The sequence below is a fragment of the Streptomyces sp. NPDC029014 genome (genome assembly GCF_055564695.1).
In genome coordinates this window covers 1-47,667 of record NZ_JBVHVT010000069.1, presented here as the reverse complement: position 1 = coordinate 47,667, position 47,667 = coordinate 1, and the positions used below count along the sequence as shown (strand labels likewise).

At 71.9% G+C, this 47,667-nt stretch carries 42 protein-coding genes; 29 read left to right on the top strand and 13 right to left on the bottom strand.

What is annotated here, in order from left to right; translation table 11 throughout:
• Positions 1-467: 467 nt before the first annotated feature.
• The 20 genes from thrB (at position 468) to ACZ4VL_RS30185 (ending at position 20,801) form a co-directional block, all read left to right on the top strand.
• The gene (thrB, locus tag ACZ4VL_RS30280; RefSeq protein WP_468206180.1) at positions 468-1,400 is read left to right on the top strand and encodes a homoserine kinase; all 933 of its coding nucleotides are present in this window, start codon (positions 468-470) and stop codon (positions 1,398-1,400) included.
• Between the two features lie 425 nt (positions 1,401-1,825).
• Positions 1,826-3,880: a transcription termination factor Rho gene (gene rho / locus ACZ4VL_RS30275; protein WP_468206178.1), complete on the top strand. Its 2,055-nt coding sequence runs from the start codon at positions 1,826-1,828 to the stop codon at positions 3,878-3,880.
• Between the two features lie 351 nt (positions 3,881-4,231).
• On the top strand, positions 4,232-5,332 hold the full coding sequence (locus ACZ4VL_RS30270; RefSeq protein WP_468206176.1) for an LCP family protein: 1,101 nt from the start codon (positions 4,232-4,234) through the stop codon (positions 5,330-5,332).
• A 176-nt stretch (positions 5,333-5,508) separates the two neighbouring features.
• Complete coding sequence (gene rpmE / locus ACZ4VL_RS30265; protein WP_030153765.1) at positions 5,509-5,727, top strand: 50S ribosomal protein L31; 219 nt, start codon at positions 5,509-5,511, stop codon at positions 5,725-5,727.
• 112 nt (positions 5,728-5,839) lie between these two features.
• Positions 5,840-6,925, top strand: a complete 1,086-nt coding sequence (gene prfA, locus ACZ4VL_RS30260) for a peptide chain release factor 1 (RefSeq protein ID WP_468206174.1) — start codon at positions 5,840-5,842, stop codon at positions 6,923-6,925.
• A 40-nt stretch (positions 6,926-6,965) separates the two neighbouring features.
• Positions 6,966-7,811, top strand: coding sequence for a peptide chain release factor N(5)-glutamine methyltransferase (gene prmC, locus ACZ4VL_RS30255; RefSeq protein ID WP_361088903.1), 846 nt, complete (start codon positions 6,966-6,968; stop codon positions 7,809-7,811).
• A gap of 46 nt (positions 7,812-7,857) precedes the next feature.
• Positions 7,858-8,505, top strand: a complete 648-nt coding sequence (locus ACZ4VL_RS30250) for an L-threonylcarbamoyladenylate synthase (RefSeq protein ID WP_360637101.1) — start codon at positions 7,858-7,860, stop codon at positions 8,503-8,505.
• A complete protein-coding gene (locus ACZ4VL_RS30245; protein WP_361088901.1) occupies positions 8,502-9,137 on the top strand; it encodes an arsenate reductase/protein-tyrosine-phosphatase family protein in 636 nt (211 codons plus the stop codon). Before ACZ4VL_RS30250 ends, ACZ4VL_RS30245 begins: the two co-directional genes overlap by 4 nt.
• 295 nt (positions 9,138-9,432) lie before the next feature.
• The gene (locus tag ACZ4VL_RS30240) at positions 9,433-10,662 is read left to right on the top strand and encodes a serine hydroxymethyltransferase (protein ID WP_361088899.1); all 1,230 of its coding nucleotides are present in this window, start codon (positions 9,433-9,435) and stop codon (positions 10,660-10,662) included.
• Between the two features lie 104 nt (positions 10,663-10,766).
• Entirely contained in the window at positions 10,767-12,101 is a 1,335-nt protein-coding gene (locus ACZ4VL_RS30235) for an MraY family glycosyltransferase (protein WP_468206185.1), read from the top strand.
• A 285-nt stretch (positions 12,102-12,386) separates the two neighbouring features.
• Positions 12,387-12,824, top strand: coding sequence for a hypothetical protein (locus ACZ4VL_RS30230; RefSeq protein WP_361088897.1), 438 nt, complete (start codon positions 12,387-12,389; stop codon positions 12,822-12,824).
• Between the two features lie 210 nt (positions 12,825-13,034).
• Positions 13,035-13,868, top strand: coding sequence for a F0F1 ATP synthase subunit A (gene atpB / locus ACZ4VL_RS30225; protein ID WP_468206183.1), 834 nt, complete (start codon positions 13,035-13,037; stop codon positions 13,866-13,868).
• An 80-nt stretch (positions 13,869-13,948) separates the two neighbouring features.
• Positions 13,949-14,179 (top strand): ATP synthase F0 subunit C, encoded by a 231-nt coding sequence (gene atpE / locus ACZ4VL_RS30220; RefSeq protein WP_125645699.1) that lies wholly within the window; start codon positions 13,949-13,951, stop codon positions 14,177-14,179.
• Between the two features lie 43 nt (positions 14,180-14,222).
• Positions 14,223-14,762 carry a F0F1 ATP synthase subunit B gene (locus ACZ4VL_RS30215; protein WP_361088895.1) on the top strand — a complete coding sequence of 180 codons (540 nt, stop codon included), beginning with the start codon at positions 14,223-14,225 and terminating at the stop codon, positions 14,760-14,762.
• Positions 14,759-15,574, top strand: coding sequence for a F0F1 ATP synthase subunit delta (locus ACZ4VL_RS30210; RefSeq protein WP_468206168.1), 816 nt, complete (start codon positions 14,759-14,761; stop codon positions 15,572-15,574). Before ACZ4VL_RS30215 ends, ACZ4VL_RS30210 begins: the two co-directional genes overlap by 4 nt.
• A 138-nt stretch (positions 15,575-15,712) precedes the next feature.
• The gene (gene atpA, locus ACZ4VL_RS30205) at positions 15,713-17,299 is read left to right on the top strand and encodes a F0F1 ATP synthase subunit alpha (protein ID WP_361088891.1); all 1,587 of its coding nucleotides are present in this window, start codon (positions 15,713-15,715) and stop codon (positions 17,297-17,299) included.
• Between the two features lie 20 nt (positions 17,300-17,319).
• A complete protein-coding gene (locus tag ACZ4VL_RS30200; RefSeq protein WP_468206165.1) occupies positions 17,320-18,237 on the top strand; it encodes a F0F1 ATP synthase subunit gamma in 918 nt (305 codons plus the stop codon).
• Positions 18,238-19,686 (top strand): F0F1 ATP synthase subunit beta, encoded by a 1,449-nt coding sequence (atpD, locus tag ACZ4VL_RS30195; protein ID WP_361088887.1) that lies wholly within the window; start codon positions 18,238-18,240, stop codon positions 19,684-19,686. It begins immediately after the preceding gene.
• Positions 19,687-19,849: 163 nt separating this feature from the next.
• Positions 19,850-20,224, top strand: a complete 375-nt coding sequence (locus ACZ4VL_RS30190; protein WP_468206162.1) for a F0F1 ATP synthase subunit epsilon — start codon at positions 19,850-19,852, stop codon at positions 20,222-20,224.
• Between the two features lie 130 nt (positions 20,225-20,354).
• Positions 20,355-20,801: a DUF2550 domain-containing protein gene (locus ACZ4VL_RS30185; protein ID WP_468206160.1), complete on the top strand. Its 447-nt coding sequence runs from the start codon at positions 20,355-20,357 to the stop codon at positions 20,799-20,801.
• Between the two features lie 237 nt (positions 20,802-21,038).
• Here ACZ4VL_RS30185 and ACZ4VL_RS30180 read toward each other — a convergent pair whose 3' ends face one another.
• The 3 genes from ACZ4VL_RS30180 to ACZ4VL_RS30170 all read right to left on the bottom strand — a co-directional run bounded on the left by ACZ4VL_RS30180 (position 21,039) and on the right by ACZ4VL_RS30170 (position 24,943).
• Positions 21,039-22,934 carry a glycosyl hydrolase family 18 protein gene (locus tag ACZ4VL_RS30180; RefSeq protein WP_468206159.1) on the bottom strand — a complete coding sequence of 632 codons (1,896 nt, stop codon included), beginning with the start codon at positions 22,932-22,934 and terminating at the stop codon, positions 21,039-21,041.
• A gap of 129 nt (positions 22,935-23,063) precedes the next feature.
• Positions 23,064-23,717 (bottom strand): response regulator, encoded by a 654-nt coding sequence (locus ACZ4VL_RS30175; RefSeq protein WP_468206156.1) that lies wholly within the window; start codon positions 23,715-23,717, stop codon positions 23,064-23,066.
• On the bottom strand, positions 23,714-24,943 hold the full coding sequence (locus tag ACZ4VL_RS30170) for a sensor histidine kinase (protein ID WP_468206153.1): 1,230 nt from the start codon (positions 24,941-24,943) through the stop codon (positions 23,714-23,716). The genes ACZ4VL_RS30175 and ACZ4VL_RS30170 overlap by 4 nt, the downstream gene beginning before the upstream one ends.
• A 198-nt stretch (positions 24,944-25,141) precedes the next feature.
• On the opposite strand from ACZ4VL_RS30170, the gene ACZ4VL_RS30165 reads away from it, so the two are divergent.
• Positions 25,142-25,717, top strand: coding sequence for a hypothetical protein (locus ACZ4VL_RS30165; protein WP_468206150.1), 576 nt, complete (start codon positions 25,142-25,144; stop codon positions 25,715-25,717).
• 16 nt (positions 25,718-25,733) lie between these two features.
• Here ACZ4VL_RS30165 and ACZ4VL_RS30160 read toward each other — a convergent pair whose 3' ends face one another.
• Entirely contained in the window at positions 25,734-26,309 is a 576-nt protein-coding gene (locus ACZ4VL_RS30160; protein ID WP_468206148.1) for a cob(I)yrinic acid a,c-diamide adenosyltransferase, read from the bottom strand.
• 196 nt (positions 26,310-26,505) lie between these two features.
• On the opposite strand from ACZ4VL_RS30160, the gene ACZ4VL_RS30155 reads away from it, so the two are divergent.
• The 3 genes from ACZ4VL_RS30155 (at position 26,506) to ACZ4VL_RS30145 (ending at position 30,713) form a co-directional block, all read left to right on the top strand.
• On the top strand, positions 26,506-27,354 hold the full coding sequence (locus ACZ4VL_RS30155) for a 3-hydroxyacyl-CoA dehydrogenase family protein (protein ID WP_468206145.1): 849 nt from the start codon (positions 26,506-26,508) through the stop codon (positions 27,352-27,354).
• 194 nt (positions 27,355-27,548) lie between these two features.
• Positions 27,549-27,872 carry an STAS domain-containing protein gene (locus ACZ4VL_RS30150; protein WP_361088871.1) on the top strand — a complete coding sequence of 108 codons (324 nt, stop codon included), beginning with the start codon at positions 27,549-27,551 and terminating at the stop codon, positions 27,870-27,872.
• A gap of 186 nt (positions 27,873-28,058) precedes the next feature.
• On the top strand, positions 28,059-30,713 hold the full coding sequence (locus ACZ4VL_RS30145; RefSeq protein ID WP_468206143.1) for an ATP-binding protein: 2,655 nt from the start codon (positions 28,059-28,061) through the stop codon (positions 30,711-30,713).
• A 96-nt stretch (positions 30,714-30,809) separates the two neighbouring features.
• Here ACZ4VL_RS30145 and nucS read toward each other — a convergent pair whose 3' ends face one another.
• Positions 30,810-31,481: an endonuclease NucS gene (gene nucS, locus ACZ4VL_RS30140; protein ID WP_361088867.1), complete on the bottom strand. Its 672-nt coding sequence runs from the start codon at positions 31,479-31,481 to the stop codon at positions 30,810-30,812.
• Positions 31,482-31,701: 220 nt separating this feature from the next.
• Here nucS and ACZ4VL_RS30135 point away from each other — a divergent pair, with 220 nt between their 5' ends.
• Entirely contained in the window at positions 31,702-32,094 is a 393-nt protein-coding gene (locus ACZ4VL_RS30135; protein WP_360635747.1) for an SCO5389 family protein, read from the top strand.
• Positions 32,095-32,263: 169 nt separating this feature from the next.
• Here the strand turns inward: ACZ4VL_RS30135 and ACZ4VL_RS30130 are convergent, their stop codons facing one another.
• Positions 32,264-33,283, bottom strand: a complete 1,020-nt coding sequence (locus ACZ4VL_RS30130; RefSeq protein ID WP_468206139.1) for an LLM class flavin-dependent oxidoreductase — start codon at positions 33,281-33,283, stop codon at positions 32,264-32,266.
• A gap of 253 nt (positions 33,284-33,536) precedes the next feature.
• On the opposite strand from ACZ4VL_RS30130, the gene ACZ4VL_RS30125 reads away from it, so the two are divergent.
• Complete coding sequence (locus tag ACZ4VL_RS30125) at positions 33,537-33,884, top strand: ATP/GTP-binding protein (RefSeq protein ID WP_468206137.1); 348 nt, start codon at positions 33,537-33,539, stop codon at positions 33,882-33,884.
• 229 nt (positions 33,885-34,113) lie between these two features.
• On the opposite strand, the gene ACZ4VL_RS30120 is transcribed toward ACZ4VL_RS30125, so the two are convergent.
• The 7 genes from ACZ4VL_RS30120 to mce all read right to left on the bottom strand — a co-directional run bounded on the left by ACZ4VL_RS30120 (position 34,114) and on the right by mce (position 44,886).
• Entirely contained in the window at positions 34,114-34,959 is an 846-nt protein-coding gene (locus ACZ4VL_RS30120; RefSeq protein ID WP_468206135.1) for an ABC transporter permease, read from the bottom strand.
• Entirely contained in the window at positions 34,956-36,083 is a 1,128-nt protein-coding gene (locus tag ACZ4VL_RS30115) for an ABC transporter ATP-binding protein (RefSeq protein ID WP_468206132.1), read from the bottom strand. Before ACZ4VL_RS30115 ends, ACZ4VL_RS30120 begins: the two co-directional genes overlap by 4 nt.
• Before the next feature lie 203 nt (positions 36,084-36,286).
• The gene (locus ACZ4VL_RS30110; protein WP_468206129.1) at positions 36,287-37,063 is read right to left on the bottom strand and encodes an ABC-2 transporter permease; all 777 of its coding nucleotides are present in this window, start codon (positions 37,061-37,063) and stop codon (positions 36,287-36,289) included.
• Position 37,064: 1 nt separating this feature from the next.
• On the bottom strand, positions 37,065-38,090 hold the full coding sequence (locus ACZ4VL_RS30105; protein ID WP_468206126.1) for an ABC transporter ATP-binding protein: 1,026 nt from the start codon (positions 38,088-38,090) through the stop codon (positions 37,065-37,067).
• Positions 38,091-38,262: 172 nt separating this feature from the next.
• Positions 38,263-39,201, bottom strand: coding sequence for a cellulose-binding protein (locus tag ACZ4VL_RS30100; RefSeq protein WP_468206124.1), 939 nt, complete (start codon positions 39,199-39,201; stop codon positions 38,263-38,265).
• Between the two features lie 197 nt (positions 39,202-39,398).
• Positions 39,399-43,928, bottom strand: a complete 4,530-nt coding sequence (scy, locus tag ACZ4VL_RS30095) for a polarized growth protein Scy (RefSeq protein ID WP_468206122.1) — start codon at positions 43,926-43,928, stop codon at positions 39,399-39,401.
• Positions 43,929-44,445: 517 nt separating this feature from the next.
• Positions 44,446-44,886 carry a methylmalonyl-CoA epimerase gene (gene mce / locus ACZ4VL_RS30090; RefSeq protein ID WP_361088849.1) on the bottom strand — a complete coding sequence of 147 codons (441 nt, stop codon included), beginning with the start codon at positions 44,884-44,886 and terminating at the stop codon, positions 44,446-44,448.
• A 137-nt stretch (positions 44,887-45,023) separates the two neighbouring features.
• Between mce and ACZ4VL_RS30085 the strand changes: the two genes are divergently transcribed.
• The 3 genes from ACZ4VL_RS30085 to ACZ4VL_RS30075 all read left to right on the top strand — a co-directional run bounded on the left by ACZ4VL_RS30085 (position 45,024) and on the right by ACZ4VL_RS30075 (position 47,525).
• Positions 45,024-46,226 carry an acetyl-CoA C-acetyltransferase gene (locus ACZ4VL_RS30085; protein WP_468206118.1) on the top strand — a complete coding sequence of 401 codons (1,203 nt, stop codon included), beginning with the start codon at positions 45,024-45,026 and terminating at the stop codon, positions 46,224-46,226.
• 106 nt (positions 46,227-46,332) lie between these two features.
• Positions 46,333-47,292 (top strand): methylmalonyl Co-A mutase-associated GTPase MeaB, encoded by a 960-nt coding sequence (gene meaB, locus ACZ4VL_RS30080; protein ID WP_468206116.1) that lies wholly within the window; start codon positions 46,333-46,335, stop codon positions 47,290-47,292.
• Positions 47,293-47,450: 158 nt separating this feature from the next.
• Positions 47,451-47,525, top strand: a complete 75-nt coding sequence (locus ACZ4VL_RS30075) for a 50S ribosomal protein bL37 (RefSeq protein WP_099895366.1) — start codon at positions 47,451-47,453, stop codon at positions 47,523-47,525.
• The last annotated feature ends 142 nt before the right edge of the window (positions 47,526-47,667 follow it).

Sequence of the window (47,667 nt, the reverse complement as noted above, 5' to 3'; positions counted from 1 at the left end):
CACCACGGCGGGAGGGAAGTGCAACTCTCCCCTCCCCCCCCCCCCCTCCTCTCCCCCCCCCCCCCCCCCCCCCCCCCCCCCCCCCCCCCCCCCCCCCCCCGGGGCAGGCGCTGAGGATCCGTCACGGCGCCGTCGAAGCCCGGTCCGTCCGCGCCGAGTTGCCGGATTCCGGCTCCTTCCGGGGTCTTCCCGGTCGTTCCGGATCCGCTCCGGACGCCCCGCGGAACCCGGCAACTCGGGTCGTACGACGGCAAAACCCAAGGGGATCGGGGGCCCCGGGACGCGACACGCATCGTGCGCCTCCTGTGCGCCCTATGTCGCGGGAGAACCTTCCTTCGATACGCTGTACTGACATCCGCCACCGCGCATATGACCGCGGTGCCGCCCCGAGGGCCTCCGGGTGTCGTACCTTCTCCAGTACATTCGCAGCGAACTTCTCGCACAGTCACAAGGAGTGTCATCGGACGATGGCCGGTCCAGCGTTCCGCGCCGCCGCCGTACGGGTGCGCGTCCCCGCCAGCAGTGCCAACCTCGGCCCGGGCTTCGACGCCCTCGGGCTGGCCCTGGGGCTCTACGACGACGTGGTCGTCCGGGTGGCCGACTCCGGCCTCGACATCGACATCGCGGGTGAGGGCGCCGACACCCTCCCGCGGGACGAGAACCACCTGCTCGTACGCTCCATGCGCACCGCCTTCGACCTGCTGGGCGGACAGCCGCGCGGCCTGGAGGTCGTCTGCGCCAACCGCATCCCGCACGGCCGCGGCCTCGGCTCCTCCTCCGCCGCCATCTGCGCCGGAATCGTCGCCGCCCGCGCCGTCACGATAGGCGGGGAGGCCCGTCTCGACGACGCGGCCCTGCTGGAACTGGCCACCGAGATCGAGGGCCACCCCGACAACGTCGCCGCCTGTCTGCTCGGCGGCTTCACCCTGGCCTGGATGGACGGCGGCAGCGCCAAGGCCATCCGCATGGAGCCCTCCGGTTCCATCGTTCCGGTGGTCTTCGTCCCCTCCAAGCCCGTCCTCACCGAGACCGCGCGCGGCCTGCTGCCGCGCACCGTCCCGCACGTGGACGCGGCCGTCAACGCGGGCCGCGCGGCTCTGCTCGTCGAGGCCCTGACCAGGCGTCCCGAGCTGCTGCTGCCGGCCACCGAAGACCGGCTCCACCAGGAGTACCGGTCCCCGGCGATGCCCGAGAGCGTGGCACTCGTCAACCGACTGCGGGCGGACGGGATCCCCGCGGTCATCTCCGGCGCGGGCCCCACGGTCCTCGCGCTGGTCGAAGGCGTCGCGGCCGACAAGGTCGCGCAGCTCGCGGGCGAGGGATGGGCGGCCAACCGGCTGGCCCTCGACGCCGCGGGCGCGAGCGTACTTCCGCTGGGAACCCAGGGCGGCCGGCCCTGAGGGCTGGCCGGTCATGGGGCGGGCGGCCGGGGCAGGCCGCCCGCGCGGACGGCGCGATTGCCGGTGATTGAGAGGGGGAATATCTGTTGGATCCGGTAGTGTTACTCTCAAGTGCGCAGCCGAAGCCGCCTTGGCTCGGCGCTCAGTGTCCCCATCCGGGACCACCTTTCTTCCGGGAGCCTCCCCGACTGCTTTGATCTCTTCCGGCAGTTTCGAGCACGCTCCGGAATCGGAATCGGCGTGAATTTCCCACGCTTCCAGCACGGGGGCCTCTCGCCGGAACCACTTATGCACGTTTCTCTCCGCCGTACCTCTACCGGCGGACAACCGCCCCGGCACAGTCCACACACCTAGGACTGCTGACGGACAGCACAACCGGTCGCCGAGCCAGACAGGCCGACGTCCGCTCCAGGGAAGGACCCTTCGTGAGCGACACCACCGATCTGATGGGCGCTGCCGACACCTCTGTCGACACCAGCGCTCCCGCCGCGGCCTCCGCGCCCAAGCGCCGCCGCTCCGGCACCGGCCTCGAGGGCATGGTCCTGGCCGAGCTGCAGCAGGTCGCGTCGGGCCTCGGTATCAGGGGCACCGCGCGCATGCGCAAGAGCCAGCTGATCGAGGTCATCAAGGAGGCGCAGGCGGGCGGCAGCACCGCCAAGGCCGCGGCCCCCGCCGCCGACGCCGCCGAGGCCAAGCCGAAGCGCCGCGCCACCAGCAAGGCCCGTACGGGCGAGGCCGCCGCCGAGGCGCCCGCGGAGAAGCCCGCCGCCGCACCGGCGCAGATCGAGATCCCGGGCCAGCCGGCCGGGGGCACCTCCCGCACGAACGAGGCCGAGGAGGCCCCGGCCGGCGAGCGTCGCCGTCGCCGCGCCACCGCCCCCTCCGGCAGCCCGGAGAACGCCGCCGCCGCCACCGTGACCGTCGAGGCCAAGGCCGAGACCGCCACGGCCGCCGCGCCCGCCGAGACCAAGGCCGAGGCCGCCACCGCCGTCTCCGCGCCCGGCCAGGAGGGCGAGGGCCGCAGCCGCCGCGACCGCCGCGAGCGCGGTGACCGCCAGCGCGACCGCCGCGAGCGCGGCACCAAGACCGACGAGCAGGGCCAGGGCGCCCCGGGCCAGGGCCAGGGCGGCGGTCGGGGTGACCGCCAGCAGGGCGGCGGCCGCGGTCAGGGCCAGCAGGGCGGTCAGCAGGGCGGTCAGCAGGGCCGCCAGGACGCCGGGCCGCAGGACGACTTCGACGACGAGGGCGGCCGTCGCGGCCGTCGCGGCCGCTACCGCGACCGCCGGGGCCGTCGCGGCCGCGACGAGTTCGCGCCGGGCGAGCCGCAGGTCGCCGACGACGACGTGCTGATCCCCGTCGCGGGCATCCTCGACATCCTCGACAACTACGCGTTCATCCGGACCTCGGGCTACCTGCCCGGCCCCAACGACGTGTACGTCTCCCTCGCCCAGGTCCGCAAGGCCGGCCTGCGCAAGGGTGACCACGTCACCGGTGCCGTGCGCCAGCCCAAGGACGGCGAGCGCCGCGAGAAGTTCAACGCGCTGGTGCGCCTGGACTCCGTCAACGGCATGGCGCCCGAATCCGGTCGCGGCCGCCCCGAGTTCCAGAAGCTGACCCCGCTCTACCCGCAGGACCGGCTCCGCCTGGAGACCGACCCGGGCGTGCTGACGACGCGCATCATCGACCTGGTGTCGCCGATCGGCAAGGGCCAGCGCGGTCTGATCGTGGCCCCGCCGAAGACCGGCAAGACCATGATCATGCAGGCGATCGCCAACGCGATCACCACCAACAACCCCGAGTGCCACCTGATGGTCGTCCTCGTCGACGAGCGTCCGGAAGAGGTCACCGACATGCAGCGGTCGGTCAAGGGCGAGGTCATCTCCTCGACCTTCGACCGCCCGGCCGAGGACCACACCACCGTCGCCGAGCTGGCCATCGAGCGCGCCAAGCGCCTCGTCGAGCTGGGTCACGACGTGGTCGTCCTGCTGGACTCCATCACCCGTCTGGGCCGCGCGTACAACCTCGCGGCGCCCGCCTCCGGCCGCATCCTGTCCGGTGGTGTCGACTCGACCGCGCTGTACCCGCCGAAGCGCTTCTTCGGTGCCGCGCGCAACATCGAGGACGGCGGCTCGCTGACCATCCTGGCCACCGCGCTCGTCGACACCGGCTCGCGCATGGACGAGGTGATCTTCGAGGAGTTCAAGGGCACCGGCAACATGGAGCTCAAGCTCGACCGGAAGCTCGCCGACAAGCGCATCTTCCCGGCCGTCGACGTCGACCCGTCGGGCACCCGCAAGGAGGAGATCCTCCTCAACAGCGAGGAGCTCTCCATCGTCTGGAAGCTGCGCCGGGTGCTGCACGCGCTCGACTCGCAGCAGGCCATCGAGCTCCTGCTCGACAAGATGAAGCAGACGAAGTCGAACGCCGAGTTCCTGATGCAGATCGCCAAGACGACCCCGTCGGGCAAGAACGACGACTGACCTCCGTCGAGGCAACTCCACCGGGACCGCCCCCACCGCAGCCGCGGCGGGGGCGGTCCCGCGTCGTCCGCCCGTACGGGGCTGCGGGGCCGGTACGGGCACACCCGGGTACGGCCGTGCGCGTACGGCCGTACAGCGCGGCCCCTGCGGCCCCGGAAGCCCCTTCCGACGCTGCCGTCACGCCCGTCCCAGGGGCGCCGGTGCGAGCTTCGCCACACCGGCTGCCCGCGCGCGCCCGCTGCGGCCGGACCGTGGAACCCACGGGGGCGTTCGCCCGTCTGTGTCAGGGGCAGGCGGGGGTAGCCCGGAGCCGGACGGACGGCGGGGCCCGCACCCAGGACTGAGGAGAGCATGAGCGAGGAGAGCAGGGGCGAGGGGCGGCGCGCCGCCGCGGACCGGCGCCGACAGAAACCGGCCAAGCGCAAGGCCCTGGCCGTGGTCGCCTGGAGCGCGGCCGGCGTGGTTCTCCTCGGCGGGGCGGGACTCGGCTGGTTCTACTTCAAGATCAGCGGCAATCTGAAGACCGTCGACATCGACCAGGCGCTCGGCGCGGACCGTCCCCAGAACGTGGACAACGGTTCGATGGACATCCTCGTCCTCGGCTCCGACTCCCGCGCCGGCGCCAACGGCGAGTACGGCCGCGACGACGGCGGCTCGGCCCGCTCCGACACCGCGATGATCGTCCACCTGTACGAGGGCCACAAGAAGGCCACCGTCGTGTCGATCCCGCGCGACACCATGGTCAACCGCCCCTCGTGCGCGACGAGCGACGGCAAGACCGACCGCGGCAGCTCGCGCTCGCAGTTCAACGAGTCGTTCACCATCGGCGGGGCGGCCTGCGCGGTGAAGACCGTCGAGAAGATGTCGGGGATCCGCATGGACCACTACATCGAGGTCGACTTCACGGGCTTCAAGAAGATCATCGACAACCTCGGCGGCGTCGAGGTGACCACCACCAAGCCGATCAAGGACGACGGCAGCCACCTCAACCTCCCGGCCGGCACCAACCGCCTGGGCGGCGAGCAGGCCCTCGGCCTGGTCCGCACCCGCAAGAGCGTCGGCGACGGCAGCGACCTCGGCCGAATACAACTCCAGCAGGCCTTCATCAAGGCCCTGATCAAGCAGGTCAAGGGCATCGGCATCTTCGACAACCCCAAGCGGCTGCTCGACCTCGCCGACACCGGCACCAAGGCGCTCACCACCGACAAGTCGCTCGGCGACGTGAAGTCCCTCATGGGCTTCGCCCAGAGCCTGCAGGGCATCGACTCCCACAACATGCAGATGATCACCCTGCCGGTGACCACGGACCGCTACGACCCGAACCGCGTCGCGCCGCTCACCAAGGAGTCCAAGATGGTCTGGGACGCCCTGCTGGCCGAGCAGCCGGTCCCGGCCGAGGCCACCGCCAACTCCGCCGGCGACAAGAGCCCGGCCGGCGACATCGTCCGCTAGTGCTGTGGCCGGTGGATCCGCCGGCGGAATAGATGCCGGACCCTCCTGGTTGAGGAGGGCGTTCCCGAAATTTTGTCAGGCAGCCCGGTCCTGGCAGACTGGTCTGTCGGCCCCGGTTCACGCACGCGGCAATTCGGCCCCTGCGACCCGGCGCCCTCCCGAATCTAGGAGACACCTTGAAGCGCGATGTTCACCCCGAGTACGTCGAGACCCAGGTCAGCTGCACCTGCGGCGCGTCGTTCACCACCCGTAGCACCCTGACCGAGGGCACCATCCGTGCCGAGGTCTGCTCCGAGTGCCACCCGTTCTACACGGGCAAGCAGAAGATCCTCGACACCGGTGGCCGTGTCGCCCGCTTCGAGGCCCGCTTCGGCAAGGCTGCCGGCTCGAAGTAGCGAGCCCACGGCGCCGGACCCCGGCCGCACCCCGCTCACGCGGGCGCGGCCGGGCCGGCGCCTTTGTCGTCCCGCAGCCCTTTTTTCGTACTTTTCACCCCAGGAGCCCCCGATGTTCGAGGCGGTCGAGGAACTGGTCGGCGAGCACGCCGACCTCGAGAAGAAGCTCGCCGACCCTTCGGTCTTCTCCGATCAGGCCAACGCGCGCAAGCTGAACAAGCGCTACGCGGAGCTGACCCCGATCATCGCCACCTACCGGGCGTGGAAGCAGTCGGCGGACGACATCGAGACGGCGAAGGAGTTCGCCGCCGACGACCCCGACTTCGCTGCCGAGGTCAAGGAGCTGACCGCGCACCGCGAGGAGCTCACGGAGAAGCTCCGTCTGCTGCTCGTCCCGCGCGACCCCAGCGACGACAAGGACGTGCTCCTGGAGATCAAGGCGGGCGCGGGCGGCGACGAGTCCGCCCTGTTCGCCGGCGACCTGCTGCGCATGTACCTGCGCTACGCCGAGCGCGTGGGCTGGAAGACCGAGATCATCGACTCCACCGAGTCCGAGCTCGGCGGCTACAAGGACGTCCAGGTCTCCGTCCGCACCAAGGGCGGCAACGGTGCCACCGAGCCCGGCCAGGGCGTCTGGGCCCGTCTGAAGTACGAGGGCGGCGTGCACCGCGTCCAGCGCGTGCCGGCCACCGAGTCCCAGGGCCGCATCCACACCTCCGCCGCCGGCGTGCTCGTCACCCCGGAGGCCGAGGAGGTCGAGGTCGAGATCAACGCGAACGACCTCCGCATCGACGTGTACCGTTCCTCCGGTCCCGGTGGCCAGTCCGTCAACACCACGGACTCCGCCGTCCGCATCACGCACCTGCCCACCGGCGTGGTCGCGTCCTGCCAGAACGAGAAGAGCCAGCTCCAGAACAAGGAGCAGGCCATGCGCATCCTGCGCTCCCGCCTGCTGGCCGCCGCCCAGGAAGCGGCCGAGCAGGAGGCGGCCGACGCCCGCCGCAGCCAGGTCCGCACCGTCGACCGGTCCGAGAAGATCCGCACGTACAACTTCCCGGAGAACCGGCTCTCGGACCACCGGACCGGTTTCAAGGCGTACAACTTGGACCAGGTGCTCGACGGCGACCTCGACCCGGTCATCCAGTCCTGCGTCGACACGGACTCGGCCGCCAAGCTCGCGGCCGCGAACCCGAACTGACCCCCCTCCCCCCGTACGACAGCAAGCCCGGAGGACCAGCGTGAACTTGCTGCTTGCCGAGGTGGCCCAGGCCACCCAGCGGCTGGCCGCCGCAGGCGTGCCCTCACCGCGCTTCGACGCCGAGGAGCTCGCGGCCTTCGTCCACGGCGTCAAACGGGGGGAACTGCACCACGTCAAGGACGCGGACTTCGACGCCCGCTACTGGGAGGCCGTCGCCCGCCGCGAGGCGCGCGAGCCGCTCCAGCACATCACCGGGCGCGCCTTCTTCCGGTACCTGGAGCTCCAGGTCGGACCCGGGGTGTTCGTGCCCCGGCCCGAGACCGAGTCGGTCGTGGACTGGGCCATACAGGCCGTCCGGGCGATGGACGTCGTCGAGCCGCTGATCGTGGACCTGTGCACCGGGTCCGGGGCCATCGCCCTCGCCATGGCCCAGGAGGTGCCGCGCTCGCGCGTGCACGCCGTGGAGCTGTCGGAGGACGCCCTGGGCTGGGCCCGCAAGAACGCCGAGGGCTCACGGGTCACCGTGCACCACGGCGACGCCCTGGAGGCCCTGCCCGAGCTGGACGGCCAGGTCGACCTGGTGATCTCCAACCCGCCGTACATCCCGCTCACCGAGTGGGAGTACGTCGCCCCCGAGGCCCGCGACCACGACCCGGAGATGGCGCTCTTCTCCGGCGAGGACGGCCTCGACACCATCCGCGGCATCGAGCGGACCGCCCACCGGCTGCTGCGGCCCGGCGGCATCGTCGTCATCGAGCACGCCGACACCCAGGGCGGCCAGGTGCCGTGGATCTTCGCCGAGGAGCGGGGCTGGGCCGACGCCGCCGACCACCCCGACCTCAACAACCGCCCGCGCTTCGCGACCGCCCGCAAGGCGCTGCCGTGAGCGCCCCCCTTCCCGCCACCCACCTGCTGCACGAGGAGGCCCGCTGATGGCCCGGCGATACGACTGCAACGACGCGACGGACCGCGCGACGGGCCTGCGTGAAGCCGCATCCGCCGTGCGCCGCGGCGAGCTGGTCGTGCTGCCCACCGACACCCTGTACGGGATCGGTGCGGACGCCTTCAGCGCGGAGGCCGTCGGCGACCTGCTCGCCGCCAAGGGCAGGGGCCGCAACATGCCCACCCCGGTGCTCATCGGCTCCCCGAACACCCTGCACGGCCTGGTCACGGACTTCTCCGAGCAGGCGTGGGAACTCGTCGACGCCTTCTGGCCGGGCGCGCTGACCCTCGTCGCCAAGCACCAGCCCTCGCTGGCGTGGGACCTGGGCGAGACCCGGGGCACGGTGGCCGTGCGCATGCCGCTGCACCCCGTCGCGATCGAGCTGCTGACCGAGGTCGGCCCGATGGCCGTGTCCTCCGCCAACCTGACCGGCCACCCGGCGCCCGAGGACTGCGACGCGGCGCGCGCGATGCTCGGCGACTCCGTGTCGGTGTACCTGGACGGCGGGCCCACCCCCGGCATCCAGCCGTCCTCGATCGTCGACGTCACCGGGAAGGTCCCCGTCCTGCTGCGCGAGGGGGCGCTGACCGCCGAGCAGCTGCGGGAGGTCGTACCCGACCTCGAGGTGGCCCCGTGAGCCCTCGGGGGCGTGGCATAGCCGACGGCGGGGGCACCTTCCGCATCCTCCACGTCAGCACCGGCAACGTGTGCCGCTCGCCCATCACCGAGCGGCTGACGCGGCATGCGCTGGCGCACCGCCTGGGCGACGTCCCGGCGAGCAGCCTGATCGTGGAGAGCGCCGGCACATGGGGCCACGAGGGCGCCCCGATGGAGGCGAACGCGGCGGCCGTGCTCGCCGACTTCGGTGCGGACGCCACCGGCTTCACCGGGCGCGAGCTCCTCGACGAGCACGTCATACGCGCCGACCTGGTGCTGACCGCCACCCGGGACCACCGGGCGCAGGTCATCTCCATGGGGCACTCGGCCGGGCTGCGGACGTTCACGCTGAAGGAGTTCACCCGCCTGGTACGGGCGATAGACCCGGCGACGCTGCCGCCGCTGGACGACGGCGTCGTCGAGCGCGCGCGAGCGCTGGTCCGCGCCGCGGCGGCGCTGCGCGGCTGGCTGCTGGCCCCCTCGCAGGACGCGGACGAGGTGCACGACCCGTACGGGGCGCCCATCACGTTCTTCCGCTCGATCGGCGACGAGATCAACCAGGCCCTCGACCCCGTCGTCACGGCCCTGACGGGCGTCACGCCCTCGCGCTGATCCCCGCCGGGGTGGCCGGCGGCCGGAGGCCGGCGCAGCGGGCCGAAGCCCGGGAGGCCCCCTCGGGGCCGAGTGGTGCGAGGGGCGCGTGGAGGAGGGGCCGACCAGGCCCTCGACCCCGTCGTCACGGCCCTGACGGGCGTCACGCCCTCGCGCTGATCATCTTCGTCGTAGGCCTGGCGGGGGGCCTGCGGGCCCGTTGACGTCTCCGGGGGACCCCGGGGCGTCCCGCAGCGCGCGACGGCCCCCGCGGGCCTACAGTGGCGGTACCCGGTACCGCCACTGGAGTCGCGCCATGAGCGTCATCACCCCGCCCCCGGACCTGTTGCGGCAGCAGGACCCGCAGATGGCCGACGTGCTCGCCGGGGAGGCGCAGCGGCAGGCCACCACGCTGCAGCTGATCGCCGCCGAGAACTTCACCTCACCCGCCGTCCTCGCGGCCCTCGGCTCGCCGCTGGCCAACAAGTACGCCGAGGGCTACCCGGGCAACCGCTACCACGGCGGCTGCGAGTACGCCGACCTCGCCGAGCGGACCGCCGCCGAGCGGGCCCGGGCCCTGTTCGGGGTCGAACACGCCAACGTCCAGCCGCACTCGGGATCCGCCGCCGTCCTGGCCGCGTACGCCGCGCTGCTGCGGCCGGGGGACACCGTGCTGGCGATGGGCCTCGCGTACGGCGGGCACCTCACGCACGGCTCCCCGGCGAACTTCTCCGGCCGCTGGTTCGACTTCGTCGGCTACGGCGTCGACGCCGAGACCGGCCTGATCGACTACCACCAGGTACAGCAGTTGGCGCGCACGCACCGGCCGAAGGCCGTCGTGTGCGGTTCGATCTCCTACCCGCGCCATCCCGAGTACTCGGTCTTCCGGGAGATCGCCGACGAGGTGGGGGCCTACCTCATCGCGGACGCCGCCCACCCGATCGGGCTCGTCGCCGGCGGGGCGGCGCCCAGCCCCGTCCCGTACGCCGACATCGTGTGCGCCACCACCCACAAGGTGCTGCGCGGCCCCCGCGGCGGGATGGTCCTGTGCGGTGCGGAGTTCGCCGAGCGGATCGACCGGGCGGTGTTCCCGTTCACCCAGGGCGGCGCCCAGATGCACACCATCGCCGCCAAGGCCGTCGCGTTCGGCGAGGCGGCCCGGCCGGCGTTCACCACGTACGCCCACCGGGTGGTGGCCAACGCCCGCGTGCTCGCGGAGGCGCTGACCGCGCACGGGTTCGCCGTGACGACCGGCGGCACGGACACGCACCTGATCACCGCCGACCCGGCGCCCCTCGGCATCGACGGTCCCACCGCCCGCGGCCGGCTCGCCGCGGCGGGGATCGTCCTGGACACCTGCGCCCTGCCGTACGGGGACCAGCGCGGGATCCGCCTGGGCACGGCGGCCGTGACCACCCAGGGCATGCGGGAGCCGGAGATGGCGCGGATCGCGGCGCTGTTCACCGCGGCGCTGCAGGGGGAGGCGGCGAAAACCCGCACGGAAGTGGCCGATCTGGCTCGGTCCTTTCCCCCTTACGGTGGGTAATCGGGGCAAGTGGGGCGTAGTGCAACCGCCGCCGGGGTTCCTTACGTCCTCGCCAACGGGGACATCGCAGCTAATGTGTGGGGCTGAGATGGCCGGCGATACATCTGGGGCAGCCCGTGCGTGAATATCTGCTGACGCTTTGCGTCACGGTGGCGGTGACCTACCTGCTCACCGGGCCCGTGCGGAGGTTCGCGATCGCGGCCGGCGCGATGCCGGAGATCCGCGCCCGCGACGTGCACCGCGAGCCCACCCCGCGGCTCGGCGGCATCGCCATGTTCGGCGGGCTGTGCGCGGGCCTGCTGGTCGCCGACCACCTGCGCAACCTCAACGGCGTCTTCGAGCTGTCGAACGAGCCGCGGGCCCTGCTCTCCGGGGCCGCCCTGATCTGGCTGATCGGCGTGCTCGACGACAAGTTCGAGATCGACGCCCTGATCAAGCTCGGCGCGCAGATGATCGCCGCCGGCGTGATGGTCATGCAGGGCCTGACCATGCTGTGGATCCCCGTCCCGTGGATCGGGACGGTCGCGCTCACCCAGTGGCAGGGCAACCTGCTCACGGTGGCCCTGGTGGTCATCACCATCAACGCGGTGAACTTCGTCGACGGCCTCGACGGCCTGGCCGCGGGCATGGTGTGCATCGCCTCCGCGGCGTTCTTCCTCTACGCGTACCGGATCTGGTTCGGGTACGGGATCGAGGCGGCGGCGCCGGCGACCCTCTTCTCGGCGATCCTGATGGGCATGTGCCTGGGCTTCCTGCCGCACAACATGCACCCCGCGCGGATCTTCATGGGCGACTCCGGTTCGATGCTCATCGGTCTGGTCCTCGCAGCCGGCGCGATCTCGATCACCGGGCAGGTCGACCCGGACACGATGGCCCTGTTCGCCGGCGGTGAGCGCAACGCGACGCACGCGATGCTCCCGGTCTTCATCCCGCTGCTGCTGCCGCTGACGATCATCGCGATCCCGATGGCCGACCTGATCCTGGCCATCGTGCGGCGCACCTGGAAGGGCCAGTCGCCGTTCGCGGCGGACCGCGGGCACCTGCACCACCGGCTGCTGGAACTCGGCCACTCGCACAGCCGCGCCGTGCTGATCATGTACTTCTGGTCCGGCCTGATCGCGTTCGGTGCGGTGGCCTACTCGGTGCACTCGGCCTCGATGTGGATCGTGCTCGTCATCGTGGCCCTGAGCGCCGTCGGCCTGATCCTGCTGCTCCTGCCGCGCTTCAGGCCGCGTACCCCGCGCTGGGCCGAGTTCCTGGTCCCGCCGCGCTACCGGCACGCGGAGCGGGCCGCCGAGGCCGCAGCGCTGGACGCCTCGGGCCGCGAGCCCGAACCCGCCCGGCGGATCGCCGTCGGTGTCTCGGGCGTCAACGGAGCGACCGCCGTGGGCCCCCGTTCGCGCTTCCCCGACCGGCGTAAGGCCGAAACGACGCGCTGACGCCCACGGGGCATGTCGGACATGGGGCGCCATTAGCACACAAGCCGAGGGGTTGTCGCGCACACACGGGCGGGTTCACACTCATGTGTGACAGTCGGCACACCCCCCAGGTAAAGCTCTCATCAAATAGTTTGTGATACCGTTCACTAAACCCGGCGACACAGCCGAAGGACCGTAGTGCGACGGCCCTTTGGCTCGAGGTTCTCTCTCGGACCGGGCCTACGCTCTTCCCGTACGAGTCCCGTACGAGTCCGTGCCCCACCACCACCGCGGAGCCAAAGCGCCATGCTGTCTGATGACGCCCGATCTCTCCTGCACGCCGCAGTGCCCACTGCTGTCGCCGGCGCAGTCGCCGTGACCGTCAGTGCCGTGCTCGCCGGCGGCAAGGGTGCCCTCGGCGCAGCCATCGCCACGGTGGTCGTGATGCTCTTCATGGGCATCGGCTTCGTCGTCCTGCAACGCACGGCGAAATCACTGCCGCAGCTGTTCCAGGCAATGGGGCTGATGCTCTACACGACGCAGATCCTTCTGTTGTTCGTCTTTGTCGCCGTGTTCAAGAACACCACGTTGTTCAACCCGAAGGCCTTCGCCATCACGCTGGTCGCGACCACCCTGGTGTGGATCGCGGCGCAGACGCGTGCTCATATGAAGGCCAAGATCCTCTACGTCGAACCGGACTCGGTGAAGGGCGACAAGCCCGAAAACTCGGGGCCGAAGTCGTGAGGGGTAGGGCCGGGATAAAGGCGCGTTCGAGATCCTGCTATCGTCCGGTGCCAACTGCGGCACTGCGGGCGCGGGCATCCGAGCTGACGCCTGTTCCATCGCGAGGCTCGATGCCTGAACGCCGCCCCATCATCTGTAACACCAGTCCAGTGCCGAACCGCGGCCGTCTGCCGCGCCGACACAACGAGGTTGCCGTACCTATGCGCCACGCTGAAGGAGTCCGCGGTGAGTGACCCGACGCAGGTGCTCGCTTTCGAGACCGACTGTCACATCTTCGACGGATGTGGCTTCCCGGGTCCGGGCCTGCACTCGTTCCTCTTCGAGCCGCTGTGGGGCGACGCCGAGAGCAACCTGTACTTCAACAAGCCGATGCTCCTGGCGCTGCTGGGCTCGATCATCGTCGTCGGCTTCTTCTGGGCTGCGTTCCGCAAGCCGCAGGTCGTCCCGGGCAAGCTCCAGATGGTCGCCGAGGCCGGGTACGACTTCGTCCGCCGCGGCATCGTCTACGAGACGCTCGGTAAGAAGGAGGGCGAGAAGTATGTCCCCTTCATGGTCGCGACGTTCTTCTTCGTCTGGATGATGAACCTCTGGTCGATCATTCCGATCGCCCAGTTCCCGGTGACCTCGATCATCGCCTACCCGGCCGTCCTGGCCCTGGTCATCTACGTCATGTGGATGTCCGTGACCTTCAAGCGCCACGGCTTCGTCGGCGGCTTCAAGAACATCACCGGCTACGACAAGTCCCTCGGTGGCATCCTGCCGCTGGTCATGGTCATCGAGTTCTTCTCGAACGTCCTGGTCCGCCCCTTCACCCACGCGGTCCGACTGTTCGCGAACATGTTCGCCGGCCACACCCTGCTGCTGCTCTTCACGATCGCCAGCTGGTACCTGCTGAACGGCATCGGCATCGCCTACGCGGGCGTGTCCTTCGTGATGGTCATCGTGATGACCGCCTTCGAGCTCTTCATCCAGGCTGTCCAGGCGTACGTCTTCGTCCTCCTGGCCTGCAGCTTCATCCAGGGCGCGCTCGCCGAGCACCACTGAGCACGGTCCGCCCGCTCACACTCCCCCTGTCGTCCGATGGCCAACCCCCATCGGATCCGTGAAAGAGAAGGAATAACGGCATGTCCAACGTGCTCGCTGCCACCGAGATCACCGGCTCCCTCAGCTCCATCGGTTACGGTCTCGCGGCCATCGGCCCGGGCGTCGGCGTCGGCATCATCTTCGGTAACGGCACCCAGGCGCTTGCCCGTCAGCCCGAGGCTGCCGGTCTGATCCGTGCCAACCAGATCCTCGGCTTCGCCTTCTGTGAGGCGCTCGCCCTCATCGGTCTGGTCATGCCGTTCGTCTACTAAGACGAACTCCACGACGTAGACCGATCCGACGAAAGGCACTGATGTGAACCTCCTGGTTCTCGCAGCCGAGCGGGAAAACCCGCTCATCCCGCCGATCCCTGAGCTGGTCATCGGCCTGATCGCCTTCGTCATCGTCTTCGGCTTCCTCGCGAAGAAGCTCCTCCCGAACATCAACAAGGTTCTGGACGAGCGCCGCGAGGCCATCGAGGGCGGTATGGAGAAGGCCGAGGCGGCACAGACCGAGGCTCAGAGCGTGCTGGAGCAGTACAAGGCCCAGCTCGCCGAGGCCCGGCACGAGGCCGCTCGCCTGCGCCAGGACGCGCTGGAGCAGGGCACTGCGCTCAAGGAAGAACTGCGCGCAGAGGGCCAGCGGCAGCGTGAGGAGATCATCGCTGCCGGCCACGCCCAGATCGAGGCCGACCGCAAGGCCGCCTCGCAGGCGCTGCGCCAGGACGTGGGCAAGCTCGCCACCGACCTGGCCGGCAAGCTCGTCGGTGAGTCCCTCGAGGACCACGCCCGGCAGAGCCGCACCATCGACCGGTTCCTCGACGAGCTCGAGGCGAAGGCCGAGGCCGCCCGATGAACGGAGCGAGCCGCGAGGCGCTGCACGCCTCCCGCGAGCGTCTCGACGCGCTGACGGACACGACGTCCGTCGACGCGGCGAAGCTCGCCGGTGAGCTGGCCGCCGTCACCGCGCTGCTCGACCGCGAGGTCTCGCTGCGTCGGGTCCTCACGGACCCGGCGCAGCCGGGCGAGGCCAAGGCCGAGCTGGCCGCGCGGCTGCTGGGCGGGCAGGTGGGCGGGGAGACCCTCGACCTGCTGTCCGGCATGGTGCGCTCCCGCTGGTCGCAGTCCCGCGACCTGGTGGACGCACTGGAGGAGCTGGCGGCCACCGCCGACCTCACCGCCGCGCAGAAGGCCGGCGCGCTCGACGACGTCGAGGACGAGGTGTTCCGCTTCGGCCGGATCCTCGCCTCGAGCACCGAGCTGCGCGCGGCCCTGACCGACCGCAAGGCGACCGCCTCCGCCAAGAGCGAGCTGCTGCGCAGCCTGCTCGGCGGCAAGGCGACCGCCGCCACCGAGCGCCTGGTGACGCGACTGGTCACCCACCCGCGTGGACGTAGCCTGGAAGCGGGACTCGAGTCCCTTTCCAAGCTCGCCGCCGAGCGCCGCAACCGCATGGTCGCCACCGTGACCACCGCGGTTCCGCTCAGCGACGTGCAGAAGCAGCGTCTCGGCGCGGTGCTGGCCAAGCTGTACGGCCGCGAGATGCACCTGAACCTCGACGTGGACCCCGAAGTCCTCGGCGGGATCGTGGTGCAGGTCGGCGACGAGGTCATCGACGGCTCGACCATGAGCCGGCTGACCGAGGCCGCCCGCCGCATGGCCGGCTGACAGCCGCAGCAGTCACCTAAAGAAACACAGCATTCCTAGCGGCCCGGTTGGGCCGTGCAGAACTTGCAGAAGATTCCTGGGGGTCGCCCCCAGACCCCTAAGAAACTTCGGGCCCAACAAGGAGAGCAGGGAACCCAGATGGCGGAGCTCACGATCCGGCCGGAGGAGATCCGGGACGCACTGGAGACCTTTGTCCAGTCGTACCAGCCGGACGCGGCCTCGCGCGAGGAGGTCGGCACGGTCAGCGTTGCCGGTGACGGCATCGCGAAGGTGGAGGGTCTGCCCTCCACCATGGCGAACGAGCTGCTGAAGTTCGAGGACGGCACCCTCGGCCTCGCCCTCAACCTCGAGGAGCGCGAGATCGGTGCCATCGTCCTCGGCGAGTTCAGCGGTATCGAGGAGGGCCAGCCGGTGCAGCGCACCGGTGAGGTGCTCTCCGTCGGCGTCGGCGAGGGCTACCTCGGCCGCGTTGTCGACCCGCTCGGCAACCCGATCGACGGCCTCGGCGAGATCGCGACCGAGGGCCGCCGCGCCCTCGAGCTGCAGGCCCCGGGCGTCATGGCGCGCAAGTCCGTGCACGAGCCCATGGAGACGGGCTACAAGGCCGTCGACGCGATGACGCCGGTCGGCCGCGGCCAGCGTCAGCTGATCATCGGCGACCGCCAGACGGGCAAGACCGCCCTGGCCGTCGACACGATCATCAACCAGCGCGACAACTGGCGCTCGGGCGACGTCAACAAGCAGGTCCGCTGCATCTACGTCGCCATCGGCCAGAAGGGCTCCACCATCGCTTCCGTGCGCGCCGCGCTGGAAGAGGCGGGTGCCCTGGAGTACACGACCATCGTCGCCGCCCCGGCGTCGGACCCGGCCGGCTTCAAGTACCTGGCGCCGTACACCGGTTCCGCCATCGGTCAGCACTGGATGTACCAGGGCAAGCACGTCCTGATCGTCTTCGACGACCTGTCGAAGCAGGCCGACGCCTACCGCGCCGTGTCCCTGCTGCTGCGCCGCCCGCCGGGCCGTGAGGCCTACCCGGGTGACGTCTTCTACCTGCACTCCCGCCTGCTGGAGCGCTGCGCCAAGCTCTCCGACGAGATGGGTGCCGGTTCGATGACCGGTCTGCCGATCGTCGAGACCAAGGCCAACGACGTCTCGGCGTTCATCCCGACCAACGTCATCTCCATCACCGACGGCCAGTGCTTCCTGGAGTCCGACCTGTTCAACGCCGGCCAGCGTCCGGCCCTGAACGTCGGTATCTCGGTCTCCCGCGTCGGTGGCTCCGCCCAGCACAAGGCCATGAAGCAGATCTCCGGCCGCCTGCGCGTGGACCTCGCCCAGTACCGCGAGCTGGAGGCGTTCGCCGCCTTCGGTTCCGACCTGGACGCCGCGTCGAAGTCCGCGCTGGAGCGCGGCAAGCGCATGGTCGAGCTGCTGAAGCAGGGCCAGTACCAGCCGATGCCGGTGCAGGAGCAGGTCGTCTCCATCTGGGCCGGCACCACCGGCAAGATGGACGACGTCCCGGTCGAGGACATCCGCCGCTTCGAGTCCGAGCTGCTGGAGCACCTGCGCCACAACCGCAAGGAGCTCCTCACCTCGATCCGCGAGGGCGGCAAGATGTCGGACGACACCCTGCAGTCCGTCGCCGACGCGATCGCCGACTTCAAGAAGCAGTTCGAGACCTCGGACGGCAAGCTTCTGGGCGAAGACGCGCCGGTGGCCAAGTAACGACGGAAGGGACCTGACTCATGGGAGCCCAGCTCCGGGTCTACAAGCGTCGCATCCGATCCGTTACCGCGACCAAGAAGATCACCAAGGCGATGGAGATGATCGCCGCCTCGCGCATCGTCAAGGCGCAGCGCCGGGTGGCGGCCTCCATGCCGTACGCGACCGAGCTCACCCGTGCGGTGACCGCGGTGGCGACGGGGTCCAACGCCAAGCACCCGCTCACCACCGGGGCCGAGGCCCCGGTGCGTGCGGCCGTGCTGCTGCTCACGAGCGACCGTGGTCTGGCCGGCGGCTACTCGTCCAACGCCATCAAGGCGGCGGACCGGCTGACGGAGCGGCTGCGCAGCGAGGGCAAGGAGGTCGACCACTACATCGTCGGCCGCAAGGGTCTCGCCTACTTCAGCTTCCGTGAGCGCAAGGTCACGGACAGCTGGACCGGCTTCACCGACAGCCCGAGCTACGCGAACGCGAAGGCCGTGGCCGCACCGCTCATCGAGGCCATCTCCCAGGAGACGGCCGAGGGTGGCGTGGACGAGCTGCACATCGTCTACACGGAGTTCGTGTCGATGATGACGCAGAACCCGGTGGACGACCGGATGCTGCCGCTCAGCCTTGAGAAGGCGCAGGAGGAGACGGCGGGCAAGGGCGAAGTCCTGCCCCTGTTCGACTTCGAGCCGTCGGCGGAGGACGTCCTCGACGCCCTGCTGCCGCGCTACGTCGAGAGCCGCGTGTACAACGCGCTGCTGCAGGCCGCTGCTTCTGAGCACGCCGCCCGCCGCCGTGCGATGAAGTCGGCGACCGACAACGCCGGTGAGCTCATCAAGAGCCTCTCCCGGCTTGCCAACGCGGCCCGCCAGGCCGAAATCACCCAGGAAATCAGCGAGATCGTCGGTGGCTCCGCAGCCCTGGCCGACGCGAACGCGGGGAGTGACAAGTAAGTGACGACGTCTACCGATAACGCAGTGGCCGCTGCCACCGGCCGCATCGCGCGGGTCATCGGCCCCGTCGTCGACGTGGAGTTCCCCGTCGACGCCATGCCGGAGATCTACAACGCGCTGACCGTCCAGGTTGCCGACCCGGCCGAGGAGGGCGCGCTCAAGACGCTGACCCTCGAGGTCGCGCAGCACCTCGGTGACGGCGTGGTCCGCGCCATCTCCATGCAGCCCACCGACGGTCTGGTCCGCCAGGCCGTGGTGACCGACACGGGCACGGGCATCACCGTCCCGGTCGGTGACTTCACCAAGGGCAAGGTGTTCAACACCCTCGGTGAGGTGCTGAACGAGCCCGAGGCCAACGGCACCGAGTCCGAGCGTTGGGCGATCCACCGCACGGCCCCGAAGTTCGAGGACCTCGAGTCGAAGACCGAGATGTTCGAGACGGGCCTCAAGGTCGTCGACCTCCTCACCCCGTACGTCAAGGGTGGAAAGATCGGTCTGTTCGGTGGTGCCGGTGTCGGCAAGACCGTTCTGATCCAGGAAATGATCATGCGTGTGGCGAAGCTGCACGAGGGTGTTTCCGTCTTCGCCGGCGTGGGTGAGCGCACCCGTGAGGGCAACGACCTCATCGCCGAGATGGAAGAGTCCGGCGTTCTGGACAAGACCGCGCTGGTCTTCGGCCAGATGGACGAGCCCCCGGGCACCCGTCTGCGCGTCGCCCTGGCCGGTCTGACCATGGCGGAGTACTTCCGCGATGTGCAGAAGCAGGACGTGCTGTTCTTCATCGACAACATCTTCCGCTTCACGCAGGCCGGTTCCGAGGTCTCGACCCTGCTCGGCCGCATGCCCTCCGCGGTGGGTTACCAGCCGAACCTGGCCGACGAGATGGGTCTCCTCCAGGAGCGCATCACCTCGACCCGTGGTCACTCGATCACCTCGATGCAGGCGATCTACGTTCCCGCCGACGACCTCACCGACCCGGCGCCGGCGACCACCTTCGCCCACCTCGACGCGACGACGGTTCTGTCCCGTCCGATCTCCGAGAAGGGCATCTACCCGGCCGTGGACCCGCTGGACTCCTCGTCCCGCATCCTCGACCCGCGGTACATCGCGAAGGACCACTACGAGGCCGCGACCCGCGTCAAGGGGATCCTGCAGAAGTACAAGGACCTCCAGGACATCATCGCGATCCTCGGTATCGACGAGCTGGGCGAGGAGGACAAGCTCGTTGTCCACCGTGCCCGTCGTGTCGAGCGCTTCCTGTCCCAGAACACCCACGCGGCGAAGCAGTTCACCGGTGTGGACGGTTCGGACGTTCCGCTCGACGAGTCGATCGCCGCGTTCAACGCGATCTGCGACGGTGAGTTCGACCACTTCCCGGAGCAGGCGTTCTTCATGTGCGGTGGCCTCGAGGACCTGAAGGCCAACGCCAAGGAGCTGGGCGTCTCCTGATCCGGCGCGCTCTGCGGAGCGCCCGTCGGTTCGCAGTTCCCTCCCGGCCACCGCCGGGAGGGAGCCAGGAGAGGGGCGGGTGTGTCCCGTCCCCCTCCCCACGCCCATTAGAATTTGACCCAACACCCGGCTGACCCGCCGGGTGGTGACCCGAGGAGCCACCTTGGCTGCTGAGCTGCACGTCGAGCTGGTCGCGGCGGACCGTAGTGTCTGGTCCGGTGAGGCCACCCTGGTCGTCGCCCGCACCACGTCCGGCGACATCGGCGTCATGCCCGGTCACCAGCCGCTTCTCGGTGTGCTGGAATCGGGCCCGGTGACCATCCGTACCAGCGAGGGCGGCACTGTCCTCGCCGCGGTGCACGGCGGATTCATCTCGTTCGCGGACAACAAGCTGTCCATGCTGGCCGAGATCGCCGAGCTCGCGGACGAGATCGACGTCCAGCGGGCGGAGCGGGCACTGGAGCGCGCGAAGTCGGAGGCCGATGCGGCCGCCGAGCGTCGCGCGGATGTCCGGCTGCGCGCGGTCGCGGGGCGCTGAGCCCCGTACCGAACAGGTTTGAGACCTCAGCCGCGGTCCGTTCCGGAATTTTCCGGCACGGGTCGCGGCTGAGGCGATGTACGTCCCTTTTTCACGTGCTGCACGTCGATGAGCGAGGAGGTCGGTGAAGATGCTCCTCGCTCTGCTTGTGAGCGGCCTGGTCGTAGCCCTGGTGGTGATCGGCCTGTTCGTCTTCGGGCTGCGCCGCAGACTGATCCAGCGCTCCGGCGGCACCTTCGACTGTTCCCTGCGCTGGGGTGTGGCCGACATGCCGGACCTGTCCGGCAAGGGCTGGGTGTACGGGGTCGCCCGGTACAGCGGTGACCGCATCGACTGGTTCCGCGTCTTCTCCTACTCGCCGCGGCCGCGCCGGCTGCTGGAGCGGGATTCCATCGAGGTGGTCTCGCGCCGCGCCCCGGAGGGCGAGGAGGAGCTGGCCCTGCTGTCCGACGCCGTCGTGCTCGGCTGTACCCATCGGGGTACCCGTCTGGAGCTGGCGATGAGCGAGGACGCGTTGACCGGTTTCCTGGCCTGGCTGGAGGCGGCGCCTCCGGGACAACGGGTGAATGTCGCGTAGTAGTTCCTTGCCCGTTGGGTGGGGGTCCCCCCGGACGGAGTCTGGGGGAGGGTGAATGTCGCGTAGTGGTTCCTTGCCCGTTGGGTGGGGGTCCCCCCGGACGGAGTCTGGGGGAGGGTGAATGTCGCGTAGTGGTTCCTTGCCCGTCGGGTGGGGGTCGAACGTGCGGAAGCCGGGGAGACAGGGGGCGGATCCTGTCTCCCCGGCTTCGTCGTGTGCCGGGTCAGTGCGTGGGGGTCACTGAAGACCGGCGTGGACGGCGGCGGCGAGTTCACCGTTCGCGGTGTCGCCGCTGAACTCCCAGTAGAAGGCGCCCCTGAGCCCCTGTTGCCTGGCCCAGGCCGTCTTCCCGGCGATGGTGGCGGGGGTGTCGTAGCTCCACCAGTTGCTGCCGCACTTGGCGTAGGCCGTGCCGGCGATCGTGCCGGTGGCCGGGCAGCTGCTCTTCAGCACCTTGTAGTCCTCGATGCCCTGCTCGTACGTGCCCTGCGCCGGGCCGGTGGCGGTGCCGCCGGGGGTCGCCTGGGTGACGCCGGTCCAGCCGCGGCCGTAGAAGCCGATGCCGAGGTTGAGCTTGCTGCCGGGGACGCCCTTGGCCTTGAGCTTGGCGATGGCGTCGGCGGAGTTGAACCCGGCTTGCGGGATGCCGGCGTAGGAGGTGAGCGGGGAGTGCGGGGCGGTCGGGCCCTGGGCGGCCCAGGCGCCGAAGAAGTCGTACGTCATCACGTTGTAGAAGTCGGCGTACTGTGCGGCGCCCGCGTAGTCCGCCTTGTCGATCTTGCCGCCGTCCGAGGCGTCGGCGGTGATGGCCGCGGTGACCAGGTTGTTCGCGCCGAACTTCGCCTTCATGGCCTGCATCATGTTCTTGAAGGCGGCCGCGCCCGAGGTGTCGCAGCTCAGGCCGCAGGCGTTCGGGTACTCCCAGTCCAGGTCGATGCCGTCGAAGACGTCGGCCCAGCGCGGGTCCTCGACCAGGTCGTAGCAGGACTGGGCGAAGGCGGCCGGGTTGGCCGCGGCCTGGCCGAAGCCGCCGGACCAGGTCCAGCCGCCGAAGGACCACACGACCTTGATGTGCGGGTACTGGGCCTTGAGCTTGCGCAGCTGGTTGAAGTTGCCGCGCAGCGGCTGGTCCCAGGTGTCGGCCTTGCCGTCGACGCTCTGGTCGGCGGTGTAGGCCTTGTCGTAGTCCGCGTAGGCGTCGCCGATGGTGCACTTGCCGCCCTGGACGTTGCCGAAGGCGTAGTTGATGTGCGTGATCTTCGCGGCGGTGCCGGAGGTGACCAGGTTCTTCACGTGGTAGTTGCGTCCGTAGACGCCCCAGTTGGTGAAGTAGCCGAGCTTGACCCTGTCGCCGGGGTCGGGCGGTTCGGTGCCGCCGGGGGTGGTGACGGTCAGGGTGGTGGAGGAGGGCCCGGTCTGGCCGGCGGTGTCGCGGGCGGTCACGGAGTACGCGTACGTGGTGCCCTTGGTCAGGCCGGTGTCGGTGTACGAGGTCCCGGTGACCGTGGCGATCTTCGTGGCCCCGCGGTAGAGGTCGTAGTCCTTGACGCCCTTGTCGTCGGTGGCCGCGGCCCAGGTCAGGGCCACCGAGGTCTCGGTGACCGTGCCGGCGGTGGGGGTGCCGGGGGCCGAAGGCGGGTTGTCGCCGGGTTCTGAGGGCCCGCCGTCGCAGGATCCGCCGTTGACCTTGCAGCCGGTGGGGGCGCCGGAGCCGGTGCCGTTGAAGCCGAAGCTGATGCTGGCGCCCGGGGCGAGGGTGCCGTTCCAGCCGACGTTCTTGCCGGTCCAGTGGTTGCCGGAGCTGGTGACGGTGGCGTCCCAGGCGGAGGCCACCCGGGTGCCGGCGGGGAAGTCCCACTCGACGGCCCAGGAGCTGATGGCCGTGGTCCCGGTGTTCTTGACCGTCCACCTGCCCTCGAAGCCGGATCCCCAGTCGGAGACCTTGGTGTACGTCGCCGTCGCGGATCCGGCGGCCTGGGCCGGTCCGGCCAGCGCCACCAGTCCGGCGACGGGCAGGGCGAGCGCGGCCACGGCCGCGGCGAGCCTTCTGAACAGACGGGTGCGGGGTGGGGGTGCTGTGCTCAAGGGTGCTCCTCCGTAGGTCCGTCGGGGCCGTGGGGCCGACCGCGACATGGGGGTGGGACCTGCGCCGCCCGTGAGCACGCCGACGGCACGCTCACCACAGTTGCCGCGAGCGTAGAAAGGTCTGGACCAAGCGTCAAGAGGTCCAGACCTCACGGGAGTTGGGGCCGGAGCGGCGCCCTACGGGCCCAACTCCTGCGCCAGTACGGCCGCCTGCACCCGGCTGCGCAGCCCCAGCTTCCCCAGCAGCCTGCTCACGTGCGTCTTGACCGTCGCCTCCGCCATCTCCAGCCGGGCCGCGATCTCCGCGTTCGACAGCCCCTCGCCCAGGCAGTCGAGCACCTCCCGCTCCCGCCGCGTCAGTGACGCCACCGCCTCGGCCGTCTGCGGCGCCAGGGCGGGCCGCACCGCCCGCGGGGCCGCGAACTCGGCGATCAGCCGCCGGGTCACCGCCGGGGCGATCAGCCCCTCGCCGCGCGCCACCGTGCGCACCCCCGCGATCAGCTCGGCGGCGTCCACGTTCTTCAGCAGGAAGCCCGCCGCGCCCGCGCGCAGCGCCCCGAACACGTACTCGTCGAGGTCGAACGTGGTAAGCACCAGCACGTCCGCCAGGCCCTCCGCCACCACCCGGCCCGTCGCCGACACCCCGTCGAGCCGCGGCATCTGCACGTCCATGAGCACGAGGTCCGGCCGCAGCTCCCGGGCCAGGCGCACCGCCGCCTCGCCGTCCGCCGCCTCACCCACGACCTCGATGTCCCCCGCGCTGCGCAGGATCAGCACCAGCCCCGCCCGCACCGCGCTCTGGTCCTCGGCCACCACGACCCGGATGGTCACGCCGTCACCGCCTTCTCCTCGGCGGGCAGCACCGCCCGCACCTGCCAGACCGGGCCCTGCCGGCCCGCCGTGAACTCCCCGCCCAGCAGTTCCGTCCGCTCCCGCATGCCGACCAGCCCCGCCCCCGAGCCGGGGGCGCGGGGGCCCGGCTGCTCACCGTACGGGGACTCCACCTCCACGGTCAGGGCCGCGTCGGAACGGGCCACGCGCACCCGGACCGTGCCCGGCGCGGCGTGCTTGAGGGCATTGGTCAGCGATTCCTGGACGATCCGGTACGCGGCCAGTTCCACCGGGGCCGGCAGCGGTTCGCCGTCCGGCTGCCGGGCGTCGTCCAGGGCGAACGCCAGCCCGCTCGCCCCGCCGTTGGTGCGGGCCTGCTCCAAGAGGGCGTCGAGCCCGTCCAGCGACGGGGTGGCGACCGCCTCCTGCTCGGCGCCCGCGGTCCGCAGCAGGCCGATCAGCCTGCGCATCTCGGCCAGCCCCTGCACGCTGTTCTCCCGGATCACCCCGAGGGCCTCGCGGCTGGTGGCGGGGGAGTCGATCGACAGCGCCGCGGTGGAGTGGATGGCGATCGCCGACAGGTGGTTGGCCACCATGTCGTGCAGTTCCCGGGCCATCCGGGCGCGCTCCGCGGCCACGGCCTGCGTGCGGTCCATTTCGGCCAACAGTGCGGTCTGCTCGGCCCGCAGCCGGGCGGCGATCGCGGCCTCCCGGTGGTTGCGCAGCGTAGCGCCCGTGAGGGCCGGGCCGAAGCCGACGATGCCCGTGAGCACCCCGATCAGCAGGGCGTGGGGCGCGGGCAGGAAGGCCAGGGAGACGAGCGTGACGACGACGGTGACCAGGCCGGTGCTGATCGGGAGCCGCCGGGCCGTGGACGGTTTCCCGTAGACGACGGCCGCGTACATCAGGTCCGTGAAGAGGACGACGGTGGCCAGGTTGCCGACCGTGAACTGGTCGGCGACGGTCGCCGCGACGCCGACGGGCAGGGTGACGGCGTGGACGCTGCGCCGCAGCAGCACCGTCGGCCCGATGACCAGCAGGGGGACGAGGGCCGCCCAGTCGGGGAAGAACTGCCGGCTGCCCGTGTTGCGGACGCCGAGCGACCACAGCAGCAGGCCGCCCAGTACGCCGACCACCGCGATGATCACGTCGTCGCGGTGGGGAGGCGGGATCCGGCGACGTGCGGCGGCGGGCGCGGCGGCGGGCGCGGGCGCGGAGTCGTTCACGGTCCCATCCAACACGGTGGGGCCGGGCCGGGCCTCGACGTCAGGGCGGACATCGGTGCCGCTCGCAGTACACCGAAGGATGCAGTCACGTTTCGTCACCGACGACGACGTATCGGCGCGGAACGGACGGGAGGCTGGATCCAGCCGTCAAGGAGCCGGCGCCGACGTCGCCGGACCACCGGCCGGAAGGAGAGAACCGTGCTCGTCACCCTGGTCATTGCCTGCGAGGTCGGCTTCTGGGTGCTGCTGGCCGGCGGACTCGCGCTGCGCTACCTCGCGCGGATGCCCCGGTTGGGGGCGGCGGTGCTGCTGGGCGAGCCGCTGCTGGAGCTGACGCTGCTCGTCGCCACCACGCTGGACCTGAGGAACGGCGGCGAGCCGAGCTGGCGGCACGGCCTGGCCGCCGTCTACATCGGCTACACCGTCGGCTACGGCCACTACACCGTGAAGTGGCTCGACCGGCACGCGGCGTACCGCTTCGCCGGCGGGCCGAAGCCCGCCGGCGCCGGGTACGGCAAGGAACGCGCCGTGCACGAGTGGAAGCTGTGGCTGCGGACCCTGGCCAGCGCCGCGGTCGCCGCCGCGCTGCTGCAGGGCGCGATCTGGTACGCGGGCGGGACGGCGGACACGTCCGGGCTGGAGGCCTGCCAGTTCGCCGTGCTGCGGGCCGTCGGCATCCACGCGGTCGTGGCGGCCACGTACACGATCTGGCCCCGCAAGGCCCCGGCGGCGGCCGGGGCCCCGGACTCCCCCCTGGTGAAGGACGGGAGCTAGGTGCTGGGCGGGGGCGTCAGCCGCGCTCGCCGCCCGGCACCCACAGCACGTCCCCGACCTCCTTGTTGGCCGTACGGGCCAGGATGAACAGGAGGTCGGAAAGGCGGTTGAGGTAGGTGGCGGTCAGCGGGTTCATGATCTCGCCGTGCGCCTCCAGCGCCGCCCAGGTGGAGCGCTCGGCGCGGCGGACCACGGTGCACGCCTGGTGCAGCAGCGCCGCGCCGGGGGTGCCGCCGGGCAGGATGAAGCTGCGCAGCTTCTCCAGATCGGCGTTGAAGCGGTCGCAGTCCGCCTCCAGCTTGTCCACGTACGCCTGCTCGATGCGCAGCGGCGGGTACTCCGGGTCCTCCACGACCGGTGTGCACAGGTCCGCGCCGACGTCGAACAGGTCGTTCTGCACCCGGACGAGGACCTTCACGACGTCCTCGGGGAGGCCGCCGAGGGCGATCGCCGTGCCGAGGGCCGCGTTGGCCTCGTTCGCGTCGGCGTACGCGGAGATCCGCAGGTCCGTCTTGGCGGTCCTGCTCATGTCGCCGAGGGCCGTCGTGCCCTTGTCGCCGGTGCGGGTGTAGATGCGCGTGAGGTTCACCATGCGGCCAGCGTAATGAGCGCGGCGGGCGGGCGGAAAGCGAACTCGGCGGAGGGCGCGGAGCGGTGGGCCGTCCCGGTGTGATGTCCGTCATCTGAGACGTGACGCGTGTTACTTCACGGTCACTCCGCCCCTGACTCCCGCTAGTCTCCGGCCGAGAGGCTACGAGACTGGCCGTTTGAAGAACGAGGGGTGTGCAGTGGCTGGGAAGCTCGCCGTCATCGGTGCGGGGCTGATGGGTTCCGGAATCGCTCAGGTCTCCGCTCAGGCGGGGTGGGACGTGGTCCTGCGTGACGTCACCGACGCGGCGCTGACCCGCGGCACCGACGGCATAAAGGCCTCGTACGACAAGTTCGTCTCCAAGGGCAAGATGACGGCGGAGGACGCCGAGGCCGCGCTCGCCCGCATCACCACGACCACGGACCTCGAAGCGGTCGCCGACGTCGACATCGTCGTCGAGGCCGTCTTCGAGAAGCTGGACGTCAAGCACGACATCTTCCGGACGCTGGACAAGCTCGTCCGCGAGGACACGATCCTCGCCTCCAACACCTCCGCCATCCCGATCACCAAGATCGCGGCGGTGACGGAGCGTCCGGAGCGGGTCGTCGGCGCGCACTTCTTCTCGCCCGTCCCGATGATGCAGCTGTGCGAGCTCGTCCGCGGCTACAAGACCAGCGACGAGACCCTCGCCGCCACCCGTGCGTTCGCCGAGTCCGTCGGCAAGACCTGCATCGTCGTCAACCGCGACGTCGCCGGCTTCGTGACGACCCGTCTGATCTCGGCCCTGGTCGTCGAGGCCGCGAAGCTGTACGAATCGGGCGTCGCGTCCGCCGAGGACATCGACATCGCCTGCAAGCTCGGCTTCGGTCACGCGATGGGCCCGCTGGCCACCGCCGACCTGACCGGCGTCGACATCCTGCTGCACGCCACCAGCAACATCTACACCGAGTCCCAGGACGAGAAGTTCGCGCCGCCGGAGCTGATGCGCCGCATGGTGGACGCCGGGGACTTCGGCCGCAAGACCGGACAGGGCTTCTACAAGCACTGAGCCCCGGGAGGCGGGGACGCCTCCGGGACCGGGCGCCACTGAGCACCAGTTCGATCACTCCGCCTCGCGAGTGATTTAGGTATCGGTTCGCTCACGGTCGGCAACTTCACCGCCCATGCGGCAGTCAGTTCCAGTGAGAGTTGCCGACCACGGACCGCCGGACCATACGTACGCAAGGACTGCCGGGAGCGCATATGCACATCAGGGGCGACCACGCCGAACTCGCTGTCGGGGGCCGCCTCGACGTGCGCAGCGCGGCGGACGCCCGTGCGGCCCTGCACACCGCCCTCGACGACGGCCGCGGCGACCTCGTCCTCGACCTCACCGGACTCGACTCCTGGGACGCGACCGGCCTCGGCGTGATCATGGGGGCCCACCGGCGGGCCGGCCGCACGGGCCGCCGGCTCGTCCTGCGCGGTGTGCCGCCGCAGATGCAGCGGCTGCTCGTCGCCACCCGCCTCCACCGGATCCTCGCCATCGAGGGCGGCCTGGAAGCGGAATCCCTGCCCAGGGTCTGACGGTCCCCGCCGGCCGTTTCCTCCTGCGGAAACGTAACGGTCCGGCGGATAAGGCACCCCTGCGGTTCCGTGTACCGCCGAGCACCGTCTAGGGTCGATCGGACACCGGACCCGTAGCAACAGCGGAATGTGCGAAGGCCGGCGGCAGTACGGCAAGAGCACAGGGCGCGATCGGGGGACTTGGTCATGGACCGCACGCAGGGGCAGGCCGAACCGGTGGAGCGCGCCGCGGCGGGCTCCGGACCGCACACGGCGTCCACCCCCGTGGCCCGGATCACCACCCTCACCGCGGGCGAGTACACCCTCACCGTCAACCCCGTCGACGGCAGCGAGATCCAGCCCCTTCGGCCCGGCGCCGCAGTCGGCCGCCCCGCCCGCCGGGACGCGGCCGACCGCCGCGAACAGGACGCCGCCGGGCGCCCGCCGGTGCTGCCCGGCCGCGCCGCCGACCCGGCGCCGCTCCTCGCGCGCGGGGAGGAACGGGAGCGCCTCGTGCGGCTGCTGGGCCGCGGCCGCTCCGTACGGCTCACCGGACCGGCCGGCTCCGGACGCACCGCCCTGCTCGACGCCGTCGCCGCCGACTGCGCCGGGCTGGCCCCCGACGGCGTCGTCCGGCTCTCCGGGTACGGGCACCAGCAGCCCGGCGAACTGCTCCACGCCCTCCACGCGACCGTGTACCGGGCCTCCGAGGAGCGGCCCGAACGGGACGAACTCCTCGCCCGCGTACGGGACATCGGGGCCATCGTGATCCTCGACGACCTGGAGATGGGCGGCAGCGCACTGGACGAGCTGCTGCGGGCCACCCCCGAGTGCGCCTACCTGCTCGCCGCCGCCCCCGACACCGCCCCCGCCGACGAACTGCACCTGGAAGAGGTCTTCCTCGGCGGCCTGAACCGCGCCGACTGCCTCGGGCTGCTCGAAGCGGGCGTCGGCCGGCCGCTCACCGAGGCCGAGGCCGCCTGGGCGGAGGACCTGCGCTTCGCCTCCGAGGGCCTGCCGCTGCGCTTCGTCCAGGCCGCCGCCCTGCTGCGCCGCCGCGACGAGCTCAACCGGGGCCGGACCGGGGACGAGGACGAGGAACCCGGCGTCTTCGAGGAGCGGCCCCGCGACGCCGCCCCCGTGCCGCTGCCGACGCTCGCCGAGGGCGCGGCCCCGGCCGAGCTGCTCGCCTCCCGGGCCAGCGAGTCCGCCCGGGCCGCCCTGCGGATCGCCTGCGCGCTCGGCGGGGAACTCCCGCACCACGCCCACCTGCCGGCGCTGGTGGGGGACACCCACGCCGACGCGGCCGTCGCCGAACTGCTGGCCAGCGGTCTGATCACCCCGGTCGGGCCGCGGTACCGGCTGGCCGCCGGGGTCGCCCGGCAGCTGGAGGAGGCCGGGTACGGGGACACCGCCGCGGAGGAGGCCCGTACGGCGGCCCGGCACTACGCCTGGTGGACCGGGCACTCCTCGGTGACCCCGGCGCGGGTCGCGGCCGAGGCGGACGCGGTGCTGGCGGCCCTGGGCGGCGCCGACGTGGTGGCCGCCGTCCTGCTGGCCCGCAGCGCGGCGCCCGCGTTCGCGGCGTCGCGGCACTGGGAGGCCTGGGAGCGGGTGCTGCGCGCGGGCGCCGAGGCCGCGCGGAAGGCGGGGGAGGTCGCCGAGCAGGCGTACTTCCACCACGAGCTGGGCGTGCTCGCCCTGTGCGAGGGGCGGCTGGACCGGGCGCGGGCCGAGCTGGAGGCCTCGATCGGGCTGAAGGGCGCCCTCGCGGACAAGCGCGGCACCGTCGCGGGCCGGCGGGCGCTGGCCCTGGTCACCGACCGCGAGGCGGCGGGCGTGGCGGTCTCGCCGCCGCTGCGGCTGGCGGCCCCGGCCGACGCGCCCACGGCCGCGCTGCCGGCGCCGGCACGGTCGGCGCCCGCGCCAGCGGCTCCCGAACGGCCGACGCCCGCTCCCACGCGGCCGGCCGCGCCGTCGGCGTCCCCGTCCCCGTCCCCGTTCCCCTCCCTGTCGGCGTCCGCGGCTGCGTCCGCGGTCCCGGCCAGGCCTTCGGGTCCGCCCGCCGCAGCCCGGTCGGGGTCCCCGGCCGGTTCCCCGGCCGCCGCCCGGCCCGGTGCGGTGCCGCCGGCGTCGGAGGCGGAGACCGCGGTGCTGCCCGCGTCGGAGGCCGCCACCGCCGCCCTGCCCGCGACCGGGGCCGCGACCACCGCGGTGCCGGTGATCCGCCGGTCCGTGGCGCCGAGCAGCCTGTCGGAGGTGTACGCGGAGGCCTTCCCTCTCGACCCGAAGCCGACCACGCCGACGCGCCCGGTCCCGCCGCCGCTCATACCGCCGCGCCCCGTGGCGCGCCCGGCCCGGCAGCGCCGCAAGCCGGTGCTGCTCGCGGCGGCCGGAGTCCTGGCCGCCGTGGTGCTGGGCACGGTGGTGGGTCTGGCCATGACCCCGTCCGATGAGCAGGAGCCGGGCAGCGACCCGGTGACCCAGTCGACCCCCGCGCCCGCGGAGCCGGGCACGACGGGCACGACGGGCACGACGGGTTCGGGAGGGAACGATTCTGCGCCGGAGCCGGGCTCCTCGGCCCCCGACGCTGCCGAGACCGGGCCCGCCCGGCCCGGCCAGAGCGCGGCCCCGACCGCATCGGGTTCCGCCGCTCCCTCGCGCCGGCCCTCCTCGGCGGTGCCCTCGCAGCAGACGCCCTCGTCGCCGAAGCCCACGGGCACGTCCCAGGCGCCGAGCCCGAGCGCCACGCCGTCCCCGTCGCAGTCGGCGGCCCCGACCCCGACGGTCAGCACGACCACCGGGACGGGGCCGGCCACGGCCGGGACCGGCCCGGCCGGAACAGCCCCGGCCACGCCCTGACGGCCACCCGAAGCCGGCGGCCGCGCGGCTGCTGCCGATGCGCCGGGGCGGCCGCGCCACGCCGGCCCGCCCTGCGGCCGGCCCGGCGGGAGCCGGCTAGAACAGCCGGAGCTTGTCGTCCTCGATGCCGCGCAGGGCGTCGTAGTCCAGCACCACGCACTCCATGCCGCGGTCCGTGGCCAGCACGCGCGCCTGCGGCTTGATCTCCTGGGCCGCGAACACACCGCGGACCGGGGCCAGGTGCGGATCGCGGTTGAGCAGCTCCAGGTAGCGGGTCAGCTGCTCGACGCCGTCGATCTCACCGCGGCGCTTGATCTCGACCGCCACCGTCGCCCCGTCGGCGTCCCGGCACAGGATGTCGACCGGACCGATCGCCGTCATGTACTCGCGGCGGATCAGGCTGTAGCCCTCGCCCAGCGTCTCGATGCGGTCGGCCAGCAGCTCCTGGAGGTGCGCCTCGACTCCGTCCTTGATGAGGCCGGGGTCGACGCCCAGCTCGTGGGAGGAGTCGTGGAGGACTTCCTCCATGGTGATGATGAGCTTCTCGCCCGCCTTGTTGACCACGGTCCAGACGCCGGCCTCGTCCCCGGTCCCCTCCTTGAGGGTGCACGGGGGCGACATCCAGTTGAGCGGTTTGTACGCCCGGTCGTCCGCGTGGATGGAGACACTGCCGTCAGCCTTCACGAGGATCAGACGGGGTGCCGAGGGCAGATGGGCGGTGAGCCGGCCCGCGTAGTCGACGGAGCAGCGGGCAATGACGAGACGCATGGTCGGCAACGCTACTCGACCGACCCGCCTCCACGCGATTCGCCCCCGAAAGCCCCGTTCGCCGATGGCGCGTTGTATGCGCATTCTCCTGGTGCGGCACCCAGCGGGCGCCTACCGTGGAAGCGGGAGGTCGTCGAGCGTGCACGCTGCGTCGCCGATCTCCTTCCCTGCCCGTAAGACTCCGGCTACCCAGAGGGTCGGGGTCGCGAGAGGAGAACCCATGTCGCTCGACGTCTCACCGGCCCTACTCGAACAGGCCGAGCGAGGCGAGGTCGACGAAGCCGCCTTCGTCGACTGCGTCCGGACCTCCCTGCCCTTCGCTTGGGAGATGATCAGCTCACTCGTGGCTCAGCTGAAGGTGGACGGCGGGGACTTCGCCGACAACCAGACGCCGCCGCCCGACGAGCACGCGCGCGGGCAGCTGCTGCGCGCGCTCGCGAGTGACGCGATACGGGGTGCGCTGCAGCGGCACTTCGGGGTGCGCCTGGCCTTCCAGAACTGCCACCGGGTCGCGGTCTTCCCCCTGGACGCGTCCGCGGACGACCGGCTCGCCCGGTTCACGTCGGTCCGTGCGCAGCTGCTCAACCAGTCGCCGGAGCTCCGCGACTGCTAGCCCGCGGACGGCACCACAGGCCCCGGCCCGACCCGCACGACCGTACTTTCGCTGCCGCTCCGTATCGGGGGAGGTGCCACGGATACCGGAGCGGCAGCCCAGGCAAGGGGGCGGGGCAGGGGCAGGCCGGAGCCAGGACCCGCGCCGGGCGGGCCCTGGCGGGGAGGCCTCAGACGAGGCGGGGCAGCACCTCGGCACCCAGGCGCCTGACGTTCTCCTCGGTCGCGGCGAGGTCGCCGGAGCCCTCCGCCAGCAGGGCGAACCGCGTGATGCCGGTCCGCTCGGCCGTCGCCGCCAGCCGGTCCGCGGCCCGCCGCGGGGTGCCCACCGGATGCAGGTCGCACAGCAGCTCGGTGTAGGCGACGGGATCCCGCATCGCGCGCGCCCGACCGTCCACCGTCACGTGCGCCTCCAGCCCCTGCTTCAGCCAGCCCGGCATCGCCTTCATCAGGGTTTCGCGCGCGTCCGCGGTGCGGTCCGCGAGCTGGCACACGCCCGCCGACACGTGCGGGGCGTGCGGGTCGTGTCCGGCCGCGGCGGCCGTACGGCGGTAGAGCGCGACCATCTCCGCCTTGTCCTCGTCCCCGCAGTGCATCCCCAGCAGCATCGGCAGTCCCCGCTCCGCGGCCAGCCGGACCGACGCGGGGGAGGTGCAGGCGACGATCACTTCCGGCCCTGATCCGTCGCCGTCCAGCGCCTCCGCCGGACGCGGTACGACGGACACCTCGCGGAAGACGTGCCGCTCGCCGACGGCGGACACCCGCGGCTCGGTCAGCCAGCGCCGGAGTAGGTCCAGGTCCTCGGGGAAGCCGTGCTCGTGCGCGCGCAGGCCGGCGCCGAAGACCTCCAGGTCCACCCAGGGACCGCCCCGGCCCACCCCGAGGGTGAACCGGCCGCCCGAGGTGAGGTGCAGCAGCGCGGCCTGCTCACCGAGGGCCACCGGGTGCGTGTTCGGCAGCACGCTGACCGCCGTGCCCACCCGCAGTCGCCTCGTCCGGCCCAGCAGCAGGGCCGCCAGGGTCACCGCCGAGGGGCACACCCCGTACGGCACGAAGTGGTGCTCGGCGAGCCAGACCGCGTCGAGCCCGGCCTCCTCCGACACCTCCGCCGTGCGCACCGCCCGGTGCAGCGTCTCCCCCTGACCCTGGCCCGGGAACTGGGCCGCCACTACAAACGCTCCTACGCGCATCGCCTTAGCCTCCTCGTTGGCTGACGCGGCCTCCCCCAGGTGCGACCGGTGCATCTGATGGCAACAACGTCTGACACGTGCCAAAGGCACGGCCTGACCGGAAAGTTATTGGGATAGTCAGGCCAGTCGCCCGCCCGGCGGCGGACCGTCCCCGGTCCCTCTCCGGCCTCTCCCCGCCACCCTGCGTGGAGGCGCCCCCGCTGCGCGTAGTCTGGGAGAAAGTCACTGCCGTCCGCTCCTTCGTGAGGTATACGTGTCACCGCGCCACAACCGCCCCAAGGGCGGCGGGAAGTCAGCCGACCGTGCGGCGGAGGGCTCCGGCCCCGGTCCGGCGGGAGTCGACCGGTTCGGGCTGGAGCGCACCGAGGAATACCTCGGCGAGGAGTGGAAGGTCCGGCACGTCGCGGGCGCGAGCGCGGCGGGCAAGCGCTACCGCTGCCCGGGCTGCGACCAGGAGATCCCCTCCGGCACCCCGCACCTGGTGGCCTGGCCGGAGTACGGCGGCGTGGACGACCGCAGGCACTGGCACAAGGCGTGCTGGAACGCGAAGGACCGCCGCACCACGCGGGTGCAACGGTCCAGGAACGCCCCCAAGTACTAGCCCGCCTCTTCTCTTCCGGGTCTTGCTCCCCCAGCTACCGCTGGGAGGTGCCCCCAGACACGCGCCGCCCGGCACCGCACCTCGCCGCGTTGTCGAGGCACCCGAGGACGTCCAGTAATCGGGAGCCTCTCCGCCTTGCGATGCACGGCACCGGACGACGCGGGCTCAACCGGCAAGATCCGAAAGAGACGGCCTGGCCCCCGGGCACGACCCGCGGGTGTGAGCGGGCCTACACGTCGCGGCGGTCGACGAGCAGGTACGAGCCGGCCACCGAGGCGCCCGTCACCAGCAGGATCAGCAGGACGTGGGACAGGTCGCTCGGGAGCCGCGCGTCCTCGACCCCGTTCGGCATCCCGAACAGCTGCATCAGCGCGACCGGGGCGTTGTACTCCAGGATGGTGCGGCCGAGCGGGGCCAGGCCCTCCCAGGTGGTGAGCATCCCCCCGGCCACCGGCGGGATGGTGATCAGCCCCAGCATCACGGCGATGGCGCCGGCGGAGTGCTTCAGCATTGCCCCGACCGCGAGGCCGAGCACCCCGAGGAGGGTGACGTACGCGCAGCCGGCCAGGGCGTGGAGCCACTCCCCGGCGCCGTGCTGTCCGGCGACGTCGTTGCGCAGGATCAGGGAGGCGATCCCGACGACCGCGACGGAGCCGGCGACGGCGCTGAAGGCGACCCCGGCGAAGACGAGGTACTTCGCGGTGAGCACGCGGGCCCGGCCGGGCGCGGCGGTGAAGGTCGTGCGGATCAGCCCGGTCCCGTACTCGGAGGTGATCGTCAGCACGCCGAGCGCCATCACGGCGACCTGGCCGATCAGCAGCCCGAAGAGGGCGGGCGCGGTCGGCGGTGTGAGGGTGTCCCCGGTGTTGCGGATCTCGATGATGGCGAGCAGCCCGATGCCGACGACGAGCACGACGAGCGAGCCGAGCGTGAACAGGGTGGCGCGCACCGAGACCAGCTTCGTCCACTCCGAAGCCATCGCGTGGCCCAGGTGCGGGCGGGGCGCGGGCAGCGGCGAGACATAGCCCTGCGACTGTTCCTTCGGCTGGTCCGCGGTCGACGTGGGGCCGGTCATCGGGTGTCCTTGCGGGTGTCCGTGGGGGCGTTCTTGGCGGTGCCGGCGAGTTCGCCGGGGCTGGCGGGCATCAGGAAGGGCCTGCCGTCCGCACCGGGCGGCGGGGCAGCGAAGAAACCGTTCTGCGGGACCTCGGGCGCCGCGGGTTCGTCCTCCCAGACGGGCAGGGCCAGCGGGTCCGCCTCCCACAGCTCCGCCCGCGGGTCCTCGGTGGAGGTGTACTCGACGGTGGACTGCGTCAGCCGCATGTACGCCTCCTCCAGCGAGGCCAGGTGCGGGGACAGCTCCCACAGCCGTACGCCGGCCTCGTGCGCGAGGTCGGAGATCCGCGGCAGCTCCAGCCCGGTGACCCGCAGTGCCCCGTCGGGCTCCTGGAGCACCCGGCCGCCCGCCCTGGTCAGGGCCGCTGCCAGCGTGTTCCGGCCATCCCGGTCGGGGCCGGCCGCGCGGACCCGCGCGAATCCGGCCGAGTTGTGCGCGATGAATTCCTGGGTGCCCATGTCAGCCAGGAGCCGGCCGCGGCCGATCACGATGAGGTGGTCGGCGGTCAGGGCCATCTCGCTCATCAGGTGCGAGGAGACGAAGACGGTGCGGCCCTCGGCGGCGAGCCGGCGCATGAGGTTGCGCACCCAGAGGATGCCCTCGGGGTCGAGCCCGTTGACCGGCTCGTCGAAGAGGAGCACCTGGGGGTCGCCGAGCAGGGCCGTGGCGATGCCGAGCCGCTGGCCCATGCCGAGCGAGAAGCCCTTCGTGCGCTGGCGGGCCACGTCCTGGAGGCCGACCACGGCCAGCACCTCGTCCACCCGCCGCTCGGGGATGCCGGACAGCTGGGCCATGGAGAGCAGGTGGGTGCGGGCCCGGCGGCCGCCGTGCACGGCCTTGGCGTCGAGGAGGGCCCCGACGTGGCGCTGGGCGTTCGGCAGCTCGCGGAAGGGGTGGCCGTTGATCGTGACGTGGCCGGACGTGGGCCGGTCCAGGCCGAGGATCATGCGCATGGTGGTGGACTTGCCGGAGCCGTTGGGGCCCAGGAATCCGGTCACGTGACCGGGCTTGACCTGGAAGGACAGCTGATCGACCGCGGTCTTCGCGCCGAAGCGCTTGGTGAGCCCGACTGCCTCGATCATTCCTCTGCCCCTTGCCCGGTGGACGGCTTTCGTCCGAGTTAAGGGTTAAGAGGATATCGAGGAGCGTGCGGTTCCACCCATGGCCGATCCCTGAGCTGTCCCTGAGCCCGACCCCGGGAAGACCCGTAGTACGGGGGACGTCCCCCCTGAGACGGACCCCGAGGCGGGGTCCGTCCTGAGACGGACCCCACATCGCGGCGACGTCAGGCGTCGCGGTTCTTCAGCACGAGGAAGCCCCCGACGACCGCGGCGACCGCCCACGCGACCATGATCGCGAAGCCGCCCCACGGGCCGTACGGCGGCTCCTTGCCGTCCAGGGCGATCTGGACCGTCTGCATGACCGCGCCGCCGGCCACGTTCGGGAAGTAGTCGGCGACCTTCTGCGTGGCCTCGACGGAGCTCAGGATCGGCGACACGAGGAAGAAGAACGGCAGCAGGACGCCGAGGGCCAGCATCGAGCTGCGCAGGATCATGGTCATGCCCATGGAGAACAGGGCGAGCACGGCCATGTAGAGCCCGGCGCCGACCACGGCGCGCAGCACGTTCGGCTCGCCGAGGGCGATGCTGTGCTCGCCCAGCAGGGCCTGTCCGATGAAGAAGGACACGAAGCTGGTGAGCAGGCCCACGACGAGGGCGAGGGCGGTGGCCGCGGTGAGCTTGCCGATCAGGAAGCTGCCGCGGCGCGGCACGGCGGCGAGCGAGGTCCGGATCATGCCGGTGCTGTACTCGGTGCCGACGACCAGGACGCCGAAGACGATGACGGCGGCCTGGCCGAGGGTCATGCCCGCGAAGCTGGCCATGGTCGGGTCGAAGGTGAGCTGCTGCTCCTTGGGCATGTCCTCGAACGTGGAGTTGAGGAACATGCAGAGCAGGGCGCTCATGCCGACCGTGACCACGAGTGCGGACGCCAGGGTCCAGATGGTCGAGGCGACGGTACGGATCTTGGTCCACTCGGACTGGAGGACTGCGGGGAAGGACATGTCACCGCCCGCCCTTGCGGTCGGCCTCGTAGCCGGCGCCCCACGCGGGGGCGTCGGCCGCGGGGACCCGGTTGTCGGCGGCGGCGCCGGGGCCCGGCAGTGCCGCCCCCGGGGTGCCCGGGGCATGGGCGTGGTACTCGACCGAGTCCGCCGTCATGCGCATGAACGCTTCCTCCAGTGAAGCCCGCTGCGGGCTGAGTTCGTGCAGCACGATGCCGTGCTGGGCGGCCAGTTCGCCGAGCTGCTCGGCGGGCACCCCGTCGACCTCCAGCGCACCGGAGTCCGGGACGGCGACCGCCTCGATCCCGCCCTGGTGCAGGACGTCCTTGAGTTGCTCCTGCTGCGGCGAGCGCAGCCGGACGAAGCTGCGGGAGTTCCGGTGAATGAAATCGGCCATCGACATATCGGCCAGCAGCTTGCCCTGGCCGATGACGATCAAATGGTCCGCCGTCAGCGACATTTCGCTCATGAGGTGGGAGGAGACGAAGATCGTCCTACCCTCCGCGGCGAGCCCCTTCATCAGATTCCGGATCCAGAGAATTCCCTCCGGGTCCAGGCCGTTGACGGGCTCGTCGAACATCAGGATTTCCGGGTCGCCGAGCAGGGCGGCGGCGATTCCCAGCCGCTGGCCCATTCCGAGCGAAAACCCTTTCGACTTCTTCTTCGCCACGGGCGTCAGTCCGACGAGGTCCAGGACCTCGCCGACGCGGCTCTTCGGGATCCGGTTCGACTCCGCAAGGCAGAGCAGGTTGTTGTACGCGCTGCGGCCGCCGTGCATGGCCTTCGCGTCCAACAGCGCACCGATGTGCTTCAGTGGCTCCGACAGGTCCCGGTAGTGCTTGCCATTGATCCTGACCGTCCCGCTCGTCGGGTTGTCGAGGTCGAGCATCATGCGCATGGTGGTCGACTTGCCCGCCCCGTTGGGGCCGAGGAAGCCGGTCACCACCCCCGGTGTGACCTGGAAGCTGAGGTGGTCGACGGCGGTCTTCGCGCCGAATCGTTTGGTAAGGGCCTCAAGCTCGATCATGCCGCTCACGCTAGAACGCCAGAGGGCCCCACGCCACCTCGAAGGGGTGACAAGGGGCCCTCTTGCATGACGTTTCGCTACTGGCGAGTAGACGGCGTGTCAATCGCCCGTACGCAGGGGCGGTGCGGTAGGACCGGCCCCATGGCGCAGGGCCGTACGAGCGGAGGCGTGCTCAGCGGCTCTGCTGCGCCGGGACGCCGCGGGAGACCGGCTCGTCGTCCAGCGGGGAGCCGGCGGCGGCGACGGCCGCACCGGTCAGCGTCGCCAGCATCTCGCGGACGTTGGTCAGCTGGGCGTTGATCGAGTCGCGGCGGTTGGTGAGCGCAGCCAGCTCGCGCTCCGACTCGCTGCGGATGCGGTCCGCCTTGGCATTGGCGTCGGCCACGATGTCCTCGGCCTGGCGCTGCGCGGTCTCCACCGTCTGGCGGGCCCGGCGCTCGGCGTCCGTGCGCAGCTTCTCGGCCTCCAGGCGCAGCTGCTCGGCCCGGTGCTCGATCTCCGCGAGGCGCTTCTCCGCCTTGGCCTGACGCGAGGCCAGATCGCGCTCGGACTGCTCGCGGCGCTTGGCCAGGTTGGTCTCGAAGTCCGCGGCGGCCTGGGCGGCCTTGGCGCGGGTCTCCTCGAACAGCGCGTCGGCCTCCTCACGCTTGGAGGCCGCGTCCTTCTGTGCCTCGGCGCGCAGGGTCGCCGCGTCCCCCTTCGCCTTCTCGACGATGCGGACGCCCTCGTCCTCCGCCTTCGCCTTGCGGTCGGCCGCGAACGACTCGGCGTCGTTGCGCACCTGCTGGGCCGCCGACTCGGCCAGCTCGCGGTGCTGCTCGGCCGCGCGCCGGGCCTCCTCACGCAGGTCCTTGGCCTCCTCCTCCGCCAGCCGCAGGATCTTCTCGACCCGGGCGCCGAGCCCCGCGTACGAGGGCTCCGCCTCGCTCACCTGGGCCTGGGCGTTCTGCGTTTCGAGGTGCAGCTCCTCGATCCGCTTCTCCAGGGCACTGATTCGTCCAAGGGCGCTGTCGCGGTCGGAGACCAGCTTGGTGATGCGGTCGTCCACCTGACCGCGGTCATAACCACGCCGCACGAGCTCGAAGCCGAAGGGGGAGGATGTGTCGCTCATGGGGTTCCTGTCGATGAGACCGATGAGGTGCTACGTGAGGTGTTAAGGGGAATCCTAGGCGCCCGAGCGGCGTGTCATCGAGTCAATCCCAGTTTGATCTGGACAATGACACCCCTTTTGAGTGGCAAGGCGGCAGAATGCTTGTCACTCGTTCGCCTGAACCTTCATCAGGTGCACACAATCCGTCCCCGTGTGGGTTACTCCGACGACTTGCCACCCGATCGAGTGGAACCCGCGCCGGCACCGGCCTTCACGCCCCCCGAACCCTGGCTGCCGATCGAAGGCTTTCCGCCCGAAGGCGCCTCGAATGATTCCAACGCCTCAAGAACGTCCTGGACACGGGAAATCTCCGCCTGGATGTCCTCCCGCCTGCGCACCAGGACCTCCAGCTCGCGCCGGCCCTCCTCGACGATCCGCTCGGCCTCCTCCTTGGCCTCCGCCAGAGCGGCCTCCGCCAGCCTCGACAGCTCCGCCTTCTTCTGCTCCGCTTCCTTCAGCAGCGTCTCCGCCTTGCGGACCGCCGCGATGCGCACCTTGCTCGCCTCGCTGCTCGCGTCCGACACCAGGGCCTTGGCCTTCGCCTCGGCCTCCTCGCTCTGCTCGGTCGCCGCGCGCACCAGCTTGTCCACGCGCTCGCCGGCCGACTTCATCTGCTCGGCCGTCTCGCGGCGGGCCCGCTCGTGCAGCTCCTCGATCTCGGCCTCGACCCGGGAGCGCAGCTCCTCCGCCCGCTCCCTTATGGCGGCGGCGTCCGAACGCGCGCCGACCAACAGCTCGTCCGCGTCCGTACGGGCCTTCTCCACCGCGGAGTTGCCCTCGACGGTGGCCTCCGCGACGATCCGCTTCGCCTCCTTGCGGGCGGCGTCGACCATCTGGTCGGCCTGCTCCTCCGCGGCCGTCGTCGCGGCCACGGCCTGCGCCTGCGCGTCCGCGGCGAGCTGGTCCGCCTCGGTGGCCGCCTCGGTGATGAGCCGGTCCACCTGCTCCGCGGCCTCGGTACGCCGCTTGCCGGCCTCCTCGCGCGCCTCGTCCAGCAGCCGCTCGGCCTCCTCGCGCGTCTCCGTGCGGGTGCGCTCCGCCTCCGCGACCGCGTCCGCCTTGGCCCGGTCGGCCTCCGACCGGGTGCGCGCCGCGTGCTCCTGAGCCGAGGACAGCGCCTCCGCGGCCTCCGCGCGCATGCGCTCGGCCTCCGCCGCGGCCTCGCCGACCGTGCGCTCGTTGTCCCGGCGGGTCTGCGCCGTGAGCTTGTCCGCCTCGGCCGCGGCCTCCGTGATGAGCCGGTCCGCCTGCTCGGCGGCGTCCGTACGCAGCCGGTTGGCCTCGGCGCGCGCCTCGTCCAGGGTCTGCTCGGACTCCCGCTCGGCGCTCTCCAGCGTCTCGGCCGCAGCGGCCGTGACCCGGTCCGCCTCCGCGGTGGCGTCACCGACGATCCGGCCGCCCTCCGCGCGGGCCTCGTCCAGCAGCTGCGCCGCCTCGGTGCACAGCCGATCGGCTTCCTCGGCCGCCTCGCCGACCGTCAGCTCGTTGGCCGCGCGCACCTCGTCGACCAGGCGGTCGCCCTCGTTGCGCGCGTCGACCAGGACGCGGGCCGCGTCCCGCTCGGCCGCCGCCATGGTGTCGGCGGCCTGCCGGGTGAGCTTGGCGGCCTTCGCCGTCGCCTCGTCGAGCGTCTTCTCGGCCGCGGCGCGCGTCTCCTCCGTGAGGCGCTCCGCCTCGGACGCGGCCTCGGTGATGAGCCGGTCCGCCTGCTCGGCGGCGTCCGTACGCAGCCGGTTGGCCTCGGCGCGCGCCTCGTCCAGCACGCCCGCGGCCTCGATGCGGGTGGCCTCCGCCGTCTCCTCGGCCTCGGTCGTGATGCGCTCCGCCTCCGCGGTCGCCTCGGTGACCGTGGCCTCGTTGGCCGCGCGCGTCTCCGCGGTGATCCGCTCGGCCTCCGCCGTCGCGTCGGCGACGATCTGCGCGCCCTCGGCGCGCGACGCCTCCAGCGACTCCCCGGCCTCGCCGCGGATCCGGTTGGCGTCGCCGCGGGCGTCGGCCCGGGTTCGGGCGGCGTCGCGCTCCGCCGCGGCCAGCGCGTCCGTGGCCTCCGTACGCACCCGCTGGGCGTAGTCGGCGGTGTCGGCGCGCAGCTGCTCCGCCTCGGCGATCGCGTCCGCGACCGTCCGCTCGGCCAGCGCCTTCGCCGCATCGGTCTCGGTGCGCGCCTCGGTGCGGATCCGGTCCGCGTCCGCGGTCGCCCGCTCGCGCTCCTCGTAGGCGTCGGCGCGGACGCGGGCGGCCTCCTCGTCGGCCTCCGTCCGGGTGCGCTCCGCCGCGTGCTCGGCGGCGCTGCGCAGTCCGGCGATCTCCTCCTCGGCCTCCTCGCGCAGCCCGGACACGGAGTCCCGGACCTGCTGGGCGGTGGTCTCCGCCGCCGACACCAGCTCGGCCGCGCGCCGCTCCGCCTCCTCGGTCAGGCGGGCCGCCTCGGCCTGCGCCTCCTCCGAGCGCTTGCGCGCCGCGGCCAGCAGCTCCTCGCTCTGCTCGCGGGCCTGCGCCCGCTCGCTGTCCGCGTCGGTCCGCGCCGACGCCAGCGTCTCCTCGGCCTCGCGGCGGCGCCGGGAGGCCTCCTCCCGAGCGGCGGCCAGTGCCTCGGCCGCCTCCTCGGCGACCCGCTCGGCGGCGGCCTTCGCCTCGGTGCGCAGCCGGTCCGCGGTCTCCTTGGCCTCCGTACGGACCCGTTCGGCCTCGGTCTCCGCCTCGGTGCGCAGCCGTACGGCCACCTGCTCGGCCTCGGCCCGCGCCCGGCCGGCGTCGTCCGCCGCCTCGGTGCGCAGCCGGTCGGCCTCCGCCTCCGACTGCTCCCGCAGGCTGCGGATGCGTTCCGCCGCCTCGGCGCGCAGCCGGTCGGTCTCCTCCGCGGCCTCGCGGCGGACGGCCTCCGCCGCACCGCGGGCGTCACGCATCGTCTGCTCGGCCGTGGCCAGCCGGTCCTCGGCCTCCGTGTGCAGACGGGTGAGCTCCGCCTCGGCCTCGGCACGCTTGCCGGCCAGCGCCTGCTCGGTCTCCTCGCGTCGGGTGCGGGCCGCCGCGTCCGCCTCGGCGCGCACCGCCTCGGCCTGCTCCTCGGCCTCGGTGCGCAGCCGTTCGGCCTCGGCGCGGGTCCGCTCCAGGGTCTCCTCGGCCTGCCGGCGCAGGGTGGTGGCCCGCTCCACGGCCTCCGCGCGCACCCGCTCGCTCTCGGCGGTGGCCCCGGCGCGCAGCTCGTCCGCGTCCGCCTTGGCCTTGCCGAGCAGTTCCTCGGCGGTCTTCGCCGCCTCCTCGATCTGCTGGACCGCCTCGCGGCGGGCCTCGCCGCGGATCCGCTCGCCCTCGGCCACGGCCTCGGCACGCAGCTGCTCCGCCTCGCCGCGCAGCCGCCGCGCCTCCTCCTGGAGTTGGACGGTGCGGGCCCGGTACTCCTCGGTGTCGTCCTTCGCGGCGCCCGTGAGCTCCGCCGCGGCGGCCGCGGCCTGGGCGCCCAGCCGCTCGGCCTCCGCCTCGGCCTCGCGACGGATCCGCTCGGCCTCCTCGGACGCGGCGCGGGTGGTGGCCTGCGCGTCCTCGGAGGCCCTGGTCAGCATCTCCTCGGCCGTGCGGGCCGCCTTCGCCAGCTGGGCGGCGGTGTCCTCGGCCGCCGCGGCGCGGGCCTGCTCCGCGGCCTCGGCGCGCTGGCGCTCGACCTCGGCGCGGGCGTCGGCGAGAACGTGCTCGGCCTCGGCCTTGAGGGTCTCGGCCTCCTTGGTGGCCTCGCCCACCAGCCGGGCCACCTGCTCCTTGGCGGTGCGGGTGCGCTGCTCGTTGACGGACTCCGCCGAGGCGAGCTGCCGGGCGGCGCTCTCCTTGGCCTCGGCGAGCACGCGCTCGGCCTCGGCGCGCGCCTCGCGCAGGGCCCCGTCGGCCTCCTGGACGCGCTGTTCGGCGACGCGGCCGAGGTCCAGGGTCTGCTGCCGGGTCTGCTCCGCCTCGGCGGTGGTCGCCGAACGCAGCCGCTCCGCGTGGTCGGTGGCCTCCTGGGCCTGCGTCGAGGCGGCGGTCAGCAGCCGCTCGGCCTCCTTGCGGGCGCGCAGCAGCGTCGCCTCGGCCTCGGTACGGGCGGCCTCGGCATCGGCGGCCAGACGGCGGCGGGTCTCCTCGGCGACGCGGGCGGCCTCGGCACGGGCGGCGTTCAGGGACTGCTCGGCCTCGGCGCGGGACTCGTCCATGAGCCGGCGGGCCTGGGACTCCGTACGGGCGCGCAGCTGTTCGGCCCAGGCGACGTTCTCGTTGACGTGCGCCTCGACGGTCTGGCGGCGCTCGTTGAGCTCCTGGTCCAGCCGCTGGCGGCGGTTGACGGCCTCGGTGTGCAGCTCGGCCTGGAGCCGGGCCTGGTGCTCGGCGTGCTCCTGGAGGATGCGCTGGGTCTGGGCCCGGGCCTCGCGCAGTTCGCGCTCGGCGTCCGAACGCATCTGGTCCGCCTGGATCTGGGCGTTGCGCAGCAGCTGCTCCGCCTGGTATCCCATGTCCGCGCCGTCGTACGCGGGGCGGGACGCGAGCGCGCGCCGCACCTCGTGCAGCTTCGCGCGCAGGACCTCGACCTGGTAGCCGAGGTCCTCGGCGTGCTGGACGGCTTTTCCGCGCTCCTTCTTGAGCCGCTCCATCTCCGCTTCGAAGAGCGAGAGATGATCGGCTTCAGTCTGAAGGCTCTCCTGGCTTTCGTAGCCCCGCACAGCGCGGTCCCATCCGTCCCCTGGTCGCAAGCTCACTCCCAAATGAGCACCGTCCGCCCGCTGAACGGCGCCCCCGGGGGAATGGTGTCAGATAGCAGGGCAGGGGACACAGGCCCCGACCCTGTCTGAAGCACCGAACCCCGGCCGAGCCACGGCCACTCTACCGGCCGGGGAATGGGGACATCAGTGCGTGCTTCCACTGATCCCGGACCCGGCCGACTGTGAGGTCCCTCCTCGGCTCCCGGGACCGACGGGCCGGATCGGGAAGGACGTCCCCTTGAGGGTGGATTTGCGGTGTTCGAATGCGTCCATCCGGAGCGCGTCCGGTTTCCCCGGCGCGCAGTTGGCCGTGCAGGTCACGGTCCCGCCGGTGCTCCCGGGGGCGCCGGCGGCCGCTGCGGGCCCACCGGGCAAGGGCGCGTACCGGTCGGCATGTGATCGAAAAGACGTGCGGTGCCTACGCGGACGGCACACCGCGGCCGGTGGTGTGCCGTCCCCCGACCCGGTCCGGGTCGGCTCAGCCCTCGTGCTCGTCGTGCGGGGCGGAGGTGACCAGCTCGGTGAGGACCCCGTGGCAGTCCTTGGGGTGCAGGAAGGTGATCGAGGAGCCCATCGAACCGCGGCGGGGCTCGTCGTACAGGACGCGGACGCCCTTGCCGCGGATGGCCTCGGAGTCGCCGTGGACGTCCTCGGTGCCGAAGGCGATGTGGTGCACGCCCTCGCCGTTCTTGGCCAGCCACTTGCCCACCGCGGAGTCCTCGCGGGTGGGCTCCAGCAGCTGGAGGTAGGAGGCGCCGCCGTCGGAGGTCCCGTTGATCTTGAGCATGGCCTCGCGGACGCCCTGCTCCTCGTTGACCTCGGTGTGGAACACCTCGAACCCGTACGTGGCACGGTAGAACTCGACGGTCTTGTCCAGGTCGAAGCAGGCGATCCCGATGTGGTCGATTCTTGTCAGCATGGGACCAGTGCACCGCCGAGGAGGCCGGTCACGCAACGTGCCAGCGATCACACCCACTGCCCGGTGACGACACGGGTACCGCTCAGTACATTCGGGTAAACCCTCGTTCACTCCTCATCCTCAAGGGGCTGTGCTCCATGTCCGGAACGAACAACACCACGTCCGTGATCGTCGCCGGGGCCCGCACGCCCATGGGGCGTCTGCTCGGTTCGCTGAAGTCCTTCTCGGGCGCCGACCTCGGCGGGATCGCCATCAAGGCCGCCCTGGAGCGGGCCGGCATCGCCGGCGACCAGGTCCAGTACGTGATCATGGGCCAGGTGCTGCAGGCCGGCGCGGGCCAGATCCCGGCCCGCCAGGCCGCGGTCAAGGCCGGCATCCCGATGAACGTGCCCGCCCTGACGATCAACAAGGTCTGCCTCTCCGGCCTCGACGCGATCGCGCTGGCCGACCAGCTGATCCGCGCCGGGGAGTTCGACGTCGTGGTCGCCGGCGGCCAGGAGTCCATGACCAACGCCCCGCACCTGCTGCCGAAGTCCCGCGAGGGCTTCAAGTACGGCGCGATCGGCATGCTCGACGCGATGGCGTACGACGGCCTCACCGACGCCTTCGAGAACATCGCCATGGGCGAGTCCACCGAGAAGCACAACACCCGCCTCGGCATCGAGCGCGCCCCGCAGGACGAGTTCGCCGCGGGCTCCCACCAGCGCGCCGCCGCCGCCCAGAAGAACGGCGTCTTCGAGGCCGAGATCACCCCGGTCGAGATCCCGCAGCGCAAGGGCGACCCGGTCCTGTTCACCCAGGACGAGGGCATCCGCCCGGAGACCACGGTGGAGTCCCTGGGGAAGCTGCGCCCGGCCTTCGCCAAGGACGGCACGATCACCGCCGGCACCTCCTCGCAGATCAGCGACGGCGCCGCCGCCGTGGTCGTGATGAGCAAGGCCAAGGCCGAGGAGCTGGGCCTGGAGTGGATCGCCGAGATCGGCGCCCACGGCAACGTGGCCGGCCCGGACAACTCCCTGCAGTCGCAGCCGTCGAACGCCATCCTGCACGCCCTGAAGAAGGAGGGCCTGGAGGTCGCCGACCTGGACCTCATCGAGATCAACGAGGCCTTCGCGGCGGTCGCCGTGCAGTCAATGAAGGACCTCGGCGTGACCCCGGAAAAGGTGAACGTCAACGGTGGCGCCATCGCCCTGGGCCACCCGATCGGCATGTCCGGTGCCCGCGTGGTGCTGCACCTGGCGCTGGAGCTGGCGCGCCGCGGCGGCGGCGTCGGCGCGGCCGCGCTGTGCGGCGGCGGCGGCCAGGGCGACGCCCTGATCGTCCGGGTCCCCAAGGCCTAGTACACCTGTCCCAACCCGGCTACATCCTGCCCGTACCCGGCGCCGCGTGCCGGGTACGGGCGCACCCGCATCCGCACCCGCGGCGAGAACGAGGAGCGCAGCACGCATGACGGTGGACGTCCCCCAGCTGGTGGCCCAGGCGCGTGACGGCAGGCCCAGAGCGGTGGCCCGGCTGATCTCGCTGGTCGAGGGGGCGTCCCCGCAGCTGCGCGAGGTGATGGCGGCGCTGGCCCCGCTGACGGGCGGGGCGTACGTGGTGGGCCTGACGGGCTCGCCGGGCGTCGGCAAGTCCACCTCCACCTCGGCGCTGGTGTCGGCGTACCGCAGGGCGGGCAAGCGGGTCGGCGTGCTCGCCGTCGACCCGTCCTCGCCGTTCTCCGGCGGCGCGCTGCTGGGCGACCGGGTGCGCATGTCGGACCACGCCTCCGACCCGGGCGTGTACATCCGGTCGATGGCCACCCGCGGCCACCTGGGCGGCCTCGCCTGGGCGGCCCCGCAGGCGATCCGGGTGCTGGACGCGGCCGGCTGCGACGTGATCCTGGTCGAGACGGTCGGCGTCGGCCAGTCGGAGGTGGAGATCGCCTCCCAGGCCGACACCTCCGTGGTGCTGCTGGCCCCCGGCATGGGCGACGGGATCCAGGCCGCGAAGGCGGGCATCCTGGAGATCGGCGACGTGTACGTGGTCAACAAGGCCGACCGGGACGGCGCCGACGCGACCGCCCGGGAGCTGAACCACATGCTGGGCCTGGGCGAGGCGCGGGGGCCCGGCGACTGGCGGCCGCCGATCGTCAAGACGGTCGCGGCGCGCGCCCAGGGCGTCGACGAGCTGGTCGAGGCGCTGGAGAAGCACCGGGCCTGGATGGACGAGCACGGGGTGCTGGCCGAGCGGCGCGCCGCCCGGGCCGCGCGCGAGGTGGAGACCATCGCCGTGACCTCGCTGCGGGCCCGGATGGCCGACGTACACGGCGACGCCCACCTGGGGGCCCTGGCGGCGCGGGTCGCGCAGGGCGAGCTGGATCCGTACGCGGCCGCGGACGCCCTGCTGGCCACCCTCACGGAGAGCTGAGGCCCCACGGGGCCGGGGCCGGGGCCGCTCGGGGAACGCTCGGCCGCTCGGGGGAACGCTCACCCGTACGGTGGCGCGCCCCTGCGGGGCGGGCGGCGCCTCCGTAGACTGGCGACGCCCGGAATGCCCCGATATCGGCACACTGAGGGAGTGGCGTCATGGCCAAGCGCGGCAACAAGAAGCGAGCGCGCAAGAAGAAGAAGGCCAACCACGGGAAGCGCCCCAACGCCTGACCGCGGTCCCACCTGAACCACAGGAGCGGGAACCCCGGAGGGGGGGGGGGGTTCTTTGGTGTGTGTTGTTTCTTTTTTTTTTTTTTTTTTTTTGGTGTGGTTTCCTCTCCGCTCTCCCCCCCCCCTGATACGGGGACCGGCC

What these genes read in the sequence shown, in the direction of transcription:
- thrB (WP_468206180.1), top strand. Translation starts at nt 468, where the DNA reads ATGGCCGGTCCAGCGTTCCGCGCCGCCGCCGTACGGGTGCGCGTCCCC.
- ACZ4VL_RS30270 (WP_468206176.1), top strand. Translation starts at nt 4,232, where the DNA reads ATGAGCGAGGAGAGCAGGGGCGAGGGGCGGCGCGCCGCCGCGGACCGG.
- prfA (WP_468206174.1), top strand. Translation starts at nt 5,840, where the DNA reads ATGTTCGAGGCGGTCGAGGAACTGGTCGGCGAGCACGCCGACCTCGAG.
- ACZ4VL_RS30250 (WP_360637101.1), top strand. Translation starts at nt 7,858, where the DNA reads ATGGCCCGGCGATACGACTGCAACGACGCGACGGACCGCGCGACGGGC.
- ACZ4VL_RS30240 (WP_361088899.1), top strand. Translation starts at nt 9,433, where the DNA reads ATGAGCGTCATCACCCCGCCCCCGGACCTGTTGCGGCAGCAGGACCCG.
- ACZ4VL_RS30230 (WP_361088897.1), top strand. Translation starts at nt 12,387, where the DNA reads ATGCTGTCTGATGACGCCCGATCTCTCCTGCACGCCGCAGTGCCCACT.
- atpE (WP_125645699.1), top strand. Translation starts at nt 13,949, where the DNA reads ATGTCCAACGTGCTCGCTGCCACCGAGATCACCGGCTCCCTCAGCTCC.
- ACZ4VL_RS30210 (WP_468206168.1), top strand. Translation starts at nt 14,759, where the DNA reads ATGAACGGAGCGAGCCGCGAGGCGCTGCACGCCTCCCGCGAGCGTCTC.
- atpA (WP_361088891.1), top strand. Translation starts at nt 15,713, where the DNA reads ATGGCGGAGCTCACGATCCGGCCGGAGGAGATCCGGGACGCACTGGAG.
- ACZ4VL_RS30200 (WP_468206165.1), top strand. Translation starts at nt 17,320, where the DNA reads ATGGGAGCCCAGCTCCGGGTCTACAAGCGTCGCATCCGATCCGTTACC.
- ACZ4VL_RS30185 (WP_468206160.1), top strand. Translation starts at nt 20,355, where the DNA reads ATGCTCCTCGCTCTGCTTGTGAGCGGCCTGGTCGTAGCCCTGGTGGTG.
- ACZ4VL_RS30180 (WP_468206159.1), bottom strand. Translation starts at nt 22,934, where the DNA reads ATGTCGCGGTCGGCCCCACGGCCCCGACGGACCTACGGAGGAGCACCC.
- ACZ4VL_RS30160 (WP_468206148.1), bottom strand. Translation starts at nt 26,309, where the DNA reads ATGGTGAACCTCACGCGCATCTACACCCGCACCGGCGACAAGGGCACG.
- ACZ4VL_RS30150 (WP_361088871.1), top strand. Translation starts at nt 27,549, where the DNA reads ATGCACATCAGGGGCGACCACGCCGAACTCGCTGTCGGGGGCCGCCTC.
- ACZ4VL_RS30145 (WP_468206143.1), top strand. Translation starts at nt 28,059, where the DNA reads ATGGACCGCACGCAGGGGCAGGCCGAACCGGTGGAGCGCGCCGCGGCG.
- nucS (WP_361088867.1), bottom strand. Translation starts at nt 31,481, where the DNA reads ATGCGTCTCGTCATTGCCCGCTGCTCCGTCGACTACGCGGGCCGGCTC.
- ACZ4VL_RS30135 (WP_360635747.1), top strand. Translation starts at nt 31,702, where the DNA reads ATGTCGCTCGACGTCTCACCGGCCCTACTCGAACAGGCCGAGCGAGGC.
- ACZ4VL_RS30130 (WP_468206139.1), bottom strand. Translation starts at nt 33,283, where the DNA reads ATGCGCGTAGGAGCGTTTGTAGTGGCGGCCCAGTTCCCGGGCCAGGGT.
- ACZ4VL_RS30120 (WP_468206135.1), bottom strand. Translation starts at nt 34,959, where the DNA reads ATGACCGGCCCCACGTCGACCGCGGACCAGCCGAAGGAACAGTCGCAG.
- ACZ4VL_RS30115 (WP_468206132.1), bottom strand. Translation starts at nt 36,083, where the DNA reads ATGATCGAGGCAGTCGGGCTCACCAAGCGCTTCGGCGCGAAGACCGCG.
- ACZ4VL_RS30110 (WP_468206129.1), bottom strand. Translation starts at nt 37,063, where the DNA reads ATGTCCTTCCCCGCAGTCCTCCAGTCCGAGTGGACCAAGATCCGTACC.
- ACZ4VL_RS30105 (WP_468206126.1), bottom strand. Translation starts at nt 38,090, where the DNA reads ATGATCGAGCTTGAGGCCCTTACCAAACGATTCGGCGCGAAGACCGCC.
- ACZ4VL_RS30100 (WP_468206124.1), bottom strand. Translation starts at nt 39,201, where the DNA reads ATGAGCGACACATCCTCCCCCTTCGGCTTCGAGCTCGTGCGGCGTGGT.
- mce (WP_361088849.1), bottom strand. Translation starts at nt 44,886, where the DNA reads ATGCTGACAAGAATCGACCACATCGGGATCGCCTGCTTCGACCTGGAC.
- ACZ4VL_RS30085 (WP_468206118.1), top strand. Translation starts at nt 45,024, where the DNA reads ATGTCCGGAACGAACAACACCACGTCCGTGATCGTCGCCGGGGCCCGC.
- meaB (WP_468206116.1), top strand. Translation starts at nt 46,333, where the DNA reads ATGACGGTGGACGTCCCCCAGCTGGTGGCCCAGGCGCGTGACGGCAGG.